Raw genomic sequence first — 56,614 nt, forward strand, 5'->3', positions numbered from 1 at the left:
TGGAACCGGAAGTCGCCCGCCAAGGCCTCGGGCTGCCGGAGCTGCGCACCCACGCCGACGTCCTCGGCGAGGCGATGCGCCGGGTCCGCGACGATCTCGGGCGGCGGCCGGGGACGCGTTCCGTGGTCCTCGCGCATGCCTTTGTCACCGGTGGCGAGGTCAGCGACTCCGAGCGGACGATCGCGGTCGGCGGCGTCCCGCACGTGCCGGGCGGCGTGTTCACCGGCGTCGACTATGCCGCCCTCGGCCACCTGCACGGCCCGCAAACGCTTGCGAACCATCTGCGCTACTCCGGCAGCCCCATGGCGTACTCGTTCTCCGAGGCGCGGCACCACAAGTCCGTCTGGCTGGTCGACCTGCATTCCAGCGGCCTCGCCGACGTCGAGCGCCGCACGCTGCCGGTCCCGCGCGAGCTGGCCGTGATCAGCGGCGAGCTGACCGAGGTCCTGGTGGACCCGGCGAACGACGTCCACGAGGACAAGTTCCTCTCCGTCGAACTCACCGACCGGGTCCGCCCCGTCGACGCCATGCGCAGGCTGCAGGCCCGCTTCCCGCACGCCGTGCACCTCGAGTGGCGGCCCGCGGGCGGCCACCAGCGGCCCCAGCGCTACCCGGAGCTTTCGCAGCGCCGCGACGACGCCGAAGTCGCCTGCTGCTTCGTCACCGACACCAGAGGCGCCGAGCCCACCGAGACCGAGCGCGGACTGCTGCGCGAGGCGCTGGCCGCCGTCGCCGGGAAGGAGCCGGAGTGAGGCTGCACCGGCTGGAAGTCACCGCGTTCGGCCCCTACCCCGGCCATGAGGTCGTCGACTTCGACGTGCTCGGCGCCGACGGCCTGTTCCTGCTCCACGGCGACACAGGCGCGGGCAAGACGACGCTGCTCGACGCGGTCGCGTTCGCGCTTTTCGGCGCTGTCCCAGGTGTTCGCGACCAGGCCAAGCGCCTGCGCTGCGACAACGCGGACCCGGACGTGCACACCGAGGTCGTGCTCGAGCTGACCGTGCAGTCCCACCGGATGCGCATCGTGCGCAGCCCCGAGTACCTGCGGCCCAAGCGGCGCGGCGGCGGGATGACCAAGCAGCAGGCACGGGCCGTGCTGACCTGGGTGTTCGCCTCGCCGAGCGGCTACCCGGCCGAAGGCGTGTCCCGGATCGACGAGGTCGCGCGCACGGTCCAGGGCTTGCTGGGAATGACCAAGGAGCAGTTCTTCCAGGTCGTCCTGTTGCCGCAGAACGACTTCGCGACGTTCCTGCGCGCCGACACCGGCGAGCGCGAGAAGCTCCTGGAGAAGCTGTTCGGCACCGAGCACTTCCAGCGCGTCGAGGACTGGTTCAAGGACCACCGCGCTCAGCGCCGCCGTGAGCTGGACGCCGCGAGCGTGTCGGTGGACGCGCTTGTCGCCCGCATCGCCCAGGAATCGGGCGACGAGCCCGAGGAGCCGAACGAGGAGTGGCTCGCAGGGCTCACCGCGGCGCTCACGACGGCCACCGATGAAGCCCTTGCGGCGCAACAGGAAGCCAATGAGCGACGCGAGGCCGCGGAGGCGGCACTCGACGAGGGACGCGCCGCGGCCGAGCGGGTACGCCAGGTCCGGGAAGCGACCGACGCGCTGGCCGAGCTGGCCCGCGACGACCGCGCGGCCTGGCGGTCCGAGCTGGCCGCTGCCCGCCGCGCGGTGCCGGTCGTGGCCGTCGCCGATGAGCTGCGCCGGGCCGTGAACGCGGCGGCCGCGGCCGAGCGCTCGGAACGTCGATACGTTGGTGTGGCTGAGGAACTCGGCTACACGGGCACCGACGCCCGCGCCGACGCGACGGCTCTCCGTGAGGAGGCGGGCGCTCTGGCGGGCTTGGTCGAGGAGTCCGACCGGCAGCGCCAGGACCAGGCGCGAGTCGCCGAACTGGAAGAGCTGCTCGATGCCGCCGAACGCGAATCCGCGGACCTGGCGACCCGAATCGCCGAAATGCCCGCGCAGATCAACGAGACCCGGGAGCAGTTGGCCGAAGCGGCCGCGGCCCGCGCGTCCCTCGACGGGCTCAGGGCGCGTCGGGAGGAGACCGCCACCGCGGTCCGGCACGCGAAAGCCTTGCCCACGGCGGAATCGGACTTGGCAGCGGCAGCCGAAGCGAACGCCAAGGCTGTCGAAGCCCACCAGAACGCCCGCGAGCACCTGCTTGACCTGCGGCAGCGCAGGCTCGACGGAATGGCCGCCGAACTCGCCGCGGGCTTGACGCCGGGGGAGTCGTGCCCGGTGTGCGGATCGGCGGAGCACCCAACGCCCGCCCACGCGGTCGGCCCGCTGGTCACCGCGGACGATGAGCGGGCCGCGCAGGCCGAGGAACAGCGCAGGCTGAAGGCTCGGGAGAAGGCCGCCGCCGCGTTCAAGCAGGCCCAGCACGTCGTCGATGGACTGCGCGAACGCCTCACCGGCTGGGCCGACCCGGAAGCCGACGACACCCGCGCCGGGACTGAGCTGGACAAGGCCGTTGCGTCGGCGGGCCGCCATGACCGGATCAGCCGGACGCTGCTCGACCTGGAATCCGAAGCCGAGCGTGTCCGGTCCAGGATCGCCACGCTGCAACAGGAAACCGTGGCGCGCGGCACCGAACGCGCCGCGCTCGTCGCCGCAGTGGAGGAACGTGGTCTTCGGCTCGACATCGCCAAGGGGACCTTCCCGAGCGTGGTCGACCGCAGGCAGCACGTCGCCGAACTGGCACAGGCACTCGACGCGCTGTCCGACGCGCGCGCCCACGCCGTGACGGCACGAACGCGGGTGACCGAGCAACGCGAGATCCTGGTCGACGCGGTGGCCAAGGCGGGTTTCGCCGATGTCACGGAGGCCCTTGACGCTGCCCGCGCCGAGAACGTCATCGTCAAGCTGGCGCAGCAGATCGCCGAGGCGGACCAGCAGGAAGCCAGGTTCCGTGGGGTTTTGGTCGACTTGGCAGGCACCGACGCGAGCGCGGAAGTCGACCTGACCACGCTGCTTGCCCAGGCGCGAACCGCGCGCGAGCACGCTGAGAACGCTGTGGCTTCAGTACGAGCGGCTGTTCGCAGGGCTGATGAAGTGGCGAAGCTGGCGGACCGTCTGCGCGCGGTGTGGGCGGACTTGGCGCCTCTGCGTGCGGAATTCGAAGAGCTGGACGCGTTGACCGACGTGGTCAATGGGCGTGGACAGAACACCAGTCGGATGTCGTTGCGGTCTTATGTGCTGGCAGCGCGGCTGGCTGAGGTGGCGGTTGCGGCGAGCGAGCGGCTGCGGCGGATGACTCAGGGGCGGTTCTGCTTCGTGCACAGCGATGCTGCTGGGTCGCATGGCAAGCGGGGTGGGCTGGGGCTGGACGTGCTGGACGACTTCTCGGGGCAGACCCGGTCCACGAAGACGTTGTCTGGTGGGGAGTCCTTTGTGGCCTCGTTGTCGTTGGCGCTTGGGCTTGCCGATGTGGTGGCCGCGGAGACTGGTGGGGCTTTGCTGGACACGCTGTTTGTTGACGAGGGCTTTGGGATGCTTGACGCGCCTACGCTTGATGACGTTATGGGGATTTTGGACGAGCTTCGGGCTGGTGGGCGGGTTGTGGGGTTGGTGTCGCATGTGGAGGAGTTGCGGCAGCGGATTCCTGTTCGGTTGCGGGTTCGGAAGTCTCGTACGGGGTCTACGTTGGAGATGACTGCTTAGTTTGCTGGTTTGCTGGCGGGCTTTGTGGGGGTGCCTGTTTGGGTGGTTCGCCTTGATTTGGGGACCCCGGAAATGGGCCTGCGCGGGTAAAGCGGGCAGGATAGGGAAACTGCCCCGCGCCGCGAAAGTTTAGGCCCATTTCACCCCAAATCAAGGCGAACCACCCAAACAGGCAGTTGGTGCTGGCCCGTTGCGTTCAGGGGATTGGGATGGGATCGAGCCCCTTATGTGTTTTGAACTTGTCCACTTTGGATGGTCTAGGTGGATGTTCGGCGGGTCATGGCGCGTTTCCTGCCGCTGTGGCGGCGCGCCAGAGGTGCATGCCGGCGTAGGAGCGCCAAGGTTGCCAGCTGCGGCCGTGGTCGGCTAGAGCCTCGGCGGTGGCGGGTAGGCCCAGTGCTGCCGCGCCGTTGCGTTGGGCTATGTCTTGTGGCAGCAGGACATCCGGGTCTCCCAGTAGCCGCATGGAGACGTAGCCCGCCGTCCATGGGCCGATTCCGGTGAACGTCTGCAGCCGGGTTCGCAGGGTGTCCGCGTCGACGCCCACGTGTAGGTCCAGGTCGCCCGTGGCGATTGCCTCGCATACCGCGCGGATTGTTTGGGTGCGGCGGGTGGGGCCTGCCAGGACCTCGCCCGCGTGTTCGGCGATGGCTTCGGCTGTGGGGAACAGGGTGGTCAGGTCGCCGTCCGGAGTCGTGAGGCGTTCGCCCAGGGCGTCGGTCAGGCGCTGCGCGGCGGTGCGTGCGGCGGCGATACTGACTTGTTGGCCCAGAAGGGCTCGCACGACCGTCTCCACGCCGTCGACGCTGCCGGGGACGCGGATGCCGGGGGTGCGCGCCACCGAGTCGGCCAGTGCCGGGTCGGCGCCGAGGATTTCGTCTATGGCAAGGGGATCGGCGTCCAAGTCGAGCAGCCTTCGCAGGCGGGAGACTGCTGAGCCGAGGTCGCGCATGTCGGTCAGGCGAAGGGTGCACTCCACGTGTCCGGCGCCCTGACGCATCGACGCTGTCGCGGGGCCGTTGGCCAGTCGCAAGGTTCGGGCGTAACCGTCGGCCGAAGCCGACTCCAGGCCCGGGACCGCCCGTGCGGCAAGGAAACCGAGCACGCCCGCCGCGTCGAACGGTTCGCGGACGGCCAGGCGCAGGGTGACTCGGCCCGGGGTGGGCTGGGATCGCCGCGCGGATCGCTTCGCTGCCATGCGTAGTTGCGTCGGCGTCGTGGCGAAGACCGTTCGGATGGTGTCGTTGAACTGGCGGACGCTGGCGAAGCCCGCCGCGAAAGCGATGTCCGCGACCGACAGGGTGGTCGTCTCGATGAGCAGCCGGGCCGAGTGGGCGCGGTGTGCCCGGGCCAGGGCGAGCGGGCCCGCGCCGAGTTCGGTGGTCAGGACCCGGGTCAGGTGCCGCTCGGAGTAGCCGAGCCTGCGGGCCAGGCCGGTGACCCCGTCGCGCTCGACGACCCCGTCGGAGATCAGCCGCATCGCGCGGCCCGCCAGGTCGGCGCGCAGGTTCCACTCGGGTGAGCCGGGCACGGCGTCGGGCAGACATCGGCGGCACGCGCGGTAGCCCGCGATCTGCGCGGCGGCGGCCGTGGCGAAGAACTCGACGTTGCGCCGCTTCGGTGTCGAGGCCGGGCACGACGGCCTGCAATAGATCCCAGTCGTGCGGACGGCGAGGATGAACTGGCCGTCGAACCGTGAGTCGCGGGCGGCGACGGCGCGGTACCGCTGTTCGGGATCTTTCAGCACCACACCATGCTGCCGGCGCGGCGGGAACCCGTCTGGCAGAAATCAGACACGTCGGTGGACCCCACGCAAAGCGAAAGCGGGGACCTGCGTGCCGGCAGGTCCCCGCTTTCGTTGTCGATCAGGTGTTACGAGACGGCCTGGACCACCACGTCACCGGCACCGACGAGGACGTTCGCGTCAGTGCGCACCTCGACGCTGCCGAGGAGCACGCGGCCCGCGGCGGGGGCCGCGTTGGCGGTCACCGTCGCCGGAGCGGTCCACTCGGCACCCGCGGCGCGGGTGGCGTTGGCGTCGGTCACCGCGATGGCGCCGAACGCCGGGTTCGAGAACACGTCCAGGTAGTTGAACGTGGTCGTGCCCGCGGGAACCGCGTAGCCCTGCACGAGGGCGACCCACTGGCCCGCGGCCGGGTTGGTGACCCGGACCTCTTCCTCGGAGTCACCGTCGGCCGACTGGGCCGCGACGACGCAGGTGCCGCTGGTGCAGTTGAGCAGGAACAGGTCGAGGTCGGCGCCCGCGTCGGACGTGGAGCCGATCTTGACCCGCAGCGAGGTCGATCCCGGCGTGACCGTGATCGGGTACTGCTGCTCCTCCTCGTTGGCGATGCTCGGCGTGGCCTGCTTGGCGCTGCCCAGCGAGGTGCCCGCCGCGCGGCCGTTGAATCCTCCGAGGAGGTTCTTCAGCGTGTACGAGCGGTCGATCGCCACACCGGTGGTGGCGGTCGGGATCACGTCCGGGTTGGGCGTGACCGAGGCGCCGAGCACGGACGCGGTCAGGGTGAACGGGGCGTAGGCGGCGTCAGACGTACGACGGGCCTCGACCACGACCTCCCAGACACCGGCCTGCGGGTTGGCCATCGAGCGGCTGGTGGGGCTGCCCGCGGCACAGCTGCCGCCCGGGACGACCGGCGGGTTGTAGCAGCTCAGCGACGAGTTGGCCTCGCTGCCGACGCCGTACGGGTGGAAGCGCAGGAAGCGGATCTGGCCCGCGCCCGCGGTGGTGCCGCCGCCCTGCAGGTCGACCTTGAAGGCGGGGGTGCCGGGCGCGACGTTGAAGAAGAAGCTCTTCGACTCGTTGCGTCCGAGCTGGCCACCCTTGGTGACGGTGAAGTTGTTCTCGGCGGTGAACTGCTCGGCCGCGACGACGGCGTTCATCGTCTGCAGCTCGATGCCCGAGGTCATCGGGCTGTCCAGGTTCAGGATCGCCGAGTGCATGCCGGTCGAGGTCGGCTTGATGTTGACCTTGAACTTGACCGCGCTGTTCTTGGGCAGCGTGACCGAGTTCGCCGACGAGAACGTGCCGTCGTTGCCGTTCCACTTCACCTTGTAGGTGACCGGGGAGTCCGAGCCGGTGGTGCGGGTGAGGGTGTACTCGCGGGTGTAGCTGTCACCCACCTTGACGCCTTCACGGTCGTTGATGCCGACGCCGACGCCCGGGGTCTTGAGGAACTGCGACAGGGCGGTGCGGACCGGGACGGACGCGGTGATGTCCGTGCGGCTCGGGTTGGACTTGAGGACCGTCCACGCCTTCTCGGTGTCGATCAGGCCGGTGCCCTGCTCGTAGGCGCCCAGGTTGCTCAGGTAGCGCGCCGACGACTGGAAGGCGGTGCGGATCTGGTCGGCCTTGTGCGAGACGCCCTTGGCCTTGGCCGCGCTCACCAGCAGCGCGGCGGAACCGGCGGCCTGCGGGGAAGCCATCGACGTGCCGTTGAACTGCGCGTAGCCGGGGGGAAGGACATAGGTGCCCGCGACCGGCTGACCGTTCTGCCAGGTCGGCACGGTGGAGATGGCCGAACCGGGGGCGACGATGTTCGGCTTGAAACCGCCGTGCTCGGCCGGGCCGCGCGAGGAGAAGCCGTGCAGCGACTCGGCGACACCGAGGTCGGAGCCGTAGTTGCTCTGCCAGGTCGCCTTGGTGATGTACGAGCCGACGGAGAGCACCTTCGAGGCGACCGACGGGTCGCCGACCGTGTTCGAGCCCGCGCCGGAGTTGCCCGCGGAGATGAACATCTGCACGTTGTAGGTGTCGATGATGCGGTCGTAGAGCTCAGCGCGGGCGTTGTTGCCGTCGTTGAGCGCCGGGAGGCCGCCGACCGACATGTTGATCACGTCGACCTTGGCGTCACGGGCCGCGTAGATCATCGACTCGATCATCGCGGTGTTGGTGCAGCCGGTGTTGAACTGGCAGACGCGCAGCGAGACCAGCTTGGCGCCGGGCGCCGCGCCGTTCATGGTGCCGCCGAAGAGGCGGTTGCCCGCGACGATGCCCGCGACGTGCGAGCCGTGCGCGCCGGAGACGATGCCGATGTTGACGGCCTCGTTGGCGGGGTTGGTCTGCACGACGAACTTCATCGACTCGCGCACCGGGGTGGCCGGGTTGTCCGTGCCGAAGGTGCCGATGTCGTACTTGACCTTGTAGTCGGTCATCGCGGCGTTGTTGGCGAAGGACTTGTCCTGGTCGCTGTCGACCCAGACGTTCCCGGTGGCCGGGTTCCACGCCACGCCGAACAGGCCGCTGCTGCCCGCCTTGTTGCCGTCGCGGTTGATGTCGCCCGCGATCTCACTGGTCGGGCCGATGAAGCGCGAGTCGCGCTCGTTGAGCTCCGCGTAGCGGACCTCGGCCTCGGCGGGCAGGCCCACGCTGGCGCCGGTGACCTTCTTGGTCATCAGCAGCCAGGTCGGGTCATTGTCGGCGTTGACGCCGTTGACGAACTTCGGGTCCGTCGAGGTGACCCAGTCGGTGATCTTGCGCTCACCGGTGCTGGTGGTGTTCAGCGACGGGTGGTCGAGGTCGACACCGCTGTCCACGATCGCGACGGTCGTGCCGCGGCCGTCCCAGGTGGGGTGCTCGTTGACGAACTGGGCCGCGTTGGTGTCCGTCGTCGGCATGTACGGGTTCGCCAGCGGCGTCGACGGCCCGGGGGCGGGCTGCGGCGTCGGGTCCACGTAGCCGGTCGGCCGCGGGTCGGGAAGCGGAGTGTTCTCCTCGAGGTCCACGGCGCGCACGCCGGACAGCTCGGAGACCTTCTTCACCTGGTCGGTGGGGATCTCGGCCCGCACGTACCCGAGCTCGTCGGCGCGGTAGTCGACCTTCACGCCCGCCTGCTCGAGCTGGTGGACCTTGCCCGCGCCGTCACCCTTCTTGGTGGCGATCAGGACGGTGACGGACTTCTTGCCCTCGCGTTCGGCGGTGGCGAGCAGCTCCTGGTCGTGCTTGTCGAGACCCGCGGGGGCCTCGTCGGCCGGACCCTGGGGGGTCGGGGCCGCGCCGGCACTTGGGACAGTGGCCAGCATGGTGCCGACGACCGCTGTAGCGGCCGCCAAGCCGAGGGCGATCCGGCCACGCCGTCGCCATTCGGGTTGAATCATCCGACTTCCTTCTTCCTCAGCAGGGTGAGCTGGGTGGCGCCTGGCACTCCGGTGAGCGGAGGACAGCAGGGCGCTCACGGAGTGTTGTTGAGGCCCCCCGCTCTGACTAGCGTCCATATGGGCTAATCCTCACCAATTAGGCTGGACACATTGCACAGGCTGTGCGTCTATCGCGGGTTGTAGTCGCTCTGTTACGCAACAAATAGCCTCTGACGTGCGTACGTATGTCCTACGACACTCACCGCTGAGTAACTGAGAGAGGGGCGAAGCGTTCGTAACTATTTGGCGCACGGGCGGCGGCGGTGATCTCCCGGAATGGGGTCCGTAGACTGCCACGCGTGAGTTTGACCCTCGGGATCGTCGGCCTGCCCAACGTCGGCAAGTCCACCCTTTTCAACGCCCTGACGAACAACGACGTGCTCGCCGCGAACTACCCGTTCGCGACCATCGAGCCCAACGTCGGCATCGTCGCCCTGCCCGACCCCCGCCTGGAGAAACTGGCGGAGATCTTCGGCAGTGAGCGCATCGTGCCCGCGGTGGTGTCGTTCGTCGACATCGCGGGCATCGTGAAGGGCGCGTCGGAAGGCGCGGGACTGGGCAACAAGTTCCTCGCGAACATCCGCGAGGCCAACGCGATCTGCCAGGTCATCCGCGTGTTCGACGACCCCGATGTGGTGCACGTCGACGGCAAGGTCGACCCGCTGTCCGACATCGAGACGATCAACACCGAGCTGATCCTCGCCGACCTGCAGACCCTCGACAAGGCGGTCGTGCGGCTGGAGAAGGAGGCCCGCGTCCGCAAGGAGGCGCGCCCCGCGGCCGAGGCGGCGCTCAAGGCCAAGGAAATCCTCGACAGCGGCCGCACCCTGTTCGCCGCGCAGTCCGAAGTGGACATCTCACTGCTGCGCGAGCTGAGCCTGCTCACCACCAAGCCGTTCCTGTACGTGTTCAACGCCGATGAGGGCGTCCTGATGGACAGCGCCCGCCGCGAGGAACTGACCAAGCTGGTCGCCCCCGCCGACGCCGTGTTCCTGGACGCGAAGGTCGAAGCGGAACTGCTGGAACTCGACGACGAGTCCACTTTGGAGCTGCTGGAGTCGGTCGGCCAGACCGAACCCGGCCTCAACGCGCTGGCCCGAGCGGGTTTCCACACCCTGGGCCTGCAGACTTACCTGACGGCGGGCCCGAAAGAGGCCCGCGCGTGGACGATCCCCCAGGGCGCCACGGCACCCCAGGCGGCGGGCGTCATCCACACGGACTTCGAGCGCGGCTTCATCAAGGCCGAGGTCGTCTCGTTCGCGGACCTGGTCGACACCGGCTCGATGGCGGCGGCGAAGGCGGCGGGCAAGGTCCGCATCGAGGGCAAGGACTACGTGATGGCCGACGGCGACGTGGTGGAGTTCAGGTTCAACGTGTGATCGCGCGCTCGGATCGCGTGCCTGGGTCCGAGCTCGCGGCCCGTCGTCGCGCATAGCCCGTGGATCAAGGAACCAGCCCGAGTTGGGTCATCATCCCGGTCGCGTCGAAGTACGCGTGCTCCTCGGCGATCAGACCGTCGGCGCCCAGGGTCCAGAAGACGCCCATGTCCACCGCGAAAGGCCTTCCGGTAGCCGGGATGTCACCGTCGGGCCCCGGCAAGGAGCCGGTCATAGTCCCGGCGACACGCACCTCCCAGGCGATGGCTCCGCTCGCCACGACCGGATCCCGGGTCAGGGTCCACACCATGTCGGGAAACGCTTGCCGGTACGCCTCGCCCATCGCGACCACTGCCTCTCGGCCTTCGGTCGGCTTGGGGGTCAGCGGATCCTGGAGGACCACGTCCTCCGCGTAAAAGGGGCCGATGCCCGCGGCGTCCCCCGAGTTGTAGGTGTCGACAAACCTTCGGACCACGTCTGAGTCAGTCATCGGTCGCTCCCATTCTGTGTGCGGATGCCTTTGAATGTGATCCGGAGCAGGCCCGCCGTCCATGCCAGAAACCTGGCAAATTCGGCCGCCGGTATATACCGTTTAACGCGCCGGAATCCGGAGGCCGAGATGGCGCGACTGTCGATGGAGGACGCGAGCGTCCGGATCCGCCAGCTCGCCCGCGCGGGACTGAATGCCCACGCGTTCTTCGAGGTGGCGGGTGAGACCGTGGCTCGAGCCGTGCCGATCGGTGGCGCACCCCCGTTCTGGAACACCGTCGACCCGTCGTCGCAGCTGATCACGAGCATCCACTTCAGCGGCGAATGCTTCTTCGACCTCGGCGGCCAGTTGGAGTGGGAGTACTTCGCGGATGACGTGAACAAGACCGCCGACGTCATCGCCAACCGGCGGGGCGTCCAGACGTTGCACGAGGTGACCGGCGCGAACCCGGAACGCAGCGCGGTCTTCCGTGAGTATCTGCGACCGCACGGCATCGACCAGGAGGTCGCTGTCGCGCTGCGCGCGAAGACTGGCGAGGCCTGGGGAACCCTGCGGCTCAACAGGTCTCCCGGCCAACCGGAATTCAGCGCCGACGAACTCGCTTTCCTTCATTCGCTCGCCCCGCACCTCGCTGAGGGTGTGCGTCGTGCCCTGTTGTTGGGGGAGGCCGTGGAGCCCGACTGGCCGGACGCCCCCGGCCTGGTGGTCTTCGGCGACGGTCTCTCGGTGGAATCGGTTTCCGCCGAGGCGAACCGGTGGTTGGGCGAGTTGACCGGTGACCTCGGCGGTATCTCGGCCGCGGTCCTTTCGGTCGCGGCTCAGGCAGGCAACCCGGATGGGCGGGCGCCAGTCCGGCTCCGGGCGGACACGGGTAGGTGGTTCGAGCTTCACAGCACGTCGATGGCGACGCCGGCGGGCCACCGCGCGGGTGTGATCATCCAACCCGCCACCCGCGCGCGGATCTCCACTGTGCTGATGGCCGCCTACGGCCTCACTCGTCGAGAACGTGAGATCACTCGGCTGGTGCTGATGGGACGGTCGACGACGATGATCGCCGACGAACTGGTCATCGCCCCGGTGACCGTCCAACAGCATCTCAAGAGCATCTTCGCCAAGACGGGGGTGCGCAGTCGCCGCGACCTGGTTTGCACCGTGTTCGTCGACCATTACGCGGCCCGGGTGCGCGACAACGAGAAACGACGAGTCGCTGCCCGGCGGGAGCGCGGCGGCCCCATAGCGCCGCTGCCGAGCCGACAGGTGTCCACGAACGACGAACCGTTCTGCGACCAGCGGTAGGTCCGCTTCGACAGCTAAAGCTGTCGCCGAGGTGTCCGTGCCGGCGGTAGCTTCCCGGCATACGCCTCGCTGCTGGACCGGCTGTCGAAATGACCGTCGACTACCTCACCGTCGAGGAACTGCTGTCGGTCGCGGCGGACCTGAACGCCGATCAGGTCCGCGACCTCGGCCTGCTGGAGTCCGCGGCCCATCGCCCGCGGACCGGGGTGATGGGGCAGACGCCTACGCGTCCGTGCACGAGAAGGCGGCCGTGCTCCTGCAATCAGTCGTGCGGAACCACGCGTTGATCGACGGAAACAAGCGTCTGTCCTGGATGGCGGCGTTCGTCTTCCTCGGGCTCAACGGCCTCGACCTCGACGCCCCGGAAGACGATGCCTACGACTTGGTGATCGCCGCGTCCACCGGCTCGGTCGACCACGCGGAGATCGCCGCGCACCTCGCCCGGTGGACTCATCCGATCGCCGTCTCACCGGCCTGACCCCGGATTCCGGGTGGTCAGCCACGCGCACGGGGCTATGGGTCGTACTCGCCGATGCGGTCTCCGGTGCCGAAGAACGCATCGGCTTCGTCCCGCATGCGGGTCGCGTGATGTGGAAGGTCTCCACCACCGTGACGACATGCGACGCACGGCTCAGCCCGAGCCGCCGAACTGTTCGTTGTACACCGACTCCATCAGGGCGTCGGTCGCGTCCTGTGCCGCCTGTTGTGCGGCCAAGGCTGCCTGTTGCGCCGCCAGCATCGCCGCCCGGATCTGCTGGAGTCTCGCGCGTGCCCGGGCTCGCGCCTGAACCGCGGGAAGTGTCGTGAGGGCTGCCACCAGCGTCTGCGGGTCCATGAACTCCGTGAGATGGGCCTGCAGTTCGGGCGGCAGATCGGACAGTCCGATCGGGTTGCTCATCTCGTCACCCTTCCTCGACGTACTGCGCCATCATCGACAGCACGTACTCGACGCGTGTGTTCACGGCTTCGGCTTCCTGGCGCAGCGCTTCGAGTTGTTCCTCGAAGAACGTCATGACGGCGTCGTAGTCGGTGTCGTCGGCGGGTTCGGTCAGTGATCCCAGGTCGTCCACGCCCCAGTGCTCGCGGAGCTGCTGCTGGACGTCCGGGTCGAGCTCTTCCAAGGAGGTGGTCATCCTCCGAGGGTCTGCTCCCGGTGTCCGGGACACGACGTACGAAGGGGCGGCCATCGGGGTCTTGGCGACGTTCGTCCTTCAGCCCTTAGCCCGCGGAGCACTCGATCGTTGACTCCACTTCACCCGATCCAGCTACTTTGCTCGACGCACGGAAACCGTGCCGACACGCACAGTGACACGATCGGAGACTGACCGTGGAACGTCGTAACTTCCTCCGCGCGGCCGTCGTCGGTGGCGCCGCCACCGTCTTCGGCGGCGCTGCCTGGGCGCCCGCCTTCGCCGCTCCCGCCCAGCCTGGGCCGAGCCCGTACGGCGCCCTGCAGGCGGCGGACGCGAACGGGATCATGCTGCCCTCCGGGTTCACCAGCCGGGTGGTCGCCCGTTCGGGGCAGAAGGTGACGGGCACCAACTACACCTGGCACCCCGCCCCGGACGGCGGGCACGTCTTCGCCGACGGCACCGGGTGGATCTATGTCTCCAACAGCGAGGTCTCCAGCACCGGCGGTGTCGGGGCGATCAAGTTCAACTCCAGCGGGTCGATCACCGGCGCCTACCGCACGCTTTCCAACACCAACGTCAACTGCGCGGGTGGTGCGACGCCGTGGAACACCTGGCTGTCCTGTGAGGAGGTGACCGCCGGTCGGGTCTACGAGACCGACCCGTGGGGTGTCAACGCCGCCACGGTCCGGCCCGCGATGGGTGTCTTCAAGCACGAGGCGTGCGCCGCGGACGCCGACCACGGGTACATCTACATGACCGAGGACGTCAGCGACGGCTGCTTCTACCGCTTCCGCCCGACCACCTGGGGCAACCTGTCCAGCGGCACGCTGGAGGTCATGAAGGGCACCAACTCGCAGACCAGCGGCGCGGTCACCTGGGGTGTCGTGTCCGACCCCGACGGCAGCCCGACCGCCACCCGCAACCAGGTGTCCGGCGCGAAGCGGTTCAACGGCGGCGAGGGCTGCGTCTACGCGAACGGCACCTGCTGGTTCACCACCAAGGGTGACAACCGCGTCTGGGCCTACGACGCCAACAACTCCACCATCTCCCTGGCCTACGACGACTCGCTGGTCGTCGGCACCGCGCCGCTGACCGGCGTCGACAACATCACCCGCGCCACCAGCGGCGAGCTGTTCGTCGCCGAGGACGGCGGCAACATGGAGATCTGCGTGATCACGCCGAGCGACATCGTGGCGCCGTTCCTGCGGGTCACCGGCCAGACCAGCTCCGAGATCACCGGACCGGCGTTCACCCCGAACGGGCAGCGCCTCTACTTCTCGTCGCAGCGCGGCACCACCGGGTCGAGCAGCGGCGGCATCACCTACGAGATCACCGGGCCGTTCAACACCTGAGCGTGACACCCGGTGCGGCGGCCACCCGCCGCACCGGGGTCAGTCCCGGATGGCGTCGATGATCCCGTCGATCTCCTCGGCGAGGCCGACGTCCAGGGCCGTGATCGCGTTCTCCGAGTGCGTGCTGCACCGGAACGTCAGCGTGGCCCAGCGGATGTCGATGTCCGGGTGGTGGTTGTTGTTCTCGGCGACCTCGGCGACCCGGTTCACCACCTGGATGGCCTGGGAGAACCCGTTCAGCTCGACCTCGCGCACGAGCGCGCCGTCGCGGAACGTCCAGTCCGGCAGCGTCTCGAGGGCGATTCCAAGTTCCTGCTCGCTCAATGGTTGGGGCATGACCCCCATAGTGGCCCGAACCCGGGGCGTACGCTCGTCACCGCCACGGGAGTCCCGGGCAGCGTGTCAGCCGCAAGCGCCGCCCAGGACTGAGAGGAGGGGCGTGCCCTCGACCGTCCACACCTGATCCGGGTCATGCCGGCGCAGGGAGGTTCTCGTGGCGTGCCCACGCCCCGAGGAGGAAACAGATCCATGCGCAGGCTCTTCACCCTGACCGCCGTCGCGTTGTCCGTGGCCATGACCGCGAGCTGCTCGCTGTTCGGCTCCGATGCCACCGACGGCAAGGTCGTCCTGGTCACCCATGACTCGTTCGAGTACGACCAGGCCGTGTTCGACAAGTTCAAAGCCGACACCGGCATCACCGTCGAGGTCCGCAAGAGCGGCGACGCCGGCGCGCTGACCAACCAGCTGGTGCTCACCAAGGCCAGCCCGCTGGGTGACGTGGCGTTCGGTGTGGACAACACCTTCGCCTCCCGTGCGCTCAACGAGGGCGTCTTCGCGGAGTACCGCAGCCCGGAGGCCGACAAGGGCCCGCAGCGCTACGCCGTCGACGACACCGGCAGGCTCACCGCGGTCGACTTCGGTGACGTGTGCGTCAACGTCGACCCGGCCGCGTTGGCCGCCGCGAACGTCCCCGCGCCGACCTCGCTGGAGGACTTGGCCGACCCGAAGTACAAGGACCTGCTGGTCGTCGAGGACCCGGCGACGTCCTCGCCTGGTCTGGCGTTCCTGCTGGCGACGGTCTCGCAGTACGGCCAGAAGGACTTCCAGGGCTACTGGGCGCGCCTCAAGGCCAACGGGGTCAAGGTCGTCAGCGGCTGGGAAGAGGCCTACACGCAGGAGTTCTCGGGCTCGTCGGGCAAGGGGAAGCGGCCGCTGGTCGTCTCCTACGCCTCGTCGCCGTCGGCCGAACTCGACGACAAGGGCAAGCCGCGCACGGCCGCGCTGCTCGACACCTGCTTCAAGCAGGTCGAGTACGCGGGTGTGCTGACCGGCGCGAAGAACACCGAGGGCGCCCGCAAGGTGCTGGATCTGCTGCTGTCGGCGGACTTCCAGAGCAAGGTGCCGGACAAGATGTACGTCTACCCGACCCGTGAGGGCGTGCAGCTGCCCGCCGCGTGGGCGGCGGCCCCGCCCGCGGAGAACGCGGCCACGCTGCCCGCGCCGGACATCGCGGCCAACCGGGAGCGGTGGATCGAACAGTGGCGCGCGGCCGTTCGCGGCTGAGACTGCCGGACGGCACCGGCCCGGCACTGCTCGGGCTGGTGCCGTTGGGCTTTCTGGCGGTCTTCTTCCTCTGGCCCGTGGCCGCGATCATCCAGCGCGGCCTCGGGTCCAGTGGGCTGGCCAGGGTTCTCGGCTCGTCGGACACGTGGGCGGTGGTGCTGTTCACCGTCGCCCAGGCGGCGGCGTCCACTGTGGTCGCGGTCATCGCCGCGATGCCGGTGGCGTTCCTGTTGGCCCGCTGCGCTTTGCCGGGCATCGCCGTCGTGCGGGCCGCGATCCTGGTGCCGTTCGTGTTGCCGACCGTGGTCGTCGGGCTGGCTTTCCGGTCACTGATGCCCGACGGCGGCGTGCTCTCGATCGTGCTGGCCAACGCCTTCTTCAACGTCGCCGTGGTAGCCCGGACCGTCGCAGGCCTCTGGTCACACCTTGACCGCCGGGCCGAGGACGCCGCCCGTGCGCTCGGGGCATCGCCGCTGAGGGCCTTCACCTCGGTGACCCTGCCCGCGCTGCGACCCGCGATCGGGTCCGCCGCGGCCATCGTGTTCCTGTTCTGTGCCACCAGTTTCGGTGTGGTGCTCCTGCTCGGCGGAGCCCGGTACCGCACGCTGGAGACGGAGATCTACCTGCGGACGGTCGACCTGCTCGACCTGTCCGGTGCGGCGGCCCTGTCGCTGATCCAGATCACCGCCGTCGTCTCGGTCCTGGTGCTCGCGGCTCTCGCGCGTCGCCGCCGGGAGACCGCGATGGCGCTGCGCGCCCGCACGGAAACCACTCGGCGCCCCCGCGGCGGCGAGTGGTGGGTGGCGGGCGCGGCCTACGCCGTGGTGGCGTCGCTGATGGTGCCGATCGTCGCGCTGGTCGTCCGCTCACTGTCCACATCAGACGGCTGGGGCCTGGAGGGCTACCGGGCGCTGTCCGGCACGGGCTTCCGCGGCTCGCTGCAGATCTCCGGCATCGACGCCGCGATGAACTCGCTGCGCGCGGCGACGGACGCGACGCTGCTGGCCCTGGTGCTGGGTGTGTCCGCGTCGGTGGTGTTGGTGTCGCTGGGGCGAAGCCGCGCCCATCCGGGTTTCGTCGACACGCTCGACACGGCCCTGATGTTGCCGCTCGGCGTATCCGCGGTGACCGTCGGCTTCGGCTACCTGATCACCCTGGACGCCCTCCCCGGCGACCTGCGGACATCGGCCGCGCTGGTGCCGCTGGCGCAGGCGATCGTGGTGACACCATTGGTGATCCGGATGATCCTGCCCGTCCTGCGCTCGGTCGACCCGCGCCTGCGTCAGGCGGCGGGCTCGCTTGGCGCGAGCCCGTGGCGGGTGTGGCGCGAGGTCGATATCCCGTTGGCGGGCCGGTCTTTGCTCGCCGCCGCCGCGTTCGGCTTCGTCGTGGCTCTGGGCGAATTCGGCGCGACGAGCTTCCTCGCGCGCCCGGATTCGGCGACGCTTCCGGTGGTGATCGGCCGGTTGATCTCGCGCCCGGGGGAGCTGAACAACCAGATGGCCTACGCGGCCTGCACGATGCTGATGGTGGTGACGGTCGCGGTGGTGCTGCTGGTGGAACGCCTGCGAGTCCGTTCGGTGGGGGAGTTCTGATGCTCAAGGTCGACCGGCTGGACGTGGCCTACGGTCCCATTCTCGCGGTGTCGGAGGTGGACTTGGAGATCGCCGACGGTGAGGTGGTGGCGCTGCTGGGGCCCTCCGGCTGCGGCAAATCCACCCTGCTGCGGGCGATCGCCGGCCTGGAACGCCCCACCAACGGCACGATCTCCTGGAATGGCAACGACCTCGCGGGAATCCCCATCCACCGCAGAGGCTTCGGCCTGGTCTTCCAGGACGGCCAACTCTTCCCCCACCGCGACGTCGCAGGCAACGTCTCTTTCGGACTTCGCATGCGCGCCACACAACAACCCCCACCCACCCTGGGGGGCGGCCCCGCAGCCAGTCTATCGGCGGGGGGTGTCGAAAAGGAGGGGCGGCGGGGTGGGCTGTGGATAACTGGCCGGCGCGGTGGATCCCTGTGGACAACTGCCGGAGGCGGCGAGTCCTTGGAGGCAGGTGTCGGAGGTGGCGAGTCCCCGGGGACAACTGCCCGGCGCGGGAAGTCAGGTGGCTCTGGCAGGGGCGATACTGAGCGGGTCGATGAGATGTTGGAGTTGGTGGGGCTCAGCGGTTACGGCGGCCGCCGCGTCACCGAGTTGTCCGGTGGTGAGCAGCAGCGGGTCGCGCTCGCCCGTGCGTTGGCTCCTCATCCCCGGCTGCTCCTGCTCGACGAGCCACTGTCCGCTTTGGACCGGGCGCTGCGCGAGCAGCTCGCCATCGACCTCGCGCGGCTCCTCCGGGAATCCGGCAGCACGGCGCTCGTCGTCACCCACGACCACGATGAGGCCTTCACCCTCGCCGACCGGGTCGCCGTCATGCGCGCGGGCCGGATCGTGCAGGTCGGCAAGCCCGACGAGGTGTGGCGCCGCCCCGTCGACGAGGCCACCGCGCGGTTCCTCGGCTGCGACCTCTTCCTCGACGCCACCGCCGAGAACGGCGTCCTGACCTGCGAGTTCGGCTCCGCCCCAGTCCCCTGGGCCCCCGACGGCCCGCTCACCGCAGGTCTAAGGCCCGCCGCCCTGAGAGTGGGGGACGGGCCGACCGTCGTCACCGTCACTGCCCGCGTCCACCGGCGCGACCACGTGCGGCTGGTCGTCGACACCGGCGGACGCCAGGTGGATGCCGTCGCCGGGATCGCGGACGCACCCGAGGTCGGCGCCCGGGTGCGGTTGGTCCTCGACCCCGACGGAGTCGCCGTGCTCAGCCGTCGCGGCTGAGCATCCGCGACAGTGCCAGCGAGTAGCCGATCACGATGTAGCAGGCCGCCCGCAGCACGCCCTCGGTCAGCGTCCCGGTCGGCAGCGGGTCGCGGATCACCTCGGGAATGCTCATCCAGCTGGTCGTCATCAGCACCGGGTCCAGCCAGTCCAGCGCCGGGATCGCGCTCAGCACCCCGGACAGGATGACCACGCCCAGCGCGACCACGACCACGATCAGCGGGTGCTCGGTCCACGCCGACACCGCCAGCGCGACCGCCGCCAGCGCCCACACCTGCACCGTCACCAGCAGCACCGTCAGCAGGATGCGCCCCAGGGCCTCGCCCAGCGGCAGCGTCGTGCCCGACATCGTCATCATCCCGTCGCCACCGAGCAGGATGACTCCGGCGATCGTCCCCGTGACCGCCATCAGCGTCACCACGAACAGCGTCACCGTGGCGACACCGAACGCCTTCACCGCCAGCAGCCGCGGCCTGCTCACCGGGGCCAGCAGCAGCGTGCGCATCGTGCCGCTCGCCGCCTCGCCCGCCAGCGCGTCGGCGGCGAGCATGGCGCCGGTCAGCGGCAGCAGCATGTTCAGGCCGATGATCAGCGCGAACACCGGCAGCAGCAGGCCGTTGCCGTCGACCAGCCCGGCTATGCCTTCCTCGACCGAGTTGCCGCTGTTCGCCCCCGCGTCGGTGGCGATCCAGATGCCGACGCCCGCGATCACCGGGACCAAGGCCAACAGGCCGATCAAGATCAGGGTGCGCGGTCTGCGCAGGACCATCCGCAGCTCCGACCGCAGCAGCCTGCCCAGTGGGGCGCGCCGCGCGTCGGGGCGCTGGATGTCGCCGAGCGTCATCGCGGTCATCGTGCTTCCTCCGGAATCGGCAGGGCCAAGTCGAACTCGGCGTCCTCGGCCGCGGCGCCGTCCTCGGTCAGGCGGGCGAACAAGTCCTCCAGGCCGGTGCGGTCGCGCCGGACCTCGTGCACCGGCACACCCGCGCGCACCAGCGTCTCCACGACGGCGGGCGCGGTGGTGGCCGTCAGGTCGGCGCGGACGCCGTCCGGCACGGCCCGAGCCGGAATCCTGTTGTCGCGCAACGCGTCCACGGCGAGCGTGATCTCCGGCGTGGTGACCAGCAGGCCCGCGTTGCCGGAGTCGAGCAGTTCCGCCAGCTCGCCCTGGGCGACGACAGTGCCCTGGTTGAGCACGGCGACGTGCGTGCAGGTCGCCTCGACCTCGGCCAGCAGGTGCGACGACACCAGCACCGTGGTGCCCGCGGCATGCAGATCGGCGATGACCGACCGGACCTCGCGGGTGCCCGCCGGGTCGAGCCCGTTGGTCGGCTCGTCGAGGATGACGAAGCGGCGGGGGACCAGCAGCGCGGCGGCCAGGCCGAGGCGCTGCTTCATCCCGAGCGAATACCCCTTGTAGCGCCGGTTCGCCGCACCGGTCAGCCCGACCCGCTCCAGCGATTCGCTGACAGCGGCGGGAATCCGGCTGCTGTGCAGGTGCGGTTCGGCCGCCGCCAGTCGCAGCAGGTTCTCCCGGCCGGAGAGGAACGAGTGGAAGCCGGGGCTCTCGACGAGCGCGCCGACCTCGGGCAGCGCGGCCGCCGCGCCGTCGGGCAGGCGGTGGCCGAGCAACTCGACCTCGCCCGCCGTCGGCATGACCAGACCGAGCAGCATCCGGATGGTGGTGGTCTTGCCAGATCCGTTGGGGCCGAGCATTCCCAACACCGCGCCCATCGGGACGTCGAGGTCGACGTGGTCCACCGCGACCGTGCCGCGGTAGATCTTGCGCAGACCCCGGGTCCGGGCGGCGAGCGGGATGGCCGCGGCGTCAGCCGCGACCATCCCAAGCCCGGTTACGCCGGTCACTTCGCCCCGAGGGCGTCGACCAGCACCTGCTGCGGCACGGCACCCAGCGCGGCGCGGCCGTCGGCCGTCACCAGCAGCGTGCCGACCTTGGAGCTGATGACGTACCCGGTGCCGAACGGTCCGGAGACCTCCTTGCCGAACTGCTTGAGCAGCTGCGCCGGGTCGTTGGCACCCGTGGCGCCTGCCTTGGCCTCACCGTTGAGCAGTCCCGCGGGCACCTTGCCGACCAGGACGGTGTCCCAGCCCTCGCCGACGGCCTTGCCGTCAATGCTGTCGAACAAGTTCTGGTGCTCCTTCATCTCAGCAGGCGACGGCTTGTGGTCGCCCGGCTTCGACTCGGTCACCTTCGCCCCCGCGGGCGGGGTGTAGGTGAACAGCGACGCGTCCTGCGCACCGGTTTCGAAGTCGGTGAAACCGATCCGCACGGCGGGCTCGGCCTGCCCGTTGGCCAGGACCTCCAGCCGCAGTGGGAGCCGGGTCTCGGAGTCGACCGCCACCCGGACCTCGCGCAGCAGCGTGCGCTCGGTCGGCTTCGGGGTGAGGACGAGCTGGTAGACCGGCCGGTCGGCGACACGCGCGGTGCCGTCGACGGTGATCGTGCTGTCCTTGCCCATCAGCCCGATGAACTCGCGAGCCGCGGTGGCCGGGTCGGCCAGCTTGTGCTCCGCCGACTTCTGCTCGGGCGCGCCGTCCACCATCTTCTGCACCGACCGGTCGGCCGAGTTCCAGATCCAGGTCGTGGTGCCGTCGTGCACGATGGTGCGCTCCGAGTCGCCCTCGCTGATCGACACCCGCGCGCGGCCCTCGCCGTCGGTGTAGACGTGCGCGGCCTCCCCACCCGTCCGCGCCTGCGGCAGACCCGGGATCGGGAGGCCGAGGTCGCTGGTGAACTCGACCGCCCCCGACATCGCCGGGATCTTCTCGGTCTTGATGACCGACTCGACCAGCGCCTCCGGGCTGATCTCCGGCAGCGCGGGCGGCTGTTCGCCCGCACCGGCGGGCGTGGCGAGCAGGATCAGCCCGACCACCCCCGTGGCCGTCCCCGCGGCCGCGACGGTCAGTGCCGTCCTCTTCCTGTCCATGCTGTTCTCCCCTGTTCGGGTTGTGTTCCCGCACCACAGAGACTGCACCGGGCGAGCTGAGATGGCGCTGAGAGCGCGTCCGTCGCTGAGAACCCGCTGAGAGTGGCCGCGCGATTCCACCGAAGACGGCCATGATGACAGGGTGAAACCTCGGGTTCTGGTGGTCGACGACGAGCTCGGCGTGCGCCGGGCGCTGCAGCGCGGGCTCACCGCCGAGGGCATGGACGTGGTGGTGGCCGCGGACGGGCCCAGCGCGCTGCGGATCGCGCTCACCGGCACGTTCGACGTGATCCTGCTCGACATCATGCTGCCGGGCCTGTCCGGCTACCGGGTGCTGGAGCGGCTGCGCGCCGAAGGTGTCGAGACCCCGGTGCTGCTGGTGTCGGCTAAGGACGGGGAGGTCGACCAGGCCGACGGCCTCGACCTCGGCGCCGACGGCTACCTGGTCAAGCCGTTCTCGTTCGTCGTGCTGGTCGCCCAGGTGCGCGCGGTTCTGCGGCGCACCGCCGAGGACGCGTCCGGCCGCAAGGTCCGCCTCGGCGACCTGGAGATCGACCGCGGCACCCGCGAGGTCCGCTTCCGCGGTGAGCCGGTGGCGCTGAGCCCCCGCGAATTCGCCGTCCTCGACGTGCTCGCGGGCCGGGCGGGCGCGGTCGTCACCAAGGACGACTTGCTGCGCGCGGTCTGGGGCGACGAGCAGGCCGCCACCCGCAACGCCGTCGAGGTCTACGTCGGCTACCTGCGCCGCAAACTCGACGCGGCGGGCGCCGACGGCATCGTGCGCACCGTGCGCGGTCACGGCTACCTGGCCTCCACCAGCGAGATCGACGACGTGCTCGACCAGGTCCGGCCCAGGTGAGAGACCCGCGCGGCCTCTGGCTCCGGCGGACGATCCGGTTCCGGGTCACCATCGTCACCACGGTCGTGACGCTGGCCGTGCTGCTCGGACTGGCCGCGGTGACCAGCAAGATGATCGGCCCGCTGCTGGTCGACTCGGCCGACGCGGAACTCTCGACGTCGCTGTCGGCGGCCTCCGCGCGGGTGGAGCGGGGTGAGCCCGTGGCGCCGTCGCCCCATCTGCAGGTCCGGGTGCTCGACACGGCGGGGACGCCCGTCGACGGCGGACCGCCGGTGAGTCTCGACCCGGCGGACGTGCGGGTCCTCAAAGCGGGCACTCCGGTGCTGCGCGGCAACGACGCCCCGCCCGCGCGCTGGCTCGGGACCGTGGTCACCGCGCCCGACGGCAGCCAGCGGCTGGTCGTCGCCGGGACCGGCATCGTCGGCTACGAAGCCGCCCACCACCGAGCCCTTCAGTGGCTGCTGATCGCCGCCCTCATCGTCGCCGCCGCCGTGGCCGCGACGACCTGGATCGCCGTGCGCACCTCACTTCGCCCCGTGGAACGCATGCGCAGCGCCGCGGGCAGGCTCGGCGCGGGCCGCAGGCTCCCCATTCCCGAGGCGCACGACGAACTGCGCTCACTCGCGGGCGCCCTCAACGCCCTCCTCGCCCGCCGCGACGAGGCCACCGACCGCCTCCGCCGCTTCACCGGCGACGCCGCGCACGAGCTGCGCTCCCCGGTGGCGTCCATCCGCGTGCAGGCCGAGGTCGCGGTCACCCACCCCGACCCGGACCTGTCCCAGGAGGTCCTCAGCGACGTCGTCCGCGAGGCGGAGCGGCTGTCGTCGCTGGTGGACGGGCTGCTGACGCTGGCCCGCTCGGACGCGGGGGAGGTCCCGCCCGCCGAGCCGGTCGACCTGGCGCTGGCCGCCGCCGACGCGGCCACCCGCTGCCGCGGCGACGGTCCCGCCGTCCAACTGCACGTTCCGCCGACTCCGTGCTGGGTGCTCGCCGCACCGTCTGAAGTGGACTTGGTGCTGGACAACCTGCTCCGCAACGCGCTGCGGCACGCCCGAGCGCAGGTGACGGTCACCGTTCTGGTCGCCAGCAAGGCGATCCGGCTGGTGGTGGACGATGACGGCCATGGCATACCGGAGGAACACCGGACCCGCGTGTTCGACCGCTTCTACCGAATCCAGGACGACCGGGCCCGCAGCAGCGGCGGCACCGGCCTGGGGCTGGCCCTGGTCGCGGAGGTCGTGCGGCGGCGGGGTGGCGCGGTGCGGGTGAGCGAGTCCCCCGAGGGCGGCGCCCGTTTCCAGGTCACCTGGCGGGTCGCCCGATGAGGGCGCTGTCAGCGGCGTTCGGCGCGGAGGGCGTGCTGGACCCGTCGCGCGCGGGGTTGGTCGGGGTGGGTGACGAGATCCGGGTCGGGTGGTCCCGGATGCGGATCGTGGAACTCGGTGTGGACGGCCTGCGCGCGGTCCGGGTGGGCGGGCTTCCCGCGCCACCGCTGGAAATCCCGTCCACTGGCGGCGCATGGCCCCGCGTCACCGCGCGCGTGCACGCGAAGGCGGCGGCTTTGCGGGGAGCGCGGGTCGTGGTCGGGGCCGCCATCGTGCGTGGTGGCCGATTGCTTGCGCAGCAACGGTCCTACCCGGCGGAGGCGGCAGGCTTGTGGGAACTGCCGGGCGGCCGCGTCGAGCCGGGCGAGTCCGATGTGGACGCTGTGCGGCGGGAATGCCTGGAGGAGCTGGGAGTCGACGTCACACCGACGGTGCCGGTGGGTCCGGACGTGGTTCTCCGGGACGACCTGATCCTGCGCGTCTACGGCGCGTCGCTCGACCGGGGGGAGCCGCATCCGCATGACCACCAGGCGGTGGCTTGGCTGACGGAGGGGACGTTGGACACCGTCACCTGGTTGCCCGCCGACCGCGTTCTTGTCCCTGCGCTGCGGACTTTCCTCCGCGCGGTGCAACCGAACTAGGTAGTTTTACTCCTTTCCGTATCCATGCGACTCCGCACAGTGTTCGCTTGCGTCATACTCGTGGACGGCTCGCGAACAAGGGGGATGACCGTGCCTGGGGACCAATGGCCGATGTCTAAACGCATGGGAGGACTGGCGGCCATCATGATCCTCGTGGGCCTGACGGCTTGCACGGAACAACGATCGCCGAGACCCGCCTCCACTTCCCAGTCCACTACAGCTGCCGGCCCGGTTCGGACAGCACCGGCGGTGGACGAACCGATCAGCCTTGGCGAGCTGTGGAAGTCGCCGTGTGGGCTGATCAAGGTCTTCAAGCTTGAGGACTACGGATTTGGCGACGAGGACGATGGAAGGCCCTATCCCGACGGAAGCGGTTCCGCCTGCGTCTGGACGGCTACGAAAGGCGCGGGTGCCGGCACCGCCACGCTGGTGATGGTCGCGTACCCCAACCACGACATCTTGGGTGAGACCTACCGAACCGCTCCCGCCGACGCGACCGCGTTCAAGCCCTCGACGTTGACATTGCCCCAACTCCCAGCGGCATATGTGGCCGACACCCCGACGTCCTGCTCCTATGTCGTGGGATTCTCGGCCACCCAGGGAATCAAGGTGACCTACACCGCGCCGGAAGCATTCGAAGAACAGGACATCAAGAAACGGTGCGCGATTCCGTACTCGGCCGCCGCGGGTGTCGTGAGCATGATCCGACCACCACGATCAGGGGTACCGACTACCAGATGACTACCGAATCGGATTCACACCGACCGCTGAATCGTCCGGTCCTGCCACGCTTCCATGTATCTGGTCGACATGCCGATGGGCGGATCCGCTGATGGGCAACCTGCTCAATCTGCTGCTGTACTTGCCGACGTCGCGGCGTGAGTGGGGGTGGTGGGTGGTCGTCCTTGGGGCGGTCTGCTCGATCCTGCCGGTGTTCGCCGGCCCCTTCGACGCAGCTCTGGTGTGCGTGGTCGCGTGCGTGCCCGGGACTCTGTTCGGAGTCGCCGGGCTGCTTGACCGTGAACACGGATTGTGGTGGGCCTTCACCGGAACGCTGGTCATCATCGGCGGCGCCACGGCGTTCGCATTGGTGCGGGCCGCCACCTGAGACAGGTAGGAGTGGGGCCCGCACGCGGAGGGCGTGCGGGCCCCTGGGGAACCTCAAGCGACCCCAGCCAGCCGCAGCGCGGAGGTCAACCGGTGGGCGCCGCGTTCGGCCGCCCGTTCCGCTCCGGCCTTGCGGATCCGGTCGAGTTCCTCCTGATCCGCCAACAGGTCCATCGCCCCCTTGCGGATCGGCCGCAACTCCTCGATCACCGCCTCCGCCACCGCCTCCTTGACCTCCCCGTACGACCCGAACGAGAAATCGCGCGGGGGAGTCCCGGTGCAGGCCGACAAGATCTCCAGCAGGTTCGCCAACCCCGGCTGGTCATCCGGCGAGTACGTCACCCGGTCCAGCCCGTCCGTCACCGCACGCCGGATCTTGCGGCGGATCAGGTCCGGTTCGTCCAGGATGAAGACGCTGCCCGCTGTGTCCTGTGTGGACTTCGACATCTTCCGGGTCGGGTCGGCCAGGTCCCGCACTCGGGCCGCGGTGGGCGGAGTGACCGCCGACGGCACGGTGAACAACTCCCCGTACGTCGAGTTGAAGCGGCGGGCCAGACTTCGGGCCAGTTCCACGTGCTGGGCCTGGTCGTCGCCGACCGGGACCTCCGAGGCGCCCTGCAGGAGGATGTCGGCGGCCATCAGGACCGGGTAGGTGAGCAGCCCGAGCCGGACCATCCCCTGTCCTTCCGACTTCTGTTTGAACTGGGTCATCCGCGCCGCCTCGCCGTAGGAGCAGGTGCACTCCAGGACCCAGCTCAGCGCCCCAAGTTCCCGCACGAGGTCGGACTGGACGAAGACCTGTTCCGGTGCGATCCCCGCCGCCACCAGCACCGCCAGCAGTTCGCGGGAGAGCACCCGCAGCCGCGCCGGGTTGTAGGACACCGTCATCGCGTGCAGGTCGCTGACGAAATAGAGGTCGCCCGGGCGGCCCTGGGTCGCCCAGCGGCTGATGGCGCCCAGGTGGTTGCCGATGTGGGCGTGGCCGGACGGGGTGATGGCGGACAAGCGGGTCATTCCGGGTCTCCTCGGTCAGTCGCCACCCGGACCGGAAACCAAAAGGCCGCCCGATCGGGCGGCCTGGTCGTTGCTCAACGCAGGGTCAGGGCCGCCGGTCGGCGGTCCACCACTCGGTCACGTTGAGAGTTCGCATCGATACCACGCTAGCGGCCAGCGGGGGCCCTGGCAAAGGTTTACCTTTAGGTCATGTACGTCGTATTGATCACTTACACAGCTCCGCTGCAAGAGATCGACTACGTGCTGCCGGACCACACCACGTGGGTCGGCAAGCAGTACGAGGCCGGCTACTTCCTGGCCTCGGGGCGTCGGGACCCGCGCACCGGCAAGGTGATCATCGTCAGGCCGATGAACCGGGACAAACTCAAGGCGTTGCTGGCCACCGACCCGTTCTCGCTGCGCGGCATGGCGCACTACGAGGTGATCGCGTTCGACGCGACGCGCACTTGTCGTGAGCTGGCGCCGTACAACGAGGCGATCATGGAGCCGATCTAGGGCGCTAAGCCGCCTTCTTCATCTCGGCCTTGACCCGCTTGAGGGCCAGGACCGGGCACTTCTTGCATGCCGACTTCGACCGGCAGCACTTCTTCTTGACCTTGCCCTTTTTCATCAGCTTCTTGACCCGGTCGGCAGGTGTAGCGCCTTTGCCCGCACCCATATCGCGACGCCCCATCGGTCGGCTGAACGTGCTGCTTAGGTTAGGTTAACCTGTCCAACTCGGCGCGTGGTGCTGCTCACACCAAAGGACCAGCTATCCTGGGGTAGCCATCAGCAGCCCTTTCGGCTGCGCGGCTGCCCCCTTCAGCGTTGACTGCGATTGCGGGCTGCCCTAAACGCCCGAGCCTAAACGCCCGAGAAGGAACCAGGAGCACGCGCGTGCCCACAGCGACCGCTAGCGCCGAGTTGGCCTCCGCCGACCTCCGCCGCAACGATCTCCGCAACATCGCGATCGTCGCGCACGTCGACCACGGAAAGACGACGCTGGTCGACGCCATGCTGCGTCAGTCCGGCGCCTTCGAGGCCCGGGCCGAACTCGTCGACCGCGTCATGGACTCCGGTGAGCTCGAACGCGAAAAGGGCATCACCATCCTGGCGAAGAACACCGCCGTGCGTCGCCAGACGCCGGACGGCCCCATCGTCATCAACGTCGTCGACACCCCCGGCCACGCCGACTTCGGCGGCGAGGTCGAGCGCGGCCTGGCCATGGTCGACGGTGTCGTCCTGCTGGTCGACGCCAGCGAGGGCCCGCTGCCCCAGACCCGCTTCGTGCTGCGCAAGGCGCTGGCCTCCGGCCTGCCCGTCGTGCTCGTGGTGAACAAGGTCGACCGGCCCGACGCCCGCATCGCCGAGGTCGTCGAGGAGACCCACGACCTGCTGCTCGACCTGGCCTCCGAGCTCGACGACCTGGACGAGTCCGTGCTGGACCTCCCCGTCGTCTACGCCTCCGCTCGCGCGGGCCGGGCGAGCCTGAACCAGCCGGAAGACGGCGGCCTGCCCGACAGCGAGAACCTCGACCCGCTGTTCGACCTGCTGATGGACAAGATCCCCGCGCCGAAGGCCGACATCGACTCGCCGCTGCGCGCGCTGGTGACCAACCTCGACGCGTCCAGCTTCCTCGGCCGCATCGCGCTGTGCCGCATCCACGCGGGCAAGATCCGCAAGGGCCAGACCGTGGCGTGGCTGCGTGAGGACGGTTCGGTCTCCAACGTCCGCATCACCGAGCTGCTGGTCACCGAGGCCCTCGACCGCGTCCCCGCCGAAGAGGCGAGCGCGGGCGAGCTGGTCGCCATCGCGGGCATCCCCGAGATCACCATCGGCGACACGCTGGCCGACATCGACAACCCGGTGGCGCTGCCCCGGCTGACCGTCGACGAGCCCGCCATCTCGATGACCATCGGCTGCAACACCTCCCCGCTGCAGGGACGCAGCGGCGGCAGCAAGCTCACCGCCCGCGTGCTCAAGGCCCGCCTCGACAGCGAACTGGTCGGCAACGTGTCCGTGCGCGTGCTCAACACCGAGCGCCCGGACACCTGGGAGGTGCAGGGCCGTGGCGAGCTGGCCCTGGCCATCCTGGTCGAGCAGATGCGCCGCGAGGGCTTCGAGCTGACCGTCGGCAAGCCCGAGGTCGTCACCCGCCAGATCGACGGCAAGCTCTGCGAGCCGTTCGAGCGCCTGACGGTCGACGCCCCCGAGGAGTACCTGGGCGCCATCACCCAGCTCCTGGCCAACCGCAAGGGCCGCCTGGAGCACATGGGCGGGCACGGCAGCGGCCGCATCAAGGTCGAGTACGTCGTCCCGTCGCGTGGCCTCATCGGCTTCCGCACCGACTTCCTGACCGAGACCCGCGGCACGGGCATCGCCAACGCCATCTTCGAGGGCTACGCCCCGTGGGCCGGTGAGATCCGCAGCCGCCACTCGGGCTCGTTGGTCGCCGACCGCCAGGGCCCGGTCACCGCGTACGCGATGCTCCAGCTCGCCGACCGCGGCACGTTCTTCGTCGAGCCGGGCGCCGACGTCTACGAGGGCATGGTCGTGGGCGAGAACCCGCGCGCCGAGGACCTCGACGTCAACGTCACCAAGGAGAAGAAGCTCACCAACATGCGCTCCTCCTCCGCCGACGTCATGGAGACGCTGGCCCGGCCGCGCAAGCTGAGCCTGGAAGAGGCGCTGGAGTTCTGCGCCAACGACGAGTGCGTCGAGGTCACCCCGGAGTTCGTCCGGGTCCGCAAGACCATCCTCGACGCCACCACCCGCGGCCGGACGCGCTCGCGCGAGAAGGCCCGCGACGCGAAGTAGTAGCCGATCTCACACAGGCGGCGTCGGGAACTCCCGGCGCCGCTTGTGCGTCTTCCGGTTGGCTGGGCCGAACCGGTGACTGATAGGCGACCATGGCACCATGGCCGACCAGCTCACTGTGGGAGGAGCAGGGGTGCGCAAGAGCAGGTGGGTGCTGGCCGCGTCGACGGCCGTCGTGTGCCTGACGTCCTGCACGAACGCCCCGCCGCCGCCCCTGGTGACCACCGAGGTGGCCCAGACGGCCCCCACGCGCCCGGTCAACCCCGGCGAGGCCGTGGTCGGGGTGGACAGCGTCGCGGGCGGGCTGAACCCGCACAAGCTGTCCGACCAGTCCATGGTCACCACCGCGCTGGCGCAGGCCATGCTGCCGTCGGTGTTCCGCACCGGCCCGGACGGCACGCCCCAGCTCGACCAGACGCTCATGCTGTCCGCGCAGGTCACCAACACCGAGCCGTACACCGTCACGTACCGGCTGCGGCCCGAGGCGTCGTGGTCTGACGCGGCGCCCATCGCCGCCGAGGACTTCGTCTACCTCTGGGAGCGGCTGCGGGACGAGCCCGGGGTCATCGACGGCATGGGCTACCGGCTGATCTCCAACATCTCCGCCCGCGAGGCGGGCCGGGTCGTCGAGGTGACCTTCGCCAAGCCCTACCCGGGCTGGCGCTCGCTGTTCTCCTCGCTGCTGCCCGCCCACCTGGTCAAGGACAGCCCGGGTGGCTGGGCGAACGTGCTGGCCGACAACTACCCGGTCACCGGCGGCCCGTTCTCGCTGCGCCTGCTCGACCGGGTGCGCGGCGAGGTCATCCTGGAGCGCAACGACCGCTATTGGGACCCGCCCGCCGCGCTCGACCGGATCGTGCTGCGCCGCGGCGACCTCAACGGCATCACGGGCGCTCTGCGCACCGCGCACAACCAGCTGGCCCTCACGGCCCTGGGCGCCCAGGGCGTCACGCAGGTGGCCGGGCTGGGCGCGAGCGTGACCCACAAGACGGTCCCGCGGCCGTCGGTGGCCACGGTGCTGCTGCGCCCGGTCAGCCCCGCCATGGCCGACGTGCGGGTCCGCTCCGCGATCGCCGCCATCATCGACCGTGGCGCGCTGGTCAAAGCGGGCACTGGCGGCGGCCCGCAGTCCGCGCTCACGGCCAACGCCCAGGTCCTCGCGCCCGGCGCCGCGGGCTATGCCGCGACCGGGCCCAACACCGGACCGGACCCCGCACTCGCCGAGCGCCTGCTCACCGAGGCCGGGTACCTCAAGACGGCGGGCACCTGGACGTCGACGAACGCGGTGCTCAACCTGGTCATCGCCGTGCCCGCGGACCGTCCGGCCTACGCCGCGATGGCCGCGGAGCTGCGCAAGCAGCTCACCGCCGCCGGTATCACCGTCAAGGTGGTCTCCCCGCCGGGCGCGGAGCTGTTCACCACGCTCCCGGCCGCGGCGACCGCCAAGGACCCGGTCGACCTGCTCATCGCCCCGCTGCCGGTCAGCCAGGACCCGGCGACCGCGCTCGCGACCCGCTTCGGCTGCGCGTCGACGTCGGACGACGCCCCCGGGCCGATCGCGGCGAACCCGGTCGGCTTCTGCGACCCGACCATCCAGGCCACCATCGACTCGGCCGTGACCGGCGAGGTGCCGCTCGCCAGCGCGCTCGCGGCCCTCGAACCCGTGCTGTGGAACCGAGCCCTGACTTTGCCGCTGTACCAAGAGGCCGACGATCTCATCGTCCGAACAGATATGACCGGCGTCACCGCGGGTCCGCCGCTGGCAGGCCCCTTCGCCGGGGCGGCCACCTGGCGGCGCGCGGCCAAGTAGGCGGAGGTGGATCCCACTGCGGGTCACCGCATTCCCGCTCTCAGTGAGTGATGATAACGGTCACCTACCGTGCTACCGGCTGGTTGTCACCCTTTGGTCACGATCGCCCGTCCACCGGTGACCGATGCCTTTCTCGTTCCTACCGTCGCCGGGAGTGCGCCGCCGAAGACACCGTCGGCGGCGAGTAGAAGGCTGTGCCCGCGTCAGACCGGCGCGGGGACGGCATCGGGGTAGGAGGGCAAGTGCCAGTGAAGAGGTCCACTCTGTCGGCGGCGGCCGCGGTGCTCGGGACGTCGCTCGTCCTGAGTGGCTGCGCCGGGCCTGGCGCCGAGGACGGTGGCGGCACCGGACCGACCGGCGACATCGCGGCCATGGCCATCGCCAAGGGCGAGTCGGGTGCCAACTACACCTCTCCCGAAGTGCCGGTGACGGACGCGAGCTACATCGTCTCGACCGACAACCCGTTCACCGCGTACAACAACGTCACGGCGGACGCCAACAACTCCTACAACACCTTCGCGCTCACCAAGGTGCTCTCCGGCGCCCACCTGCTCGACGGCAACAACAAGGTCCTTTTGAACAAGGACGTGATGGAATCCGTCGACGTCATCAGTAAGACGCCCCAGGTCGTGTCGTGGAAGATCAAAGAAGGCGTGACCTGGTCCGACGGCGAGCCGTGGGACTGCGACGACTTCCACCTGGCCTGGCTCAGCCAGACCGGCAAGATCAAGAACTCCCAGGGCAAGGACATCTTCACCGCCGCGGGCACCAGTGGCTATGAGCTGATCGGGAAGCTGCAGTGCCCGACCCCGCTCGAGGTGGTCGCCACCTTCGAGGACACCTACCCCGACTACAAGAGCCTCTTCGGCATGTCGACCGACCTGCTCCCGGCGCACATCCTGGAACAGGGCACCGGCGTCGCCGACATCACCAAGGTGTCCCTGACCAGCGACAAGGCCACGCTCAACAAGGTCGCCGAGTTCTGGAAGACGAAGTGGAACGGCTACGACGCGGCACTCATGCCGTCCTCGGGGCCGTACAAGATCACCGCCTTCGAGCAGAACAACTCCGTCACCCTGGAGCGCAACGAGCGTTGGCAGGGCATGCCCGGGGGACCGGCCAAGCTGGTGCTGCGCGGCATCTCCGACCAGGTCGCCCAGGCCCAGGCGCTGGAGAACGGCGAGGTCGACGTCAACTCGATGGCCCAGCCCGACGCGAACGCCGCCGAGCGGCTGCGCGGCCTGCGCTCCCAAGGCGTGCGGTTCGGCGCGGCCAACGGCCTCGGCTTCGAGCACCTCGACCTCAACTTCAAGAACAAGTGGCTCAGCGACCAGGCCGTGCGCAAGGCGTTCATGCAGTGCGTCAACCGCGAGGAGCTCACCCAGAAGCTCATCCGGCCGGTCCTGGAGACCGCCAAGCCGCTGGGCAGCCTCGCGTTCTTCCAGGGCGAGGACGGCTACACCGACAACTACGCCGCCTACCAGGGCGACGCCGCCGCGGCGAAGGCGACGCTCGAGGCGGCCGGATACACCTTCGGCGCCGACGGATTCGCCACCAAGGGCGGCGAGAAGGTGTCGCTCAAGATCAGCCACACCGACATCCCGCGACGCAAGCAGACCGTGCAGCTGATCATGTCCCAGTGCAAGCCGGCGGGCCTGGAGATCATCGACAACACCGACCCGAACTTCCTCGACACCCGGGTCAGCCAGGGCGACTACGACATCGCCCTGTTCGCCTGGTCCGCGGCCCCGTTCAAGTCGGTGCAGAAGTCGATCTACTCCACCGGCGGCGGCCAGAACTGGTCCGGCTACGCCAACCCGAAGGTCGACGCCGCCTACATCAGGGCGAGCAGCGAACTCGACGAGGACGCCGCCCGCCGCGCCTACGCCGAGGCCGACAAGCTGATGGCGGAGGACAACTACTCTCTGCCGCTCTACCAGCTGCCGAACATGTGGGCGTGGAAGGGAATCGACAAGGTCTACTTCCAGTCGTACAACGGCGCTCTGTGGAACGCCAACGAGTGGATCAAGACCTCGTAAGCCGATCAGCCGCCCGACGCGGCTCGCACCACCGGAGGGGCCGAACCGCGGTCCGGCCTCTCCGCCCGGGCACCCGGACGGCGCACGACGCCAGGCTCCGGGGTCGAGCGGCCACCCCCCGCCGCCCGGGCGCCACCAAGGAGTACCCGTGTTGCGCTATACCGTTCGACGGCTGCTGATCTCCGCGCCGATCCTGCTGGTCGGCAGCATGCTGGCGTTCTTCATGGTCGCCGCGGCGGGCAACCCGGCGGCCGAGCTGCGGGGCAGGCCCGGCGTCACCGAGGCCCAGGTCAAGGCCCTGGAATCGAGCATGGGCCTCGACCAGCCGATCATCGTGCGCTACTGGAACTGGCTCGTCGACTTCCTCGGCGGCGACTGGGGGCAGAGCATCGCGCTCGGCCAGGCCAAGGTCGACGTGTTCGACTCGACCATGCGGGCGCTGTGGATCACCGTGCGACTCGTCGTCGGCGCCGAGATCCTGGCCATCGTGCTGGGCGTGACGGTCGGTGTGCTCGCCGCCGTGAAGCAGTACTCGTTCCTGGACTACCTGGCCACGTCGAGCGCGTTCCTGGTGTTCTCCATGCCGGTCATCTGTGTCGCGGTGATCCTCAAGAACTACGGCATCCAGTTCAACAACGTGCTCGAGAGCATGGGCCTGGACCGGTGGCTGAGCACGGTCAGCCCGGCCACCGGCGGGTTCCAGGGCGACTTCGGCGAGCAGGTCTTCTCCTACACCGGCACCTACCTGCTGCCGACCCTGACCCTCACGCTGATCAGCTTCGCCGCGTACAGCCGGTTCCAGCGGGCGTCGATGCTGGAGACCCTGCACTCGGACTACGTGCGCACCGCGCGGGCCAAGGGGATCTCGCAGAGCCGGGTGATCTTCCGGCACGCGTTCCGCAACGCGATGATCCCGGTGGCGACCCTGTTCTCGCTGAACTCCGCGGCGCTGCTGTCCGGCGCTATCGTCACCGAGACGGTGTTCGGCTGGCGGGGCATGGGGCACCTGCTGGTGCAGTCGATCCGCTCGTTCGACCCGTACATGCTGATGGGCTGGCTGATGGTCACGGCCACGCTCGTCGTGCTGTTCAACCTGGCTGCCGACATCCTGTACGGCATCCTCGACCCGAGGATCCGCCTTGCCTAGCGACCTGCCCCTCCCGGTCCTCCCGGCAGTCACGCACGGGCCCAGCGAGTTCGACGCCACCAAGGCGCGCAAGCGGCGCACGGTGATCCTGCGCAGGTTCTTCCGGCACCGGCTGGCCGTGGCCAGCCTGGCGGTGTTCCTGTTGGTCGTCGCGTTCGGCTTTCTCGGCCCCCTGTTCTGGACCGTCGCCGTGGACGACACCCGCAGCCCCGGCTACCTCCCGCCGAGCCCGGCGCACCCGCTGGGCACCATCCAGGCGGGCAACGACATGCTCGCCCAGCTCATCCGCGGCACCCGGCTCTCGGTGCAGATCGCGGTCGTCGTCGCGGTCGGCTCGACGGTCGTCGGGGTCGTCCTCGGCGCGCTCGCCGGCTACCTGCGCGGGTTCGTCGACGGCGCGATCAGCCGGTTCACCGACCTCATGCTGATCATCCCGCAGATCGCGGTCGCGGCGATCCTGGTCCGCGCGCTCGACGGCAGCTGGTACATGGTCGCGGTCATCCTCGCCGCGTTCGGCTGGATGCAGGTCGCGCGGATCACCCGCGGCGAGACGATGTCGCTGGCCCAGCGGGAGTTCGTCGAGGCCGCGCGGGCGGCGGGCGCGGGAACCCGGTGGATCATCTTCCGGCACCTCGTGCCCAACATGGTCGGCAGCATCACGGTCAACGCCACCCTGGCCGTCGCCACCGCGGTGCTCTCGGAAACGGCCCTTTCGTTCATCGGCCTAGGGGTCCAGTCCCCGGACACCTCCCTCGGGCTGATCATCAGCGAGAACTACTCGCAGATCACCCTGCGGCCCTGGCTGTTCTGGGGCCCGTTCGTCGTCATCGTGCTGCTCTCGCTCGCGGTGAACTTCATCGGCGACGGGCTGCGCGACGCGTTCGACCCCAGGCAGACGAAGGTGCGTGCCTGATGGCCCCCGTGCTCGCCGACCCGGTGCTCGCCGTCGACGACCTCTCCGTCACCTTCCCGACCGAGGACGGCGACGTCCGCGCGGTCCGGTCGGTGTCGTACTCGCTGCGCCCGCGCGAGGTCCTCGGCATCGTCGGCGAGTCCGGCTCCGGCAAGTCGGTCTCGTCGATGGCGGTCATGGGCCTGCTTCCACGCAACGCCAAGGTGACCGGGTCCATCCGCTACCGCGACCGCGAACTGGTCGGGCTGTCGGACAAGCAGCTGCGGAGCGTGCGCAACAACGGCGTGGGGATGATCTTCCAGGACCCGATGACCTCGCTGAACCCGGTGTTCACCATCGGCTGGCAGCTCGCCGAGGCCTACCGCGCGCACCACACCGTCTCGCGCAAAGCCGCGTGGGCCAAGGCGGTCGAGGCGCTGGCGCTGGTCGGCATCCCGCAGCCCGCCCGCCGCGCCACGCAGTACCCGCACGAGTTCTCCGGCGGCATGCGCCAGCGCGTGGTCATCGCGATGGCGATCATCAACGACCCGGACGTGATCATCGCCGACGAGCCGACCACCGCGCTCGACGTCACCGTGCAGGCGCAGATCCTGGAGACGCTGCTGCGCATCCGCGACGAGACGGCCGCGGCCATTGTGATGATCACCCACGACCTGGGGGTCGTGGCGGGCATGGTCGACCGGGTCCAGGTCATGTACGGCGGCACCGTCGTCGAGTCGGCGCCCGTCGACGGCCTGTTCGAGTACCCGCGGATGCCCTACACCGTCGGCCTACTCGGGTCGCTGCCCAACCCGGCGGTGCTGGGCAGGCGGCTGACCCCGATCAAGGGGACGCCGCCGTCGCTGATCAACCTGCCGACCGGCTGCGCGTTCTCCCCGCGCTGCCCGCTGGTGATCGACGCCTGCCACACCGACGAACCCGCGCTGACGCCTGCCGACGGGCGGGACCACTTCACCCGCTGCCACCGCTGGCAGCACCTGGCCACCCTGCGCAGGCCGCAGGACCTCTTCGCGCACGACGAGATCGGCGTGCTGGAGAACCCGGCCGCGCTGACCGCGGCCGACCACGACCTGCCCGTCGCCGAGGACCTCGCGGTCGTCGAGCGCAGGCTGCGCAGCGGCGAGAGGCCGAACCGATGACCACGCCCCTGCTGCAGGTCCGTGACCTGGTCAAGTCGTTCCCCGTGCGCGGCGGCGGCATCATCCCGCGCACGGTCGGGCAGGTGCAGGCCGTCGCCGGGGTGACCTTCGCGGTGCGCCGCGGCGAGACGCTCGGCCTGGTCGGCGAGTCCGGCTGCGGCAAGTCCACCACCGGCCGGGCCATCCTGCAGCTGCACCGGCCGACGTCCGGTTCCGTGGTCTTCGACGGCCACGAGCTGACCACTATGCGACCCGGGCCGCTGCGCGCCCTGCGCCGCGACATGCAGATCGTCTTCCAGGACCCGTACGCCTCGCTCGACCCGCGCTGGCAGGTCAACGACATCGTCGCCGAACCCCTTCGTGTGCACGGGACCGACAGCGCCAAGGGCACCCAGCGCCGCGTCGACGAGCTGCTGGAGCTGGTCGGGCTCAACCCCGAGCACCGCAACCGGTACCCGCACGAGTTCTCCGGCGGCCAGCGCCAGCGCATCGGCATCGCCCGCGCGCTCGCGCTCGACCCGAAGCTGGTCGTGCTCGACGAACCGGTGTCCGCGCTCGACGTCTCCGTGCAGGCGGGCGTGGTGAACCTGCTGGAGGAACTGCAGCGCAAGCTCGGGCTCGCGTACCTGTTCGTCGCCCACGACCTGTCGGTCATCCGGCACATCTCGCACCGGGTGGCGGTGATGTACCTGGGCAAGATCGTCGAGATCGGCGACCGGGAGGCGATCTACAACCGGGCCACCCACCCGTACACCCAGGCCCTGCTCTCCGCGGTGCCGGTGCCGGACCCGAAGCGCGAGCGGCGGCGCAAGCGGATCGTCCTCGCGGGCGATGTGCCGAACCCGGCCGACCCGCCGTCGGGCTGCCGCTTCCGCACCCGGTGCTGGAAGGCCCAGGACATCTGCGCCGTCGACGAGCCCCGGCTGGTCCGGCACGGCGCCACGTTCTCCGCTTGCCACTTCGCCGAGGAGCGCGGGAGCCTGGCGTAGTAGGGTTCGACGGTCGGGGGACTCCAAGTTGTGACTCCCGCGTCGGCCATTCGACGTCGGTGCGTGGCGTACAAAGCCCGCACTCTCGTCGCCCTACTTGCGCATAGGCTGAATCCGATGTTGACAGCCCCACCACGACTGCTGCTCGTCCACGCCCACCCCGACGACGAGAGCCTGTGCACGGGCGGGACGATCGCCCGCTACGCCGCCGCGGGCGTGCAGGTCACCCTGGTCACCTGCACCCTCGGGGAAGAGGGCGAGATCATCCCCGGCTCGCTGGGCCAGCTCGCCGCCGACGCCGCCGACCAGCTCGGCGGATACCGGGTCGGCGAGCTGCGGACCGCGTGCGCCGCTCTCGGTGTCTCCGACCACCGCTACCTCGGCGGCATGGGCCGCTGGCGCGACTCGGGCATGGGCGGCACCGAGGCGAACAACCACCCGCGGGCCTTCGCCGGAGGCGACATCGCCGAGCAGACCGACGCGCTGGCCGCGATCCTCGCCGACGTCCGGCCCCAGGTCGTGATCACCTACGGTCCGGACGGCGGCTACGGCCACCCCGACCACATCCGCGCCCACGAGATCACCGTCGCCGCCGCGAAGGGCGCCCCCGACGTGCTGCGGATGTACTACACCGTGGCGTCCAAGCAGGCCACGGAGGCCGGGCTCGCCGACCTCGCCACCGTCTCCGACCTGCCGTTCAAGCTGCCCGCGGCGGGTGAGCTGCCCGTCGTGGACGACTCGGAGATCACCACCCGGGTCAACATTGCCGACCACCTCCCCGCGAAGCTGCGCGCCCTGCAGGCGCACGCCACGCAGATCTGCGTGTGGCAGGGGACCGACGGCACCCACAGCTACGCGCTGTCCAACGGGCTCGCCCAGCCGGTCGTCGACGAGGAGTTCTACGTCCTCGCCGACGACGCGACCGGCGACGCCGACAGCGACCTGTTCGGCGGTCTCGCGCCGGTCGAGCACGTGGGCGCCGACCGGTGACCCTCGGCGATCGCCTGCGCTACGGCGGCCTGCTGCTGCTCAGCGTGGTGCTCGCGGTCGTCGAGCTGTTCTTCCTGCCGCTGCGGCTCGACGGGCGGGTGCTGCCGAACCTGGCGTCGATCCCGTTCCCAGTGACCGTGCTGCTGGCCGCGTTCACCATGCCGTGGCTGGTCGTCGCCGCGTCCCGGTTCTCCCTGCGGACAGCGGTCGCGGCGGGCCCGCTGTTCGCCTGGTTGGGGACTCTTCTGGCGTTTCTGCTCGTCGCCCCGGGTGGCGACCGGATCGTGCTGGCCGACTGGCGTACCCTCCTGCTGCTCGCGGCCGGGGCCTTCCCGGCGGCGGTGAAGATCGGCGACGTGCTGGCGAAGGCGACGCTCGAGCGGTCGAAGGGGAACAACCGTGGGTGAGGTCATCACCGACAAGCAGGTCGTCAACGTCCTGCGCCCGTTCGTCCGGGCGACGACCCCGATGCTCGACGCGCTGCGCGAGTCCGACCCCCTGGGCCTGGTCCGCCGGGTGCTGCCGAAGTCGGGCGAACTGAGCTCCGGCGACATCGAGGACGGCAAGCAGCTCGAGAAGGTCGACCGGAACCGGCTGGAGAAGCTGCTCGACGGCCTGGAAAGCGTGAAGGTCCCCGGCACCGACGCCTGGGACGCGATGTCGGTGGACGACCGCGACAGCTGGTGGGTCAACCGGGTCGGCCGGTTCACCGTGCTGCTGGCCTCGATCCCCGGCCTCGGCGGCGCCCTGGCCGACCGCCTCCCCATCCAGGACGCGCTCGCGACAGCGGGCCAGGGCCTGCTCCTGTCCGCGATCGCCTCGGAACACGGCTTCGACTCCCAAGCCGACCGGGTCAGGCTGATCGCCAAGATCCTCTTCGACCGCGACATCGACCCACAGCTGGCCGCGGGCCACGGCGATGACCTGACCGACGAACAAGAGGACGCGGCGGCCGCCGAGCTGACCGAAGAACTCCGGGAAAGTTCGGAGAAGCACGGCAAGATCACCGTCAAAGCCGCGGGCCGCACCCTCTGGCGCTTCGGCCGCACCCTGTTCGCCCTGGGCGATGAGCTGGACAAACGACCGCAGGGCCGCTTCTACCACAAGGCCATCGGCCTGCTGCCCGTCGTCGGCATGGCCGCCGACTACTTCGGCGAACGCTCAGCCCTCAAGCGCGCCGCGAAGAAGGCCCGCAAATGGCTGGCCACCCAACCCCCCAACCCGCGAGTCGCCCCTCCAGGCAACTGAGTCGCCCGCTCCGGCAAGTGAGTTCGACGTTGGCGCCTCGCGAATGTCGAACTCAGTCGCCGGACGGGGCGACTCACTTGCCGGTGGGGGCGACTCGGGGGATCCAGTAGCGGTAGCGGTGGGACTCGGTGTAGCCGAGGGTCGCGTAGAGGGCCAGGGCGGGCTCGTTGTGGACGGCCACCTGGAGGACCCGGTGGCCGGTGTCCGCCCACTTGTCGAGGGATGCCAGTAGGGTGCTGCCGAGGCCCTGCCTGCGGTACTCCGGTGCCACCTCCACGACGGACACATGCAGGTAGTCACGCACGACGCAGCCCCTGGCCGCGCCGACGAGCCTGCCGTCGCGGTGGACCGAGGCGAAGCCGACCCGCGGCCCGGAGGTCAGCACGTGCCGCTGCGCGGGCGTGGGCTCGCCGCCGACGACGAGTTCCAACCACCCGTCCGGCGGGGTGTCCGCGACCTCGGTCGCCGGGCCGGGCACCGCCCGCGTGCTGGTCAACACCGACGACTCGGCGCCCTTGGGGTGGGCGAGGTTGACCGACCAGCCCGCCGCGGCCACCGCCGCCTCGGTGTCCGAGCCGACGATCACCTGCACGCACGGCCGGATCTGCTGCTCCTCGGCGAAGCCTGCCACCGTGTGAAGTGCTTGTGCCACAGGGATTCCGGGGTCGCCCACGGCGAGCGCGCTGTTCGCCCGGCCGGTGTACCCGCCGCAGGCGCGCAGCCGCCAGTCACCCAGCGGCTTCTCGACCAGCGGCGGCCAGGCGTCGGCGCACAGCGCCTCCAGGGAACGCGCGTCCATCCGTGCAGTCTCGTCGAGAATGCTCATGTTCAGCGCGAAATGTGGTGAACGCGGCAGACTGTGCGCATGAGTTCGGGACTGATCGATCTGAAGCCCTCCGCCGACCGCGTCGCGGCCCTGCTGCCGCACGTCGACGACTCGGCGCTCGACCGGCCATCGCCGTGCACCAAGTACCGCGTCCGCGAGGTCCTCGGCCACCTCGACGGCCTGACCAGCGCCTTCCGGGCCGCGGCGGACAAGGAGTTCGGGCCGCTCACCGACACCGACCCGGGTTCGGCGCCACCGGTCCTCGAGCCGGGTTGGCGGGAGCGGCTGCCCGAACAGCTCGACGCCCTCGCCGCGTCCTGGCGCAGGCCCGAGGCGTGGGAGGGCCAGACCCGGGCGGGCGACATCGATCTTCCCGGGGAGGTCGGGGGCATCGTCGCGCTCAGCGAGATCACCCTGCACGGCTGGGACCTCGCCGCCGCCACCGGACAGGCCTACCCCGTCGACGACGAGACGGCCGAAATCCTGCTCGGTTTCGTGACGCAGTTCACCGACGACAACCGCGGCACCGCCTTCGGCCCCGCGGTGAAGGTGGCCGACGACGCCCCCCTGTTCGACCGCGTGCTGGGACTCAGCGGTCGGGATCCGGCCTGGTCGGCCCCGAAATCGTGATCCACGATCCTGCAGTGTGAGCAAGATGGCACCGGGTACGTGCGCACGCGCCCGGCGAGAGATACTGACGGTCGGCACGCAGTTCCCGGTGCGTGCCGAACACCATGAAGGAGCAGGAGACCGCAGTGACCTACGTGATCGCCGAACCCTGCGTCGACGTCTTCGACAAGGCATGTATCGAGGAATGCCCCGTCGACTGCATCTACGAGGGCGACCGGATGCTTTACATCCACCCCGACGAGTGCGTGGACTGCGGCGCGTGCGAACCGGTCTGCCCCGTCGAGGCCATCTACTACGAGGACGACGTCCCGGACCAGTGGTCGGCCTACACCAAGGCGAACGTCGACTTCTTCGACGACCTGGGCTCGCCCGGCGGCGCGTCGAAGACCGGCAAGGTCAGCGCTGACCCGGACTGGATCAAGGCGCTGCCCCCGCAGGCCTCGCACGAGTGAACCCAGCCTTTCCGGAGCTGCCGGACTTCCCCTGGGATTCCCTGGCCGACCACGCCGCCCGCGCTCGCGCGCACCCGGACGGCGTGGTCGACCTGTCCGTCGGCACCCCGGTCGACCCGGTCGCCCCGCTGGTCCAGGCGGCGCTGAGCTCGGTCGCCGAGGTCCCCGGCTACCCGACCACCCACGGCATCGCGGCCCTGCGAGACGCAGCAGTGGCCGCCATGGCCCGCAGGCACGCGGTCACGGGGCTCGACCCGGCCGCCGTGCTGCCCACCATCGGCTCGAAGGAGCTGGTCGCGTGGCTGCCGACGCTGCTCGGTGCCCGGGGCCGCACGGTCGTCATCCCGGAATTGGCCTACCCGACCTACGAGGTCGGGGCCCTGCTCGCGGGGGCCGAGCTCGTCCGGTCGGACGGTCTGGTCGCCCTCGGGCCCGCCGCGCCCGCGCTGATCTGGCTGAACTCGCCGTCCAATCCGACTGGGCGCGTGCTTCCGGTGGAGCACCTGCGCAAGGTGGTCGACTGGGCGCGTGAGCGCGGGACGATCGTGGTCTCGGACGAGTGCTACCTGGCTTTGGGGTGGACCACCGATCCGGTGTCGGTGCTGCATCCCGACGTGTGCGGCGGTGATGTGACCGGGTTGCTGGCGGTGCACTCGCTGTCGAAGTCGTCGAGCCTGGCCGGATATCGGGCCGGGTTCGTGACCGGTGATCCGGCTCTGGTGGCCGGGTTGCTGGAGACACGCAAGCACGCGGGGATGATCGTTCCGCTGCCGGTCCAGCACGCGATGGTGGCGGCGTTGTCGGACGACACGCATGTGGCGGAACAGAAGGCGCGCTTCGGCCGCAGGCGGGCGGTTCTACTGCCCGCTCTTGAGGCCGCGGGCTTCACGGTGTCGCACTCGGAAGCCGGTCTCTACCTGTGGTCCACCCGCGGGGAGTCCGCCTGGGACACCGTGTCCTGGCTTGCCGAACGCGGGATTCTCGTTGCCCCCGGCACGTTCTACGGCCCCACGGGCGGCAACCATGTCCGGATCGCCCTGACCGCCACCGACGAACGCATCGCGGCGGCGGCGGCCCGGCTGACGGGCTGAGCTTCAGTCGGCGGTTGCCTGGACGCCGCGGATTTCCCCGCCCCGGAAGGCGTCCACAAAGGAATGGTGGTCCTTGCGGGTCTGTTCGGCGTAGCGCATGGCGAACTCGATGACGGACTCGGTGAAGTCGTCCGCGCGGTCGCCGATGGCTGAGGCGATGGCCTCTTCGCTTTGGAACTCCACCAAGGTCTGTTCGGAGTCCTCATCGGACACGCAGTGCATCTTCGCGGTGGCGCGGCCCAGGTAGGTCAGGACGGGCAGCATGTCGGCGGGTTCCGTCAGTTCCGACCAGTCGAGGTCGGAGGTGTACGGGGACAGCTCCGCGACCACGAAACCGGTCCCGTCGAGGTCGGTGTGACCCAGCCAGGGATCGGCGTGTGCCTGCAGCGCGCGCTGTGAGACCGCGGTGCGGTGGCCGTGGTGGCGGAAGTACCCGCGGATCCGCTCGTCGTCGACGATTCGGCTTGGTGCGGCGACATTCGCCTGTTTCATCGACAGCACCACGTCGTTCTCCAGGGCCTGCGTGCGGCCCTCGACCAGCACGTTGTACGCGGGCAGGCCCGCTGAGCCGATGCCGAAGCCGCTGCGGCCCACCACGTCCTTGACCCGGTAGGTGATGCTGCTGCCCGCTCGCTTGCCGGTCGGGATGGTGTCGAGGTAGCGGTCGAAGGCCTGCTCCACCTTGGCGCGCTCGTCGTCGTCGAGTTCGCGGGTGCCGGGGCCGATCCGGAACCGGCGGTCGAAGTCCTGGACGGCGGTCAGCCGGTCGAGGAGTTCCACCCGCGTGGAAAGTCGGGCCCGCAGCAGGACGTCGTGGAGGACGCCCTCGGTGCTGTCGAGGTGCAGGCTGAACATCTCGTCGCCCGGCTTGTCGGCGAAGGTGCGCACCTGGGACACGTACGCGTCGGTGTAGGTGCGGACGAGGTCGATGATCGTGTCGTCGGACAGCGCCTTCGTCCAGCCCATCAGGGCCAGGCTGGCGGCGAAGCGGCGCACGTCCCAGGTGAAGCAGCCGAGGTAGGCCTCGTCGAAGTCGTTGACGTCGAACACGAGCGTGCCCGAGTCGTCCATGTACGTCCCGAAGTTCTCCGCGTGCAGGTCGCCCTGGATCCAGACCCGGCTGGTCCGGTCGTCGGACCACTCGTCGGGTTCGTCGGCCATGTCGGCGTAGAACAGGCACGCGCTGCCCCGGTAGAACGCGAACGGCTCCGCGGCCATCTTGCGGAATTTGTGCCGGAACGCGACCGGGTCGGCGGCCATCAGGTCGGCGAACGCGTCCTGCAGCACCTGCACGATCCGCGCTCGGCGCTGTCGGTCGGGTGCCTCGGCCACGGTGGGCCTCCTGTCCTCGGGCGATGAATGTAACCACCCGAGGGGACCCATTGGGAATCAGCCGAGTGCGGCCTTGGCCTTCTCGTCGACCTCGTCCAGTGCCTCGCGCCAGCGAGAGCGGCGGTCGGCCTTGCGGGTGCGCTCACGTTCGACAAGGCGGCCCGCCACGAAGATCACCTGAGGATCGGTGTGCTCGCTGACCAGGCGGCGGATGGTGTCCTCGGCGATCACGGCGTCCTGGTGGTCGCCCAGCAGATCCTGGAACTCCTTGGTCGCCGAGACCAGGGAGCGCACTCGCTTCTTCTCCGTCACCGCCGCCAGCTCGGCGGCGTAGCGGAGGCGTTTGCCCTGGATGCGCAGGGAATGCAGGTCGTCGTCGATCGGGTCCTCGCCGATCGCGTCGGCGGCCTTCATCAACTTCTTGTGCGGCTTCCTGATCACCTCGATCAGGGCGGTTTCCTTCTCCACCTCGGCGCCGGGCAGCGGGGCCGACATCGCCGCGGTCGCCAGCGCCCGCAGTGCCGACTGGAAGCGCTTGCTCCGCAGCGTCGACAGCATCCGCCTGCGCGCCGCCGCGCGGTCGTGGACCAGGCCCTTGAGCAGCGACTCGACCGCCGCCTGCTCGTCCTCGTCGAAGCCCGCGGCCTGGGAGCGCAGGTGGTCGAGCTGGACGTCGAAGTCGCGGACCGCCCCCAGGGAGCCGCCCAGCCACTTCAGCTCGCGCTGCAGCGTGTCCGCGTCCGGGACGGTGCCGTGGTCGGCCTTGAGGGCCGACCGGGCCCGCCGGACGGCCACCCGCAGGGCGTGGACGTGTTCCGGGTCGGTCCCGACCCGGGCGCCCTCGGTGTGCTCGAGCAGCTCACGCGCCTGCTCGTCGAGTCGGGCGCGGATGTGCGACGCCGCCGGGTCCTTGTGTCCCGCGCTCAGCGGCTCCTCGGGCAGCCCGAGGTCAAGGGAACTCTGCGGCGCTTGCGTCGCTGTCATCCCGACAGAGTAGTCAGTCGTTCGCGTGGAGCGCCGCGTTGAGCTCGACACCCGTGCCCGATCGGTTGACGACCTCGACCGCGCCGTTCGTCGAGTTGCGGCGGAACAGCAGGCCCGACTCGCCGGACAGCTCGCGGGCCTTGACCAGCTTGCCGTTGGGCAGCGCGACCTTGGTGCCGGCGGTGACGTAGAGGCCCGCCTCGACCACGCAGTCGTCGCCAAGGGAGATGCCGACGCCGGCGTTGGCGCCCAGCAGGCAGCGCTCGCCGAGGCTGATGGTCTCCTTGCCGCCACCCGAGAGCGTCCCCATGATCGACGCGCCGCCGCCGACGTCGGAGCCGTCGCCCACGACGACCCCGGCGGAGATGCGGCCCTCGACCATCGACGCGCCCAGCGTGCCCGCGTTGAAATTGACGAAGCCCTCGTGCATGACCGTGGTGCCGGTGGCCAGGTGCGCGCCGAGGCGGACCCGGTCGGCCTCGGCGATGCGGACGCCGGACGGCATGACGTAGTCGACCATCCGGGGGAACTTGTCCACGCCGAACACGGTGACCTGGCCGCGGGAGCGCAGCCGCAGCCGGGCGGTCTCGAAGCCCTCGACCGGGCACGGGCCGTGGTTGGTCCACACGACGTTGGCGAGCAGGCCGAAGATGCCGTCGAGGTTCTGCCCGTGCGGGCGGACCAGCCGGGCCGAGAGCAGGTGCAGCCGCAGGTAGGCGTCGTGCGCGTCGGCGGGCGGGCGCTCCAGGTCGTCGATCACGGTGAGGACCGCGACCACCTCGACGCCGCGGGCGGCGTCCGGGCCGATCAGTGCGGTGACGCCCGCGCCGAGCTCCTCGGCGGCCTCGTCCGCGGAAAGCCTGCGCGTGCCCGTGTCCTGGGTCGCCCCGAGCTTCGGGTGCGGGAACCAGGTGTCGAGCACCGTTCCGTCGGTGGTGACGGTCGCCAGACCGAAGCCGTGCGCACCCTTGGTCTCTGCTGCCTCTGCGCTACTCACGGGCACCACGGTAGTCAATCGGGCGGAAGGTAGCGTTGCCGACCGTGACCGTTGAGCTGGATCTCACCGCAGACCCCATCGACCTGACCGCCGCCCTCGTCGACATCCCCAGCGTCTCGGGTGACGAGGACGCCATCGCCGACGCCGTCGAGCGGGCCCTGAAGGCCCAGGCGCCGCACCTGGAGGTCGTCCGGCTGGGCAACAACGTGCTGGCCCGCACCACCCTGGGCAGGCCGTCGCGGGTCGTCTTCGCCGGCCACCTCGACACGGTCCCGGTCAACGCGAACCTGCCGTCGCGCCGGGTCGACGGCGTCCTGCACGGCCTCGGCACGGTCGACATGAAGGGCGGCGACGCGGTGATGCTGCACCTGGCCGCGACCGTCACCGAACCCACGCACGACCTGACGTTCCTGTTCTACGAGTGCGAGGAGATCGAGGCCATCCGCAACGGCCTCGGCCGGGTCGAGCGGGAGCTGCCCGAGTGGATGGCGGGCGACCTCGCCGTCGTGTGCGAACCGTCCAACGCCATCGTCGAGGCGGGCTGCCAGGGCACGATGCGCATCGAGGTCCGCACGACCGGCACCCGCGCGCACACCGCCCGCGCGTGGATGGGCGTCAACGCCATCCACGCCCTCGGGGAGGCGCTGAACGTCCTGGCCAGGTACGAGACCAGGACCGTGGACATCGACGGCTGCACCTACCGCGAGGGCCTGCAGGCGGTACACATCAGCGGCGGCGTCTCCGGCAACGTGGTCCCGGACGCGGCGCTGCTGCGGATCAACTTCCGCTTCGCCCCCGACCGGACGGTCGCCCAGGCCGAGGCCCACCTGCGCGAGGTGTTCGCCGACTTCGAGGTGGAGGTCGTCGACAGCGCGGCGGGCGCCCTCCCCGGCCTCACGGCCCCGGCGGCCCGCGACCTGATGGCCGCCGCCGGTGGGGACCCGGTGGGCAAACTCGGCTGGACCGACGTCGCCCGCTTCGCCGCGCTGGGCATTCCGGCGGTCAACTTCGGCCCCGGCGACCCGCTGTTGGCCCACATGCAGCAGGAGAACGTCCCGGTCGAGCAGATCACCCGCTGCGCCGACGTCCTGCGCAAGCTGGTCACCGGCTAAGGCCGACGGACGCCCTCATAGCGACCAGGGGACCTCATCCCACCAGCAAGAACGCAACGGGCCAGCACCAACTGCCTGTTTGGGTGGTTCGCCTTGATTTGGGGTGAAATGGACCTAAACTTTCGCGGCGCGGGGCAGTTTCTTCACCCTGCCCGCTTTCCCCGCGCAGGTCCATTTCCGGGGTCCCCAAATCAAGGCGAACCACCCAAACAGGCACTCCGGCGAAGAACCGCCGTCACCGACTAGCCAGCGAACCGACCGCCACCACGGCCGGCAGCGCCACCACGGCGAACGCGGGCCAACCGAGCAGTCCCCAAAAGCCCCATAGCAAGTTTCCGGTGTCCGTCACTTGGCGTCCTCCTTCGGGTGACCGCGGATCACCCTAGACTCGAACCCGTGACTCTTGACGCACATCAGATCCCCGCCGACGACGAGCACCCGAGGGAGCGCCAGCGCGGGCCGGTCACGCTGCGCCGCGGGCAGAGTGACGAGGCGACCACCACCGACCAGCGGCTGCTCGACTCGCGCGGCCCCAGCGCGTGGGTCCACACCGACCCGTGGCGGGTCCTGCGCATCCAGGCGGAGTTCGTCGAGGGGTTCGGCGCGCTGGCCGAGGTGCCGCGCGCGGTCACCGTGTTCGGCTCGGCCCGCACCCTGCGTGACCACCCCGAGTACCAGCTGGGCCGCGACATCGGCGCCGCGCTGGCGACCGCGGGCTTCGCCGCGATCACCGGTGGCGGCCCCGGCACCATGGAGGCGGTCAACCGCGGCTGCTCGGAGGCCGGTGGCCAGTCGATCGGCCTGGGCATCGAGCTGCCGTTCGAGCAGGGCCTCAACCCGTGGGTCGACCTCGGCGTCAACTTCCGCTACTTCTTCGCCCGCAAGACGATGTTCATCAAGTACTCGCAGGCCTTCATCTGCCTGCCCGGCGGCTTCGGCACCCTCGACGAGCTGTTCGAGGCGCTGACCCTGGTGCAGACCAAGAAGGTCACCAAGTTCCCGGTCGTCCTCTTCGGCACCGAGTACTGGGGCGGGCTCTACGACTGGCTGAACGACTCGGTGATGAAGCACGGCAAGATCGGCGAGAAGGACTTGGCGCTGCTGCACCTGACCGACGACATCGACGACGCCATCCGGGTGGTCGAGGAGGCATACCAGGCATGGAGCGACGCGCACTGAACCTCTGTGTCTACTGCGGATCACACGATTCCGTCCCACGCGGCTACCTCGACCTCGCCGATGAGGTGGGCGCGGGCTTGGCCGCGCGCGGCTGGAACCTCGTGTGGGGCGGCTCGTCGGCGGCGATGATGGGCGCGGTGGCCCGTGCCGCCCGCCGCGGCGGCGCCCGCACCCTCGGGGTGATCCCGAGCGGTCTGGTCGCCCTGGAACGCGCCGACCCGCAGGCCGACGAACTGGTCGTCGTCGACACCATGCGCGAGCGCAAGGCCGTCATGGACGACCGGTCCGACGCCTTCCTCGCCCTGCCCGGCGGGCTGGGCACGTGCGAGGAGCTGTTCGAGGTGTGGACCTCGCGCTACCTCGGGATGCACGACAAGCCGGTCGTCCTGCTCGACCCGGACGACCACTACGAGGGTCTGATCAAGTGGGCCCGCGAGCTGCAGTCGCGCGGTTTCGCCTCCCAGGCGGCGCTCGACGCGCTCGTGGTCGTGCGGACCGCCGAGGAAGCCCTGGACGCCTGCGCGGGCTGAGCCTTTCCAGGCCCAGCCCGCGTGCCGGTCAGCCGTGGACGCGCACGACGTCCACGGTGTGCCGGTCGACGTCGCAGAACCGTTCGGTCACCCATTCCTTGCGGGAGAACAGGTCCGTCTGGTCGTTGTGGTGCGGCGACAGCGGATCCGATGACTGTGAGTACGCCATCACGGTCTTCGCCTCCGGGCACCCGTCGCCGGTCAGCGCGACGACGTGCAGGTAGCTGGAGCTGTTCGAGCCCGCGCCGCCGACATCGGTGTACCCGCGTTTGGCGTCCCACGCGCTGGTGATCACGTTGAACACGCCCAGTTCCGGCCGGCCGCCGCCGATCGGGAACCGCTTGCCACCGCGGTCGACGTACTGGTTCGCGCCCAGCGCCGCGTCCGGTGCGATCCCGGCGCCCGCCAGGTCGGACACCGCGTCGGCGAGGGCGACGGCCAGCGCGGGATTATCCGCGGCGAGCGTGTTCGGCGTGGCCACGGGGGAGTCCACCGCGAACGGCGTGCGCCACAACTGTCCACTCGGGATTGTTCGGACTCGGCTCCAGTAGCGGGTGAACAGCAGCGCGCCCCGACTGTCCACATCAGACTTGCGGTCCCACTGGGACAGCGCGGCGCAGGCGGCGGTCAGGTCGACGACCCGGCCCACGGAGTCCGTCGCTTTGTGTCCCACCGCCGCGCACATTTCCAGGGTGCCCGGCACGGCCAGTTCGGCGGCGTACACCCGGTTCGACAGCGTGAGGTCCATCGCCGCCCGCGGGGTGAACTTGCCCGCGCGCAACTGGTCGGTGATCTCGGTGAGGGTGTCCCGGGTGCGGACGTTGCGTTCGGTCGCGGCCGTGCCCAGGATGCGGTGCGTCGGGGTCATCGGCGCGGCGGCGTTGCCCAGCCAGTAGCTCTGGTTGGAATTGCTGACGTAGTCGCTCCGCCACTGCAGCGGGAGATTCCCCGGACCGAACGTGCCCGGCTGGATCGCGTCCCGGTCGGTGCCCCAGGCGCACTCGGCGCGAGACCCGTCGAGCACGGCGAGGCCCTGGGTGGGGAAGAGCGTCCTGCTCAGCGCGGTGCCGCAGCGCTCGGCGTGCGCGTCGGTCACGTTCGGCACCACCGACATGCCGGAGTACGCGGTGTCGCCTCGGGAATCGGTCACCGTCATGTTGAAGATCGAGACGCCCTGGGTGCGGCGAACGGCCGCGATGTACTCACCCGTGCTCTGCGCCCGGTTCACCGCGGCCAGGCTGTTGAGCAGCCGCAGATTGCCCGCGTTCGGGTCGGCGAGCGCGTAGGCCGTGGTGGCCGTCCAGGGGAGCGCGTTCCCGCGGACGTTGGTGACCACCGGCCCGTAGCGGGTCCACCACTGGGTTCGGGTGACCGGGCCCGCCGGGGTGTCGACGGTGACGTCGCGGCGGGTCATCGCCTCTTCCTGGCCGTCGACGAGGTAGGTCGTCGGGTTCGCCAGGGTCAGCTCGAAGAGGGTGAACGGGGTGACGCCGTCGGTGATGGTGCCGCTCCACGCCATCCGGGCGGTGTGCCCCAGGGCGATCGTGGGCAGGCCGACGAAGGACGCGCCGATCACGTCGAGCTTGCCCGGCACGGTCACGTGCGACTGGTGCCAGAGGTAGTCACCGCCCCACGGCAGGTGCGGGTTGGCGATCGAGATGCCGCGCCCGCTCACCGTGGCGTCGCGGCCCAGGGCGATCGCGTTGCTGCCCGGACCCGCCATGCGGTCGGTGCCGGCGGTGGCGGTTCCGGCGCTCGGGCCGGTGGCGAGGAAGTCGGGTGCGGCCGACTGGCCCAGGGCCATGCCCCAGGCGTAGGCGCGGCGGTAGACGTCGACCTCGGTCATCGGGCGCAGCCAGGGCGCCCCGGCACAGGAAGTCCGGTGTCGCTCGGCGAGGTACTTGTTGTAACCCGCCGCGTAGCCGCGCACTAGGTCGCGGACGTCGGCGCTCGGCCCGAGCGGCGCGGGCTGGGCCATCAGCCGCTCGACCGTGCCCGCGTCGGCGATGCCGCGGAAGTACAGGTCGCTGCTGAGGTTGCTGCTCGCCCGCACGATCGTGCCCGACGGCCTGCCGTCCGGCCCGAACCAGCGTGAACGCTCCCCGGCGAGCGAGGCCATGCCCTCGCCGATGACGCACAGGTGGTCGCGGGCCTGCGCGTACCCCTGGCCGAACCCGGCGCCGCGGAGGTCGCGGGCCTTGATGTGCGGCACCCCGAACTCGGTGTACCGGATGGTGGTCTCCGGCCCCGCCGCGCGCGCGGCAGGCGCCAAGGCCAGTACCGACAGCCCGGCCAGCGCCGCCGCGAGCCCTTTCCTCGTGTGCCCCATGAAGATCCCCTTCGGCTGGTTCGTCCAGCCAACTTTGATCTTCCGAGGCGGAGTTCTCACTGCGGTGCGCCGCCGAATCGATGGTGGGGCAGGCCCTACCGGTTCGAGGGTATTCCCAGATAACCGCTGGTCAGGCGGCGTTGGGCCGCTTGTGGTACGAGTCGACGTACTCCTGACCGGAGAGCTCCATGATCGCGTACATGATCTCGTCGGTCACCGCGCGGCGGATGGGCAGGGAGTTGCCGAGGCCGTCGTAGCGGCTGAAGTTCAGGGGTGTGCCGAAGCGCACGGTGATGCGGTGGGGCCGGGGGAGCTTCTTGCCCTTCGGCTGCACCTTGTCGGTGCCGATCAGCGCGACCGGGACCACGACCGCGTTGTGCTCGAGGGCCAGCTGCGCCACCCCGGTGCGGCCGCGGTGCAGCCTGCCGTCGAGCGAACGGGTGCCCTCGGGGTGGATCGCGAAGGCGCCACCGGCGTCGAGGATGGCGCCCGCGTCGTCGAGCGAGGCGAGGGCGGCGCGGCTGTTGTCCCGCTGGACGGGGACGGCGCCGAGGGCCCGGAAAAGGGTTCCGACCAGGCGACCCTTGATGGACTTGCCCTCGAAGTACTCCGACTTGGCCAGGAAGGCGACCTTGCGGCCGACCATCATCGGCACCACGAAGCTGTCGATGACGGCGAGGTGGTTGATCGCCAGGATGACCGGCCCCTTGGCGGGCACGCGGTCCGCTCCCTCCACCACCGGCCGCAGGAACAACCTGGCGAGGAAGGACAGCACGACACGCAGCGCGCGGTAGAACACGAGGGGGCCTCCTTGGTCGTCTCTACTGTAACCACGCCGACGCCCGGTCACCCGTCGTCCATGGCACGATCGGTAGCCGTGAATCAGCTCCGGTTCGGCACGCGCGCGGTCCCGCAGGACCGGGCGCTGGTGATGGCGATCGTCAACCGCACCAGGGACTCCTTCTACGACCAGGGCGCGACATTCGCCGAAGGGCCCGCGCTGGCCGCAGTCGAGCAGGCGGTGGCCGACGGTGCCGACATCGTCGACATCGGCGGCGTCCGGGCCGGGTCCCACGGCGAACCGGTCGACGCGGCCGAGGAGGCCCGCAGGGTTGTGCCGTTCGTCACGGCCGTCCGTGACCGCCACCCCGACCTGGTCATCAGCGTCGACACCTGGCGCCACGAGGTCGGCCGCGCGGTCTGTGAGGCGGGCGCCGACCTCATCAACGACACCTGGGCGGGTGCCGACCCGCTGCTCGCGGAGGTCGCCGCCGAGTTCGGGGTCGGCATCGTCTGCTCCCACACCGGCGGCGCCCAGCCGCGCACCGACCCGCACCGGGTCCGCTACACCGACGTCGTCGCCCAGGTCGTCGCCGAGCTGGTCGAGCGGGCCGAGCGAATGGTCACACTCGGCGTCCCCCGCGAAGGGGTGCTGATCGACCCGACGCACGACTTCGGCAAGAACACCTGGCACGGCCTTGAGCTGCTGCGCAGGCTCGACGAGCTGGTCGCCACGGGGTGGCCGGTGCTCATGGCGCTGTCGAACAAGGACTTCATCGGCGAGACCCTCGGTGCTGGCCTGCGTGAGCGGGTCGATGGCACACTCGCCGCGACGGCCGTGTCCGCGTGGACGGGCGCACGGGTTTTCCGCGCGCACGAGGTGCGGCAGACAAGGCAGGTGGTGGACATGGTGGCGAGCATCGCCGGGACGAGACCGCCCGCGCGCGCGGTTCGGGCACTCGCGTGAGCGGGATGCTGGACCACACCTGGCAGAGTCCAGAGTGGACAATCTCGCAGTTGGTGTGCGCCAAGGGAACCCGCACGGTCAGCGTGGTGCTCCCGGCCCTGGACGAAGAGGGCACGGTCGGCCAGGTCGTCGAGTCCGTCCGGCCGCTGCTCGGCACCCTCGTCGACGAACTCATCGTGCTCGACTCCGGCTCCGCCGACCACACCGCGGCCGTCGCCACCGCCGCGGGAGCCCGGGTGGTCCACCGCGGCGACGTCCTCCCGGACCTCGAGCCACGGCCCGGCAAGGGCGAAGTCCTGTGGCGGTCGCTGGCCGCCACCACCGGTGACCTGCTGGTCTTCCTGGACACGGACCTCATCGAGCCCGACCCGGCGTTCGTCCCGTCGCTGCTCGGCCCGTTGCTGACCGCGTCGGGCGTGCACCTGGTCAAGGGCTTCTACCGGCGCCCGCTGCGGATGGAGAGCGAGGAGGCGGGCACCGGCGGCGGCCGCGTCACCGAACTCCTGGCCCGCCCCGTGTTGTCGGCCCTACGCCCGGAGCTGTCCGGCGTGATCCAGCCCCTCGGCGGCGAATACGCGGCAACCCGGGAATTCCTGCAGTCGGTCCCGTTCGCGGCCGGGTACGGGGTGGAGATCGGACTGCTGCTCGACGCCCACTCGCGGTACGGGTTGGAGGGGTTGGCGCAGGTCAACCTCGGTGTGCGCAAGCACCGGAACCGGTCGCTGCTGCAGCTCGGGGTGATGGCCCGGCAGATCTTGGGCACGGCGTTGGACCGGTGTGGGATCGAGGCCGGGTCGGGTGAGCTGACCCAGTTCGTGCAGGTGGGCGGGGAGTGGCTGCCGGACACCATTGACGTGCTGGTGGCCGACCGACCGCCGATGGCCGAGATCCTGGTCGGCCGCTGAGCTCACTCGGTGATCTTCGGGTGCGCGGTACTCGCGGCCACCGATCGTCCTTGTGCCGAGCGAGCCACGCAATCGATGCTGCCTGGCGGGATTCTCCGGCGTGACAGGGCGTTCGGTGAGAATCAGGTTTCGGTGGGTGTGGGCACGGACCCGAAATCGTCACCGTCGATCGGCTCGGTGAGAGCCGCCGCCAGTTCGGCGTCCGCGTGGCCAAACGCGGTGGTCGGCAGAGGCTTGGAACGCGCGCGCGAAGTCCGCGACGAACCGGTGGCGGTCGCGTTCCGGGAGCGCGTCGACCCAGGGGAACTCGTCAGTCAGCGACCGAGCAGCCGCCTCCCATGCCTCTTTCGGCAGGTGGGAGAGCAGGCTGCGCAGCGCCCGCGCGGCGTGCACCGCGCCATCAGCTGTCGCCGCCGCGCGATCGACCCTGGTCAGCAGCAGTGCGGCCCCGTCGCGACGGCGCACATGGACCTCGCCGCGATCGGCGAGGGCGGCGACGCTCGTGGGGTCGCGTTGCAGCTGAACCTCGGTTGACATACCTCTATTCCGAACTTTTTCAGAACTCTCCGCAAGGTCTCGACCGGGCGATCGGCGCCCCCGCGGTCGGAGACGCCGATCGGCAGCCGTCAGAACGTCTGGTTCGCGAAGCCCTTCGTGGCGATCTTCGACAGCATCGACTGCCATGCCGCCGAGCTCGTGTGTGGATCACCCGTGACGGCGAGCGCCGATTTCGCGCCGTTGAAGGCGTTCTGGGTGTTTGTTCCCCAGATGCCGTCGACGACCAGGCCCGAGCCGCGGAAGTTGTTGCACATGGCCTGGACGAACTTGGTGTCGCTTTCCGAGCTCTTCACGCACAGCACCGGCAGGCCGCCGAAGTCGGAGTGGATGTGGTCGGCGTGCGCGGAGTTGTACCAACCGTCCAGCGCGTAGCGGAAACGCCTGCGGCACACCGCGTCCACGGCCAGGTAGCGCTTGCGCAGCGACGCCGTGGCGGAGGCGTGGTGTTGGTCCAGTGGGCTACTGACCTGCCCGCCGCTCCAGCGGACGTAGTCGAGGTCCATCGCCGTGCCCGCGCCGTGCTGGCCGGGCTTGTTGACGTAGAACCCGGCCGACACCAGGTACGTGATGCTCCCGTAGGCCGACGATAAGGACCGCAGGTCCCGGATCCAGAGCACCAGACTGTCGTAGAACCCTTGGGTGCACTGCCAGTTCCGCAGCGTCGTGTTGCCCCGGCTGGACCGCCAGTAGTACGCCGGCGTGCCGTCGATGCGCTGGAAGGTGATCATCGGACCTCCGCGGTCTGGAGCTTGCCGTCGAGCAGCCAGTACGAGACGCGGCCCCGGTGGGTGCGGACCAGGCCGACCGCGTGGGCGCGGTCGGGCACTCCGGCGGGGCCGCGGCCCGCGCCGACGGTGCCCGCGAGGGCGGCGGAACCGCCGATGGCGTTGCCGACCCAGCGGACCGAGCCGTCGTCTAGGACGCCCTGCACGGCCGCGTCGTCGAGCCTGCCCGCGGCGAGTTCGGACCACGCGGCGCCGTCCGACGACACGTGGAGCACGGTTTCCTGAGATCCGATGGTCCCGGCGAGCCAACCGTTTCGACCCACCGCGAGGGTGGTGACGTACGCGGTCGGTTCCAGGCCGGTGACCGCGCCGAGGCTCCAGTTCGCGCCCAGTCTGCGGGCGGCGATGGTGCCCCGCGGCACGTCCTCGCCGGACAGGTCCGAGCCCAGCGCCATCGCCGCGCTCGGGCTCGCGGCGACGGCGGTGAACATCGACCGCCTTCCGCGCAGGCGCAGGACTTCGCGCCAGGCCAGGCCGTCCGCGGACGACCACAGCGCGGCCTCGCCGTCGATCGAGCCCGCGGCCAGAGCGCCGCGCGCGTCGGTGGCCACGTCGAGAACAAGTGCGCCGGCAAGTCCGGTGGTGGCCTTGGCGACACCGTCGTCGCCGATGAGCACCCAGCGGGAGTCCTGTCGGCACAGGACTTGGGGGTGGTCGCCGACGACGGCCACACCGGCGCAGAGGTCGACCTCGGTGGACGCCGCCGCGAGTCCGGCGCCCGGTCCGACCGCGGCCACCGCCGCGAGCCCGGCGGCGCCGATCACGAACGTCCGGCGGCTGATTCGATCTGGTTCGTTCGGTCCCAATTCAGCTGATGTTTGCACGGGAAACCCTTCGGAGATAAGGGAAAAGTGCACACGACAAGCACGAGCTGTTAGTGGAGGATTGGCACGACAGTTCCGAGTGTAGGACCCGTCGATCCACTTGGGATACGTCCGTTCCGCCCAATCTGGACCAGTCCGATACGCCAAAAGGCCGTTCACGAGGCAGTTGACACCGTGTCGTGAGCCGCCATCTCACGATGCGGCGTTGACCTGGCCTTATGGCTGGGTCTTCCCGTGGCGGTACCCGGTGCCCGCGTGGTGCGGGTCTTACGTGGGTTTCCATCGGGCTCGTTTTGTGTCGCCCCGCAACTCGGGGAGGACATGCCGACCGTGACCTCGTCCACGAGTGCGGCGAGGTTGCGGGCGGCGTTGAGATCGCGATCCAGCGCGTATCCGCACTGGTCGCAGTGGAACGTCCGCTCGGATAGGCGCAGTTTGGCTTTCACGGCGCCACAGGCCGAGCAGGTCTTCGAGGATGGGTACCAGCGGTCGGCGAGGTGCACGCGGCTGCTG

At 70.1% G+C, this 56,614-nt stretch carries 53 protein-coding genes and 1 pseudogene (2 of these 54 running past the window's edge); 33 read left to right on the forward strand and 21 right to left on the reverse strand.

What is annotated here, in order from left to right; genetic code table 11:
* Positions 1–752, forward strand: the 3' portion of a protein-coding gene (locus C8E96_RS12250; RefSeq protein ID WP_091378500.1) for an exonuclease SbcCD subunit D. It extends 394 nt beyond the left edge of the window; the window shows 752 of its 1,146 coding nt (coding positions 395–1,146); its start codon lies beyond the left edge, outside the window; the stop codon is at positions 750–752.
* Positions 749–3,673 carry an AAA family ATPase gene (locus C8E96_RS12255; protein ID WP_091378496.1) on the forward strand — a complete coding sequence of 975 codons (2,925 nt, stop codon included), beginning with the start codon at positions 749–751 and terminating at the stop codon, positions 3,671–3,673. Before C8E96_RS12250 ends, C8E96_RS12255 begins: the two co-directional genes overlap by 4 nt.
* Positions 3,674–3,950: 277 nt before the next feature.
* Here the strand turns inward: C8E96_RS12255 and C8E96_RS12260 are convergent, their stop codons facing one another.
* Together C8E96_RS12260 and C8E96_RS12265 are read right to left on the reverse strand one after the other, a co-directional pair.
* The gene (locus C8E96_RS12260; protein ID WP_091379421.1) at positions 3,951–5,420 is read right to left on the reverse strand and encodes an AlkA N-terminal domain-containing protein; all 1,470 of its coding nucleotides are present in this window, start codon (positions 5,418–5,420) and stop codon (positions 3,951–3,953) included.
* Between the two features lie 125 nt (positions 5,421–5,545).
* A complete protein-coding gene (locus C8E96_RS12265; RefSeq protein WP_091378493.1) occupies positions 5,546–8,788 on the reverse strand; it encodes a S8 family serine peptidase in 3,243 nt (1,080 codons plus the stop codon).
* A 338-nt stretch (positions 8,789–9,126) separates the two neighbouring features.
* On the opposite strand from C8E96_RS12265, the gene ychF reads away from it, so the two are divergent.
* On the forward strand, positions 9,127–10,206 hold the full coding sequence (gene ychF / locus C8E96_RS12270) for a redox-regulated ATPase YchF (protein ID WP_091378490.1): 1,080 nt from the start codon (positions 9,127–9,129) through the stop codon (positions 10,204–10,206).
* Between the two features lie 64 nt (positions 10,207–10,270).
* Here ychF and C8E96_RS12275 read toward each other — a convergent pair whose 3' ends face one another.
* On the reverse strand, positions 10,271–10,693 hold the full coding sequence (locus tag C8E96_RS12275) for an ester cyclase (protein WP_166657958.1): 423 nt from the start codon (positions 10,691–10,693) through the stop codon (positions 10,271–10,273).
* A gap of 129 nt (positions 10,694–10,822) precedes the next feature.
* Between C8E96_RS12275 and C8E96_RS12280 the strand changes: the two genes are divergently transcribed.
* Positions 10,823–11,989, forward strand: a complete 1,167-nt coding sequence (locus tag C8E96_RS12280; protein WP_166657959.1) for a helix-turn-helix transcriptional regulator — start codon at positions 10,823–10,825, stop codon at positions 11,987–11,989.
* An 89-nt stretch (positions 11,990–12,078) separates the two neighbouring features.
* Positions 12,079–12,467, forward strand: a pseudogene (locus C8E96_RS12285) (type II toxin-antitoxin system death-on-curing family toxin).
* A gap of 153 nt (positions 12,468–12,620) precedes the next feature.
* Here the strand turns inward: C8E96_RS12285 and C8E96_RS12290 are convergent.
* Together C8E96_RS12290 and C8E96_RS12295 are read right to left on the reverse strand one after the other, a co-directional pair.
* Positions 12,621–12,887, reverse strand: coding sequence for a hypothetical protein (locus C8E96_RS12290; RefSeq protein ID WP_091378484.1), 267 nt, complete (start codon positions 12,885–12,887; stop codon positions 12,621–12,623).
* A gap of 4 nt (positions 12,888–12,891) precedes the next feature.
* Entirely contained in the window at positions 12,892–13,122 is a 231-nt protein-coding gene (locus C8E96_RS12295) for a hypothetical protein (protein ID WP_091378482.1), read from the reverse strand.
* A gap of 194 nt (positions 13,123–13,316) precedes the next feature.
* On the opposite strand from C8E96_RS12295, the gene C8E96_RS12300 reads away from it, so the two are divergent.
* Entirely contained in the window at positions 13,317–14,474 is a 1,158-nt protein-coding gene (locus C8E96_RS12300; RefSeq protein WP_091378478.1) for an alkaline phosphatase PhoX, read from the forward strand.
* A gap of 39 nt (positions 14,475–14,513) precedes the next feature.
* Here the strand turns inward: C8E96_RS12300 and C8E96_RS12305 are convergent, their stop codons facing one another.
* Positions 14,514–14,810, reverse strand: coding sequence for a 4a-hydroxytetrahydrobiopterin dehydratase (locus C8E96_RS12305; RefSeq protein ID WP_091379413.1), 297 nt, complete (start codon positions 14,808–14,810; stop codon positions 14,514–14,516).
* A gap of 192 nt (positions 14,811–15,002) precedes the next feature.
* Here C8E96_RS12305 and C8E96_RS12310 point away from each other — a divergent pair, with 192 nt between their 5' ends.
* Genes C8E96_RS12310 through C8E96_RS12320 form a run of 3 tightly spaced genes read left to right on the forward strand, consistent with a single transcriptional unit; the run spans position 15,003 to position 18,855 of the window.
* On the forward strand, positions 15,003–16,037 hold the full coding sequence (locus C8E96_RS12310; protein ID WP_091378475.1) for a thiamine ABC transporter substrate-binding protein: 1,035 nt from the start codon (positions 15,003–15,005) through the stop codon (positions 16,035–16,037).
* A 35-nt stretch (positions 16,038–16,072) separates the two neighbouring features.
* Positions 16,073–17,632: an ABC transporter permease gene (locus C8E96_RS12315; protein ID WP_091379409.1), complete on the forward strand. Its 1,560-nt coding sequence runs from the start codon at positions 16,073–16,075 to the stop codon at positions 17,630–17,632.
* Positions 17,632–18,855, forward strand: a complete 1,224-nt coding sequence (locus tag C8E96_RS12320) for an ABC transporter ATP-binding protein (RefSeq protein WP_091378472.1) — start codon at positions 17,632–17,634, stop codon at positions 18,853–18,855. Before C8E96_RS12315 ends, C8E96_RS12320 begins: the two co-directional genes overlap by 1 nt.
* On the opposite strand, the gene C8E96_RS12325 is transcribed toward C8E96_RS12320, so the two are convergent.
* Genes C8E96_RS12325 through C8E96_RS12335 form a run of 3 tightly spaced genes read right to left on the reverse strand, consistent with a single transcriptional unit; the run spans position 18,839 to position 21,803 of the window.
* Positions 18,839–19,708 carry an ABC transporter permease subunit gene (locus C8E96_RS12325; protein ID WP_228770027.1) on the reverse strand — a complete coding sequence of 290 codons (870 nt, stop codon included), beginning with the start codon at positions 19,706–19,708 and terminating at the stop codon, positions 18,839–18,841. The genes C8E96_RS12320 and C8E96_RS12325 overlap by 17 nt on opposite strands.
* Complete coding sequence (locus C8E96_RS12330) at positions 19,705–20,697, reverse strand: ABC transporter ATP-binding protein (protein ID WP_091378468.1); 993 nt, start codon at positions 20,695–20,697, stop codon at positions 19,705–19,707. The genes C8E96_RS12325 and C8E96_RS12330 overlap by 4 nt, the downstream gene beginning before the upstream one ends.
* 20 nt (positions 20,698–20,717) lie before the next feature.
* On the reverse strand, positions 20,718–21,803 hold the full coding sequence (locus C8E96_RS12335) for a LolA family protein (RefSeq protein WP_091378466.1): 1,086 nt from the start codon (positions 21,801–21,803) through the stop codon (positions 20,718–20,720).
* A 142-nt stretch (positions 21,804–21,945) separates the two neighbouring features.
* Between C8E96_RS12335 and C8E96_RS12340 the strand changes: the two genes are divergently transcribed.
* The 5 genes from C8E96_RS12340 (at position 21,946) to C8E96_RS12360 (ending at position 25,736) form a co-directional block, all read left to right on the forward strand.
* Positions 21,946–22,662 (forward strand): response regulator transcription factor, encoded by a 717-nt coding sequence (locus tag C8E96_RS12340; protein WP_091378463.1) that lies wholly within the window; start codon positions 21,946–21,948, stop codon positions 22,660–22,662.
* Complete coding sequence (locus C8E96_RS12345) at positions 22,659–23,987, forward strand: sensor histidine kinase (protein ID WP_091378459.1); 1,329 nt, start codon at positions 22,659–22,661, stop codon at positions 23,985–23,987. The genes C8E96_RS12340 and C8E96_RS12345 overlap by 4 nt, the downstream gene beginning before the upstream one ends.
* Complete coding sequence (locus C8E96_RS34475; RefSeq protein WP_324187098.1) at positions 23,984–24,628, forward strand: (deoxy)nucleoside triphosphate pyrophosphohydrolase; 645 nt, start codon at positions 23,984–23,986, stop codon at positions 24,626–24,628. Before C8E96_RS12345 ends, C8E96_RS34475 begins: the two co-directional genes overlap by 4 nt.
* Before the next feature lie 144 nt (positions 24,629–24,772).
* Positions 24,773–25,369: a DUF3558 family protein gene (locus C8E96_RS12355; protein ID WP_166657960.1), complete on the forward strand. Its 597-nt coding sequence runs from the start codon at positions 24,773–24,775 to the stop codon at positions 25,367–25,369.
* A 91-nt stretch (positions 25,370–25,460) separates the two neighbouring features.
* Positions 25,461–25,736 (forward strand): hypothetical protein, encoded by a 276-nt coding sequence (locus C8E96_RS12360; protein ID WP_091378453.1) that lies wholly within the window; start codon positions 25,461–25,463, stop codon positions 25,734–25,736.
* A gap of 53 nt (positions 25,737–25,789) precedes the next feature.
* Here the strand turns inward: C8E96_RS12360 and trpS are convergent, their stop codons facing one another.
* Complete coding sequence (trpS, locus tag C8E96_RS12365) at positions 25,790–26,749, reverse strand: tryptophan--tRNA ligase (protein WP_091378450.1); 960 nt, start codon at positions 26,747–26,749, stop codon at positions 25,790–25,792.
* A gap of 189 nt (positions 26,750–26,938) precedes the next feature.
* Here trpS and C8E96_RS12370 point away from each other — a divergent pair, with 189 nt between their 5' ends.
* Positions 26,939–27,244 (forward strand): YciI family protein, encoded by a 306-nt coding sequence (locus tag C8E96_RS12370; RefSeq protein ID WP_091378447.1) that lies wholly within the window; start codon positions 26,939–26,941, stop codon positions 27,242–27,244.
* A gap of 4 nt (positions 27,245–27,248) precedes the next feature.
* Here C8E96_RS12370 and C8E96_RS33210 read toward each other — a convergent pair whose 3' ends face one another.
* Positions 27,249–27,422: a hypothetical protein gene (locus tag C8E96_RS33210; protein WP_166657961.1), complete on the reverse strand. Its 174-nt coding sequence runs from the start codon at positions 27,420–27,422 to the stop codon at positions 27,249–27,251.
* A 203-nt stretch (positions 27,423–27,625) separates the two neighbouring features.
* Here C8E96_RS33210 and typA point away from each other — a divergent pair, with 203 nt between their 5' ends.
* The 10 genes from typA to C8E96_RS12420 all read left to right on the forward strand — a co-directional run bounded on the left by typA (position 27,626) and on the right by C8E96_RS12420 (position 39,820).
* A complete protein-coding gene (typA, locus tag C8E96_RS12375; RefSeq protein WP_091378444.1) occupies positions 27,626–29,545 on the forward strand; it encodes a translational GTPase TypA in 1,920 nt (639 codons plus the stop codon).
* A gap of 133 nt (positions 29,546–29,678) precedes the next feature.
* Entirely contained in the window at positions 29,679–31,355 is a 1,677-nt protein-coding gene (locus C8E96_RS12380) for an ABC transporter family substrate-binding protein (protein WP_228770026.1), read from the forward strand.
* 248 nt (positions 31,356–31,603) lie between these two features.
* Entirely contained in the window at positions 31,604–33,394 is a 1,791-nt protein-coding gene (locus tag C8E96_RS12385; RefSeq protein ID WP_324187097.1) for an ABC transporter family substrate-binding protein, read from the forward strand.
* 148 nt (positions 33,395–33,542) lie between these two features.
* Positions 33,543–34,541: an ABC transporter permease gene (locus C8E96_RS12390; RefSeq protein WP_091378435.1), complete on the forward strand. Its 999-nt coding sequence runs from the start codon at positions 33,543–33,545 to the stop codon at positions 34,539–34,541.
* Positions 34,534–35,454 (forward strand): ABC transporter permease, encoded by a 921-nt coding sequence (locus C8E96_RS12395; protein ID WP_091378432.1) that lies wholly within the window; start codon positions 34,534–34,536, stop codon positions 35,452–35,454. The genes C8E96_RS12390 and C8E96_RS12395 overlap by 8 nt, the downstream gene beginning before the upstream one ends.
* On the forward strand, positions 35,454–36,593 hold the full coding sequence (locus C8E96_RS12400; protein ID WP_091378428.1) for an ABC transporter ATP-binding protein: 1,140 nt from the start codon (positions 35,454–35,456) through the stop codon (positions 36,591–36,593). Before C8E96_RS12395 ends, C8E96_RS12400 begins: the two co-directional genes overlap by 1 nt.
* The gene (locus C8E96_RS12405; protein ID WP_091378425.1) at positions 36,590–37,582 is read left to right on the forward strand and encodes an ABC transporter ATP-binding protein; all 993 of its coding nucleotides are present in this window, start codon (positions 36,590–36,592) and stop codon (positions 37,580–37,582) included. Before C8E96_RS12400 ends, C8E96_RS12405 begins: the two co-directional genes overlap by 4 nt.
* Before the next feature lie 117 nt (positions 37,583–37,699).
* Positions 37,700–38,572 carry an N-acetyl-1-D-myo-inositol-2-amino-2-deoxy-alpha-D-glucopyranoside deacetylase gene (mshB, locus tag C8E96_RS12410; protein ID WP_091378422.1) on the forward strand — a complete coding sequence of 291 codons (873 nt, stop codon included), beginning with the start codon at positions 37,700–37,702 and terminating at the stop codon, positions 38,570–38,572.
* Positions 38,569–38,979, forward strand: coding sequence for a hypothetical protein (locus C8E96_RS12415; protein ID WP_091378419.1), 411 nt, complete (start codon positions 38,569–38,571; stop codon positions 38,977–38,979). The genes mshB and C8E96_RS12415 overlap by 4 nt, the downstream gene beginning before the upstream one ends.
* On the forward strand, positions 38,972–39,820 hold the full coding sequence (locus C8E96_RS12420) for a hypothetical protein (RefSeq protein ID WP_091378417.1): 849 nt from the start codon (positions 38,972–38,974) through the stop codon (positions 39,818–39,820). Before C8E96_RS12415 ends, C8E96_RS12420 begins: the two co-directional genes overlap by 8 nt.
* Before the next feature lie 73 nt (positions 39,821–39,893).
* Here C8E96_RS12420 and C8E96_RS12425 read toward each other — a convergent pair whose 3' ends face one another.
* Positions 39,894–40,619 (reverse strand): GNAT family N-acetyltransferase, encoded by a 726-nt coding sequence (locus tag C8E96_RS12425; RefSeq protein WP_091378414.1) that lies wholly within the window; start codon positions 40,617–40,619, stop codon positions 39,894–39,896.
* Positions 40,620–40,685: 66 nt separating this feature from the next.
* On the opposite strand from C8E96_RS12425, the gene C8E96_RS12430 reads away from it, so the two are divergent.
* From C8E96_RS12430 to dapC, 3 genes are all read left to right on the forward strand, one after another.
* Positions 40,686–41,276, forward strand: coding sequence for a TIGR03086 family metal-binding protein (locus tag C8E96_RS12430; RefSeq protein ID WP_091378410.1), 591 nt, complete (start codon positions 40,686–40,688; stop codon positions 41,274–41,276).
* 125 nt (positions 41,277–41,401) lie between these two features.
* Entirely contained in the window at positions 41,402–41,728 is a 327-nt protein-coding gene (gene fdxA, locus C8E96_RS12435; RefSeq protein WP_091379400.1) for a ferredoxin, read from the forward strand.
* Positions 41,725–42,819 (forward strand): succinyldiaminopimelate transaminase, encoded by a 1,095-nt coding sequence (gene dapC / locus C8E96_RS12440; RefSeq protein WP_091378407.1) that lies wholly within the window; start codon positions 41,725–41,727, stop codon positions 42,817–42,819. Before fdxA ends, dapC begins: the two co-directional genes overlap by 4 nt.
* Before the next feature lie 3 nt (positions 42,820–42,822).
* Here dapC and C8E96_RS12445 read toward each other — a convergent pair whose 3' ends face one another.
* The 3 genes from C8E96_RS12445 to dapD all read right to left on the reverse strand — a co-directional run bounded on the left by C8E96_RS12445 (position 42,823) and on the right by dapD (position 46,132).
* Positions 42,823–44,079, reverse strand: coding sequence for a DUF2252 domain-containing protein (locus tag C8E96_RS12445; protein ID WP_228770063.1), 1,257 nt, complete (start codon positions 44,077–44,079; stop codon positions 42,823–42,825).
* Positions 44,080–44,208: 129 nt separating this feature from the next.
* The gene (locus tag C8E96_RS12450; RefSeq protein WP_091378401.1) at positions 44,209–45,135 is read right to left on the reverse strand and encodes a CHAD domain-containing protein; all 927 of its coding nucleotides are present in this window, start codon (positions 45,133–45,135) and stop codon (positions 44,209–44,211) included.
* Between the two features lie 13 nt (positions 45,136–45,148).
* Positions 45,149–46,132: a 2,3,4,5-tetrahydropyridine-2,6-dicarboxylate N-succinyltransferase gene (gene dapD, locus C8E96_RS12455; RefSeq protein ID WP_091378398.1), complete on the reverse strand. Its 984-nt coding sequence runs from the start codon at positions 46,130–46,132 to the stop codon at positions 45,149–45,151.
* Positions 46,133–46,176: 44 nt separating this feature from the next.
* Between dapD and dapE the strand changes: the two genes are divergently transcribed.
* The 3 genes from dapE to C8E96_RS12470 all read left to right on the forward strand — a co-directional run bounded on the left by dapE (position 46,177) and on the right by C8E96_RS12470 (position 48,953).
* Positions 46,177–47,244, forward strand: a complete 1,068-nt coding sequence (dapE, locus tag C8E96_RS12460; protein WP_091378395.1) for a succinyl-diaminopimelate desuccinylase — start codon at positions 46,177–46,179, stop codon at positions 47,242–47,244.
* Positions 47,245–47,640: 396 nt separating this feature from the next.
* The gene (locus C8E96_RS12465) at positions 47,641–48,423 is read left to right on the forward strand and encodes an LOG family protein (protein WP_091378392.1); all 783 of its coding nucleotides are present in this window, start codon (positions 47,641–47,643) and stop codon (positions 48,421–48,423) included.
* Positions 48,405–48,953 carry an LOG family protein gene (locus C8E96_RS12470; RefSeq protein WP_091378390.1) on the forward strand — a complete coding sequence of 183 codons (549 nt, stop codon included), beginning with the start codon at positions 48,405–48,407 and terminating at the stop codon, positions 48,951–48,953. The genes C8E96_RS12465 and C8E96_RS12470 overlap by 19 nt, the downstream gene beginning before the upstream one ends.
* A 28-nt stretch (positions 48,954–48,981) precedes the next feature.
* On the opposite strand, the gene C8E96_RS12475 is transcribed toward C8E96_RS12470, so the two are convergent.
* Positions 48,982–51,282, reverse strand: coding sequence for a penicillin acylase family protein (locus tag C8E96_RS12475; RefSeq protein WP_091378387.1), 2,301 nt, complete (start codon positions 51,280–51,282; stop codon positions 48,982–48,984).
* Between the two features lie 130 nt (positions 51,283–51,412).
* On the reverse strand, positions 51,413–52,081 hold the full coding sequence (locus C8E96_RS12480) for a lysophospholipid acyltransferase family protein (RefSeq protein WP_091378385.1): 669 nt from the start codon (positions 52,079–52,081) through the stop codon (positions 51,413–51,415).
* A 60-nt stretch (positions 52,082–52,141) separates the two neighbouring features.
* Here C8E96_RS12480 and folP point away from each other — a divergent pair, with 60 nt between their 5' ends.
* Both folP and C8E96_RS12490 read left to right on the forward strand, forming a co-directional pair.
* Entirely contained in the window at positions 52,142–53,029 is an 888-nt protein-coding gene (gene folP, locus C8E96_RS12485; RefSeq protein ID WP_166657962.1) for a dihydropteroate synthase, read from the forward strand.
* A gap of 5 nt (positions 53,030–53,034) precedes the next feature.
* Positions 53,035–53,934 carry a glucosyl-3-phosphoglycerate synthase gene (locus tag C8E96_RS12490; RefSeq protein WP_091379396.1) on the forward strand — a complete coding sequence of 300 codons (900 nt, stop codon included), beginning with the start codon at positions 53,035–53,037 and terminating at the stop codon, positions 53,932–53,934.
* A gap of 159 nt (positions 53,935–54,093) precedes the next feature.
* On the opposite strand, the gene C8E96_RS12495 is transcribed toward C8E96_RS12490, so the two are convergent.
* The 4 genes from C8E96_RS12495 to tnpB form a co-directional block, all read right to left on the reverse strand.
* Complete coding sequence (locus tag C8E96_RS12495) at positions 54,094–54,471, reverse strand: hypothetical protein (protein WP_133794379.1); 378 nt, start codon at positions 54,469–54,471, stop codon at positions 54,094–54,096.
* 89 nt (positions 54,472–54,560) lie between these two features.
* Positions 54,561–55,220, reverse strand: coding sequence for an extensin family protein (locus C8E96_RS12500; RefSeq protein ID WP_091378377.1), 660 nt, complete (start codon positions 55,218–55,220; stop codon positions 54,561–54,563).
* Entirely contained in the window at positions 55,217–56,041 is an 825-nt protein-coding gene (locus C8E96_RS12505; protein ID WP_091378374.1) for a hypothetical protein, read from the reverse strand. The genes C8E96_RS12500 and C8E96_RS12505 overlap by 4 nt, the downstream gene beginning before the upstream one ends.
* Before the next feature lie 215 nt (positions 56,042–56,256).
* A protein-coding gene (tnpB, locus tag C8E96_RS12510; RefSeq protein WP_228770025.1) for an IS607 family element RNA-guided endonuclease TnpB crosses the window boundary here: on the reverse strand, positions 56,257–56,614 show its 3' end. The gene runs 1,031 nt beyond the window's last position; only the last 358 of its 1,389 coding nucleotides appear in the window; its start codon lies beyond the right edge, outside the window — the gene reads right to left on this strand; it ends in the stop codon at positions 56,257–56,259.

This window comes from Actinokineospora alba, assembly GCF_004362515.1.
Classification (GTDB): domain Bacteria; phylum Actinomycetota; class Actinomycetes; order Mycobacteriales; family Pseudonocardiaceae; genus Actinokineospora; species Actinokineospora alba.

What these genes read in the sequence shown, in the direction of transcription:
- C8E96_RS12500 (WP_091378377.1), bottom strand. Translation starts at nt 55,220, where the DNA reads ATGATCACCTTCCAGCGCATCGACGGCACGCCGGCGTACTACTGGCGG.
- C8E96_RS12290 (WP_091378484.1), bottom strand. Translation starts at nt 12,887, where the DNA reads ATGAGCAACCCGATCGGACTGTCCGATCTGCCGCCCGAACTGCAGGCC.
- trpS (WP_091378450.1), bottom strand. Translation starts at nt 26,749, where the DNA reads ATGACCCGCTTGTCCGCCATCACCCCGTCCGGCCACGCCCACATCGGC.
- C8E96_RS12305 (WP_091379413.1), bottom strand. Translation starts at nt 14,810, where the DNA reads ATGCCCCAACCATTGAGCGAGCAGGAACTTGGAATCGCCCTCGAGACG.
- C8E96_RS33210 (WP_166657961.1), bottom strand. Translation starts at nt 27,422, where the DNA reads ATGGGGCGTCGCGATATGGGTGCGGGCAAAGGCGCTACACCTGCCGAC.
- C8E96_RS12335 (WP_091378466.1), bottom strand. Translation starts at nt 21,803, where the DNA reads ATGGACAGGAAGAGGACGGCACTGACCGTCGCGGCCGCGGGGACGGCC.
- C8E96_RS12265 (WP_091378493.1), bottom strand. Translation starts at nt 8,788, where the DNA reads ATGATTCAACCCGAATGGCGACGGCGTGGCCGGATCGCCCTCGGCTTG.
- folP (WP_166657962.1), top strand. Translation starts at nt 52,142, where the DNA reads ATGGCACGATCGGTAGCCGTGAATCAGCTCCGGTTCGGCACGCGCGCG.
- C8E96_RS12295 (WP_091378482.1), bottom strand. Translation starts at nt 13,122, where the DNA reads ATGACCACCTCCTTGGAAGAGCTCGACCCGGACGTCCAGCAGCAGCTC.
- C8E96_RS12280 (WP_166657959.1), top strand. Translation starts at nt 10,823, where the DNA reads ATGGCGCGACTGTCGATGGAGGACGCGAGCGTCCGGATCCGCCAGCTC.
- C8E96_RS12360 (WP_091378453.1), top strand. Translation starts at nt 25,461, where the DNA reads ATGGGCAACCTGCTCAATCTGCTGCTGTACTTGCCGACGTCGCGGCGT.
- C8E96_RS34475 (WP_324187098.1), top strand. Translation starts at nt 23,984, where the DNA reads ATGAGGGCGCTGTCAGCGGCGTTCGGCGCGGAGGGCGTGCTGGACCCG.
- C8E96_RS12450 (WP_091378401.1), bottom strand. Translation starts at nt 45,135, where the DNA reads ATGACAGCGACGCAAGCGCCGCAGAGTTCCCTTGACCTCGGGCTGCCC.
- mshB (WP_091378422.1), top strand. Translation starts at nt 37,700, where the DNA reads ATGTTGACAGCCCCACCACGACTGCTGCTCGTCCACGCCCACCCCGAC.
- C8E96_RS12490 (WP_091379396.1), top strand. Translation starts at nt 53,035, where the DNA reads ATGCTGGACCACACCTGGCAGAGTCCAGAGTGGACAATCTCGCAGTTG.
- C8E96_RS12475 (WP_091378387.1), bottom strand. Translation starts at nt 51,282, where the DNA reads ATGGGGCACACGAGGAAAGGGCTCGCGGCGGCGCTGGCCGGGCTGTCG.
- C8E96_RS12310 (WP_091378475.1), top strand. Translation starts at nt 15,003, where the DNA reads ATGCGCAGGCTCTTCACCCTGACCGCCGTCGCGTTGTCCGTGGCCATG.
- C8E96_RS12355 (WP_166657960.1), top strand. Translation starts at nt 24,773, where the DNA reads ATGATCCTCGTGGGCCTGACGGCTTGCACGGAACAACGATCGCCGAGA.
- C8E96_RS12330 (WP_091378468.1), bottom strand. Translation starts at nt 20,697, where the DNA reads ATGGTCGCGGCTGACGCCGCGGCCATCCCGCTCGCCGCCCGGACCCGG.
- C8E96_RS12445 (WP_228770063.1), bottom strand. Translation starts at nt 44,079, where the DNA reads ATGGCCGCCGACCCGGTCGCGTTCCGGCACAAATTCCGCAAGATGGCC.
- C8E96_RS12325 (WP_228770027.1), bottom strand. Translation starts at nt 19,708, where the DNA reads ATGACCGCGATGACGCTCGGCGACATCCAGCGCCCCGACGCGCGGCGC.
- C8E96_RS12400 (WP_091378428.1), top strand. Translation starts at nt 35,454, where the DNA reads ATGGCCCCCGTGCTCGCCGACCCGGTGCTCGCCGTCGACGACCTCTCC.
- C8E96_RS12275 (WP_166657958.1), bottom strand. Translation starts at nt 10,693, where the DNA reads ATGACTGACTCAGACGTGGTCCGAAGGTTTGTCGACACCTACAACTCG.
- C8E96_RS12430 (WP_091378410.1), top strand. Translation starts at nt 40,686, where the DNA reads ATGAGTTCGGGACTGATCGATCTGAAGCCCTCCGCCGACCGCGTCGCG.
- C8E96_RS12495 (WP_133794379.1), bottom strand. Translation starts at nt 54,471, where the DNA reads ATGTCAACCGAGGTTCAGCTGCAACGCGACCCCACGAGCGTCGCCGCC.
- C8E96_RS12425 (WP_091378414.1), bottom strand. Translation starts at nt 40,619, where the DNA reads ATGGACGCGCGTTCCCTGGAGGCGCTGTGCGCCGACGCCTGGCCGCCG.
- C8E96_RS12370 (WP_091378447.1), top strand. Translation starts at nt 26,939, where the DNA reads ATGTACGTCGTATTGATCACTTACACAGCTCCGCTGCAAGAGATCGAC.
- C8E96_RS12405 (WP_091378425.1), top strand. Translation starts at nt 36,590, where the DNA reads ATGACCACGCCCCTGCTGCAGGTCCGTGACCTGGTCAAGTCGTTCCCC.
- C8E96_RS12320 (WP_091378472.1), top strand. Translation starts at nt 17,632, where the DNA reads ATGCTCAAGGTCGACCGGCTGGACGTGGCCTACGGTCCCATTCTCGCG.
- C8E96_RS12470 (WP_091378390.1), top strand. Translation starts at nt 48,405, where the DNA reads ATGGAGCGACGCGCACTGAACCTCTGTGTCTACTGCGGATCACACGAT.